Origin of the sequence: Lelliottia jeotgali, from assembly GCF_016771845.1 — a bacterium.
Classification (GTDB): domain Bacteria; phylum Pseudomonadota; class Gammaproteobacteria; order Enterobacterales; family Enterobacteriaceae; genus Enterobacter; species Enterobacter jeotgali.
In genome coordinates this window covers 1-56,633 of the sequence record NZ_JAENMQ010000006.1, presented here as the reverse complement: position 1 = coordinate 56,633, position 56,633 = coordinate 1, and the positions used below count along the sequence as shown (strand labels likewise).

Sequence of the window (56,633 nt, the reverse complement as noted above, 5' to 3'; positions counted from 1 at the left end):
AAACTGCGCTGGCGCATCGTGCCGGAGCGGAGATCAACCGCGGCGTGAAGGTGGATAGCAATCTGCAAACCACTCAGCCCGACGTTTACGCTCTCGGCGACTGTGCAGAAATCAACGGCCAGGTCCTGCCGTTCCTGCAACCGATTCAGATAAGCGCGATGTATCTGGCGAAAAATCTGTTAGGTGCAAGCGCACCGCTAAAACTGCCTGCGATGCTGGTGAAAGTCAAAACGCCAGAACTGCCGCTGCATCTCGCGGGAGAGACACAGCGACAGGATTTAAACTGGCAAATGATGATTGAACCACAGGGCATGGTTGCGAAAGGTGCCGACACTGACGGTCAACTTCGCGCTTTTGTGGTTAGCGAAGATCGGATGAAGGAGGCTTTCGCCCTGCTGAAGTCGCTGCCCGTTTAACCCTCAAACCTCTGCCACGCTGACTTAACCTTTGGATTTTATGATCCACAGCCCCGGTGTCCCGGGGCTTTTTTTTACGCATTCTGTGCACGAGATAAATACAAATAAGATAAATCACGACTGTCAGTCCCTTGTCTATTATTTATTTGAATATAAAGGACAAGGTGAATTAAATATTTACGCGCGCTATTTATTCACCCTGAACCATATATAATTTTTATTATTGATAAAGAGATTATCGGACGTAATTTAATTGTAACGCATAATAAAAAGCAATTTATGTTTAGATTATTTTTTTAAATACTGATTTGTGCCATCCGACACCGCCAGCGCGTCGTAACCGCGCCAGCGGTAGTTGAGCATTGAGACCAGCCAGCAGGCGATAAACAGGCCCACCACCACAAATCCGGCATCGCCGAGATTGTCATTAATGGCAGCCACTGCGTTCCATATCCCGCCGCGTAATTCAAACTTATCCATCACCAGGCCCATTGCTTCCAGCCCGCCAATAAATAATGCAACCACTACCGACGTACCGGTAATCGTCATGTTGTAATAAAGCTTGCGCTGTGGTTTATTAAATGCCCAGCCGTATGCGCCAATCATCAGTAAATTATCAAGCGTATCCACCAGCGCCATTCCGCTCGCAAACAGTGCCGGGAAGATCATAATCGCCCACACCGACATACCGTTTGATGCGCTGGCGGCAGAAATGCCCAGCACGCCAATTTCGGTGGCAGTATCAAACCCGAGGCCAAACAAAAATCCCACCAGATACATCTGCCAGCTTTTGCTGACCAGACGGAACGTCGCACCAAATAACCAGCTCATCACGCCGCCCTGCACGGCAGGTTCAGCGTTTATCGACTGACCTTTTTTCAAGGCCTGAAAACTGCGCCACACGCCGCTCAGGATAACCATATTGACCAGCGCCATCGCCAGTAAAAAGGTCGCGGAAACCGCCGTACCAATCAGACCACCGGTCTCGTGAAACCAGCCCATGTTCTTTTGAAATGCACTCGCGGTGGCAGCAATCGCCACCGAGGCCAGCACCACAATGGTTGAGTGGCCCAGCGAAAACCATGCGCCCACGCCGGATGGCCGTTTGCCCTGCTGCATCATTTTGCGCGTGACCGTATCAATCGCCGCAATATGATCCGCATCGACCGCGTGGCGCAGCCCGTAACACCACGCCAGCAGACTGGCCGCCATCAGCGTGGTACTGCCGCTAAAAGTGTGCCAGGCCCAAGCCCACGCCAGCACATTGGCCGCCAGCAGAATCATGAGTAAAGGTTCGTTACGCACCCATCGTTGCATATCAGTTCCTGTGTGCAGAATGTCGGGCCGCAGCGACCACTGCCTGCCCAAATGAGATTGCCCCATCGCCCGCAGGCAATTTTTCCGGGAAAAGGAGCGTAAAACCAGAAAGATAACGTTGCAGCCGCGATCTGAGCAGCCGGTTGTGCAACACGCCACCGCTCAAGCAGAGTGTCGAAATGCCTAAGCGCCGGGCGTGATACATCAGCAGATTAGCCAACCCTTTTGCCAGCGCGTCATGGAAAGCCCACGCGCGTTCGCCGGGCATCGCCTGCCAGTCGAGCCACTGACGCCAGAATGTGGACATATCGTCCACCGCCAGCGTGACCGGATGATTCACGCCAGCGCATGTCGCGGCGAGCGCCTCAAGCTGGCAGGCGGCTTCACCTTCGTAGCGTTGTCTGTCGGGCGCAATGCCGAGTGCACAGGCCACGGCGTCAAACAATCGCCCGCAGGAGGAAGCCTGCGGGGCGTTAATCCCTCGTTCCATTGCCGTCGCCAGCAGTCGCCAATTTTGCGCCTGCACGGCGCGCGTTTCCGGTCGGGACTGCCAGTCCGGAATAAACGCCAGAGACTGGGCGAGCAGATTACGCCACGGTTCGATAGCCGCCAGATCGCCGCCCGGCAGCACCACTGCGGGCAATCCGCCGAGGTGTTCGCACTCACGATAGTTCACCCGCAGACATTCACCGCCCCACAGCGCACCGTTTTCACCCATTCCGATTCCGTCGAGTGTGAGGGCAACCACATCACCGCCGTCCAGCGGCCAACCGTTTTCCGCCAGACATGCCGCGGCGTGAGCATGGTGATGGAGCACCGTTTCTTTCGGCAACGCCAGCGCATCGGCCCATTGAGCAGAACGGTAGCCCGGATGGGCATCACACACCACGCGTTCCGGTAGAAAATCATACATTTGCTGAATGACGGCCAGCGCCTCGCGCCACTGATGCTCGACCCCGTCGTCACTGAGATCGCCAAAATGCTGACTCAGCACCGCCTGCCCGCCGCGCACCAGGCAGAAGGTGTTTTTCATCTCCGCGCCGAGGCACAGCATCGGCGGAATATCATGAAATCCTTCAGGCAGTGGGATGGCGTCAGGGACAAAACCCCGCGCGCGGCGCAGCATCGCGCCGTGCGAGTCGATCACCGAATCATCCATACGCTGCAAAATATCGCGGTTGTGCAACAGAAATCCGTCGGCTATCTCGCGCAGCTCATCCAGCGCCTGTTCGTTGCTGATCACCGGCGGTTTACCGCTCAGATTTCCGGAGGTCATCACCAGCGGGCGAGCGCAGTCGTCCATCAGCAAATGTTGCAGCGGATTGGACGCCAGCATTACGCCGATGCAATCCAGGCCTGGCGCAATCCCATCGGGCAACGGGGGTAAATCGCTTTTCGCGGTGAGCACAATCGGCGCAGCGGAGGAAAGTAAGCGCTCCCGAACATCGACAGGCAAATCACCGGCGTGAGGCAGCATCACCGCCAGCGGTTTACCCGGACGATGTTTACGTTCACGCAGCCGCGCCACCGCTACATCATTACTGGCATCGCAGGCCAGATGAAAACCGCCGAGGCCTTTTATCGCCACAATCCCGCCGCTTTTCAGCATCGCAACCGCAGCCGTTAACGCTGAATCACGCGTTTGTAGATCGTCACCCGCACGCCATTCCAGCTGCGGCCCACAGTCAGGGCAAGCCACCGGCTGGGCGTGAAAACGGCGATCCGCCGGATTGCGGTATTCGCTCTCACACGGAGAGCAAAGCGGGAAGTTGGCCATCGCCGTAGCGGGCCGGTCGTAGGGCATCGCGCGAATGATGGTAAAACGCGGGCCGCAGTGGGTGCAGTTGATAAAAGGATAGCGATAGCGGCGCTCACGCGGATCGCGCATCTCCGCCAGACAGGCTTGACAGGTCGCGGCATCCGGCACGATTTGGGTCGCCATTGCACCGCCCGCGCTATGACGGATGGTGAAACTCGCAGGATTTTGCGGCCAGGCAAATGCCTGCATTTCTACGCTGTCGATACGCGCCAGCGGTGGGCAATTCAGCAACAGCTGTTGTTGAAATGCCGTCGCATCGCCCGCCAGACGCACCAGCACGCCTTCGCCGTCGTTACAGACATCACCGCGAAGACCCAGCTGATTCGCCAACTGCCAGACAAAGGGGCGGAAACCCACCCCCTGTACCTTGCCGCGCACCCGTAGCTGCACGCCGTTGCCAGTCATCGTGGCTTAAAACAGCATTGATGAAGAGGTGTCGAACGCCGCGCGACGGCGCTTCTCGGCGCTCATCTGTTCGAGTTTATTACGATCGATGCAGACCAGGGCGTGCGTCGGACAGGCTTCAATGCACGCCGGGCCGCTTTCACGGTGGTTGCACAGGTCGCATTTGTTAGCTTCCGCTTTGTCGGCCCGCACGCTGAGACCCGCGCCGCTATTGCGCACAACCGGGCGTACCACCACTTCCATCGCGCCATACGGACAGGCCACCACGCAGGTTTTGCAGCCGATACAGCGCTCCTGCATCACCTGCACAAAGCCATTTTCGCGATTGATCGCCCCGTTAGGACAGACGTTGGCGCAGGGTGCATCTTCGCACTGGCGGCAGATAGCTGCCGTTGAGATGTTCACGCCTTTGATAACGTGAATGCGCGGCAGGAAAGATTCGGGGGTCAGGGACGCACAATCCTGCTGCGCCTGATGAGACACAACGCAAGCCACTTCGCAGGTACGACAGCCAATACATTTACTGGCATCGGCCATAATAAAACGGTTCATCTGCTTCTCCAGCATTAAGTTATGCGGCGAAACATACATAAAACGTGCCACATTTTAATATACTGATTTAACTGAACTTAATCAGTGACCCCAGATGTCATCGTCACGAGTGACGATGACATCTGTCGACGTCAGACATGGGCTTTGGCGGCGACAGAATCGCGCAGGATAAGCTCGCCGGGGAAGGCCTGCTGGCTGGTAAATTCGCCGCCGTCGAGCATAAAAATCAGGCGGCTGATAGTCTCTTTGATCATCTCGGTGACCGGAATACGGACGCTGGAGAGCGACGGCACGGTATACGGCGCGATGGAAACATCATCAAAACCAATGACGGAGACCTCGCCCGGCGAGGCAATCCCGCTGTTATGTAGCTGCTTTAGCGCACCTATCGCCATATCGTCATTACTGGCGACAAGCGCGGTGAATGTCTCTTTGCGTGCAAGTAGCGTGGCCACCCCCGCCGCCCCGCTTTCCGGCGTCCATTTGCCCTCAACCAGCAGTTCATCACGCAGGGGAATACCGTGTTGGGCCAGGGCCTCACGGTAGCCAGAAAGACGTTCGATACCGGTGGGCGAATCCAGCGAGCCGGTGATAAAAGCGATATCGCGATGGCCCATCTCAATCAGCTGCGATACAGCGTCCTGACACGAGGCTTTATGATCGGACCACACACAATGGCTGCTGTTTTTGCGCAGACGACGGTTGAGCACCATGATCGGCTGCTCCTGCTTTTCGACGATCTCGTCCATCTCATCGACGCTTAAAAAGCGCGGATAGATGATGATCGCATCGCAGCGCATGTCGAGCAGATACTGAATCGCCTCGCGCTCTTCATCGGCGCTGTGTTTGCCATCCGCCAGAATCAGCTGGCGACCTTTTTCTTCCGTCATACGCGCGGCGTGAAACAGCAGCTCACTGAAATACACGCCGTGATAAAGGGTGTTAGTGACCACCAACCCCAGGGTTTGCGTGCGCTTTGCAGCCAGATTTCGCGCCAGCAAATTCGGGCGATAGCCGCTCTCTTCGATCGCCTTAAAAACGCGGTCTTTGGTTTCCTGGCCTACGTAACCATTGCCCGAAAGCACCCGAGAAACCGTCGCCTTCGACACCCCTGCCCGCTTCGCCACTTCCAGCATCGTGGTCATGTAATCATTCCGTCAAAAACTAATGCGCCGAAGTGTACTGCACCGCGCGAAAATTGTCGCAGCGCGTATCTCACGCTTTTGAATGCTCAAAGTGATCGTTATCACGAATGTAAAAAATGCACATACGACCATCTTGTTTCATACAAAGAAACTCATCATGATTTTGTGGAACCGGTTTCCTACACGTTCTCACCATTAAAACAGGATCAACTCCGATGGCCAAAAATTATGCCGCGCTGGCGAAAGACGTTGTCAGTGCGCTCGGCGGCAAAGACAACATCGTCGCCGTCACCCACTGTATGACGCGCCTGCGCTTTGTGTTGCAGGACGAAAGCGCCATCGACAGCGCCACCCTCAAAAGCATCAGCGGCGTGCTCGGCGTGGTGCGTAACGACAATCAGTGCCAGGTGATTATTGGCAACACCGTTTCTCAGGCGTACTGCGAAGTAGTGAATCTGCTGCCTGCCGGAATGCGTCCTGCCGAGCCGCAAGGCCCGCAAAAACTGACCCTGCGCCGGATCGGTGCCGGGGTTCTCGACGCGCTGATCGGCACTATGTCTCCGCTGATCCCGGCGATCATCGGTGGTTCGATGGTCAAGCTGCTGGCGATGATCTTAGAAATGACCGGCGTGCTGACCAAAGGCGCACCGACGCTCACTATTCTGACGGTGATCGGCGACGGCGCATTCTTCTTCCTGCCGCTGATGGTGGCAGCATCTGCTGCCGTAAAATTCAAAACCAACATGTCGCTAGCGATTGCCATCGCGGGCGTGCTGGTTCATCCAAGCTTTATCGAGCTGATGGCGAAAGCCGCCCAGGGCGAGCACGTCGAGTTCGCGTTTATCCCGGTAACCGCAGTGAAATACACCTACACGGTGATTCCGGCGCTGGTGATGACCTGGTGCCTGTCGTACATCGAGCGCTGGGTGGACAAAATCACCCCGGCGGTGACTAAAAACTTCCTCAAACCGATGCTGATTGTGCTGATTGCCGCCCCGCTGGCTATCCTGTTGATTGGTCCGATTGGGATCTGGATTGGCACCGCGATTTCCGCGCTGGTTTACACCGTGCATGATTATCTCGGCTGGCTGTCCGTCGCCATCATGGGCGCACTGTGGCCGCTGCTGGTGATGACCGGGATGCACCGCGTCTTTACGCCTACCATCATTCAGACCATCGCAGAAACCGGCAAAGAGGGAATGGTCATGCCGTCGGAAATCGGCGCCAACCTGTCGCTCGGCGGTTCTTCGCTGGCGGTGGCGTGGAAAACCAAAAACCCAGAGCTGCGTCAGACCGCACTTGCGGCGGCGGCATCCGCCATCATGGCGGGTATTTCTGAACCGGCGCTGTACGGCGTGGCGATTCGCCTGAAACGCCCGCTGATTGCGAGCCTGATAAGCGGCTTCATCTGCGGCGCTATCGCTGGAATGGCGGGGCTTGCCAGCCATTCGATGGCGGCACCGGGTCTGTTCACCAGCGTGCAGTTCTTCGATCCAGCCAACCCGATGACCATCGTTTGGGTATTTGGCGTGATGGCCCTGGCGGTGGTGCTCTCGTTTGTTCTGACGCTGATCCTTGGTTTTGAGGATATCCCGGTAGAAGACGAAGCCGAGAAAGCACGTGCCCTGCAGGCTGCACCTGTCCCGGCACAAGAAGCACGCGCATAAATGAATAACGAGGTAAAAATGTCTGTTTTTCCACAAGGATTTTTATGGGGCGGCGCACTGGCCGCCAACCAGAGTGAAGGCGCTTACCGTGAAGGCGGCAAAGGGCTGACCACCGTCGATATGATTCCCCACGGCGCGAACCGTATGGCGGTAAAGGTCGGCAAGGAAAAACGTTTTACGCTTCGCGACGACGAGTTTTACCCAAGCCACGAGGCGATTGATTTCTACCATCGCTACAAAGAAGACATCGCCCTGATGGCGGAGATGGGTTTTACGGTGTTTCGGACCTCGATTGCCTGGAGTCGTCTCTATCCGAACGGCGACGAGCCACTGCCAAATCAGGAAGGCATTGCCTTTTACCGCGCGGTGTTTGAAGAGTGTAAAAAGTACAACATCGAACCGCTGGTGACGCTGTGCCACTTTGATGTGCCGATGCATCTGGTGACGGAATACGGCTCCTGGCGCAACCGCAAAATGGTGGATTTCTTCGCCCGCTACGCGCGCACCTGCTTTGAAGAGTTCAACGGTCTGGTGAAATACTGGCTGACCTTCAACGAGATCAACATCATGCTGCACAGCCCGTTCTCGGGGGCGGGTCTGGTGTTTGAAGAAGGCGAGAACGAAGATCAGGTGAAATACCAGGCTGCGCACCACGAGCTGGTGGCGAGTGCACTGGCGACCAAAATCGCCCATGAGGTGAACCCGGAAAACCAGGTCGGCTGTATGCTGGCGGGCGGGAATTTCTACCCTTACTCCTGCAAGCCGGAAGACGTGTGGACGGCGCTGGAAAAAGACCGCGAGAACCTGTTCTTTATCGACGTGCAGGCGCGCGGGACTTATCCGGCCTATTCGGCGCGCGTGTTCCGTGAAAAAGGGGTAACGATTGTTAAAGACCCAGCCGACGACCAGATCCTCAAGCACACCGTCGATTTTGTCTCGTTTAGCTATTACGCATCACGCTGCGCCTCGGCGGAGATGAACGCCAATAACACCAGCGCGGCAAACATCGTCAAATCCCTGCGCAACCCGCACATCGAAGTGAGCGAATGGGGCTGGGGCATTGACCCGCTGGGCCTGCGCATCACCATGAACATGATGTACGACCGCTACCAGAAACCGCTGTTCCTGGTGGAAAACGGGTTAGGCGCGAAAGACGAGATCGACGCGAATGGTGAGATTAACGACGACTATCGCATTAGCTATCTGCGCGAACACATCCGCGCGATGGGCGATGCGATTGAAGACGGCGTGCCGCTGATGGGCTACACCACCTGGGGCTGTATCGATTTGGTGGCCGCATCCACCGGCGAGATGAGCAAGCGCTACGGGTTTGTGTACGTCGATCGCGACGATGCAGGCCACGGCACGCTGGACCGGAAACGCAAAAAATCGTTCTGGTGGTATAAGAAGGTGATTGCGAGTAACGGGGCGGATTTAGGGTAGCCGAACGTCCTCCGAACGGTCCCCTCTCCCTGTGGGAGAGGGTTAGGGTGAGGGGAACCCGCGTCACAGGACTGACAGGTATTGTGTGGTCTGGTGCCCTCACCCCGGCCCTCTCCCACAGGAAGAGGGAGATAACGGCCCAACCGGTAAGCGCAGCGCTACCGGGCAATGTCAGGCCGCAGCGCCGTTTCCCGCCGGGTGGCGGCTACGCCTTACCCGGCCTACAAAACCATAGGCCGGTGCAAGCCTTTGTAGGCCCGGTAAGGCGTAGCCGCCACCGGGCAACAACCGCTCAGAGCTGCGCAAATCCCCCATCCCCCACCCACTCTGCCAGCCGGGAATACACCACCTCAACGGCCGCTTTAATGGCTGGCGTCATCGGGTAATAAAACCCGACAATATCCGGCTGAATGCCCAAAAACAGCACCTCGCCCACGTCGTCTTTGATCTGATCGACCAGATAGTTAAGCGGCATATTATGGGTGGTCATCATGAACATCTCGGCGATATCGTCCGGGTCGATCAGGCGGATTTCACCGGGGTTAAGCCCCATATCCGTCGCATCGACAATCAGCAGACGGTCCGGGCGCAGCTCGCGCAGGGCGACCACGTCGTTTTCAGGGGCGCTACCGCCGTCGATCACCCGCCAGTTGCCCTGCGGATTCGCGAAGCACATCTCCGCCAGCAGCGGGCCTGCGCCGTCATCACCCATCATGCTATTGCCGACACACAGTAAAACGTCAGTCACGTAATCTCCTCACCATCAGGTAGATGGCGCTCTCCTGATGAATATCATGCAGCATGCTGAGCAGCGTTTTGCTCCACGCCTGCTGCGCGGGGGTTTGCACCGCCAGCGCCGCGTTAAAGGCGTTCGCCAGCATGGCGATATGGTTGCTGTCGATGACGATCTCGCCATACTTCGGCACGCCTTCCATTTTACGCCGCGCCGTACTGCCCGCCTCTAACGTGCCGATCCACGCCAGATAATCGTCCCACGGGCAGCTCAACGCCGCCTCTAAACAGTCGATTATCCCAAGATGGTGGCCAATCGCCAGGCTGTAATAAACCACCTGCTGGGCCGCATCCGGCGTCGCATCGTTCTCATCGATAAACTTACGGCTCAGCTGACTGAACACCACCTGTTCGCTCATCGGATACGCGCCTCGTCCACCACCTGATTCAGGTTCGCCACGATCTCGTTCAGACGCGGATCTTTTTCCGCCTCCAGCCAGCGCTCAACCTGATGATCACCCTGGCTCAGCAGACGCAGATAGTCATCGGCAATCTGACGGCCATAGCGATATCCGGCAAGACGACGCGCCGTCCGGTCAACCTTCACGCGCAATGGCTGAACCATGTCAGGGTGCAAAATCTGCGCGGGCTGGTTGTCGATTTCCCCCGGCTCGCGGGCGTGGATTTTCTGCTCCAGCAGCCCCAGCGCCATCGCAAAACCGTACAGCGTCGCGGCAGGCGTCGGCGGGCAGCCGGGGATATAGACATCCACCGGCACGATTTTGTCGGTCCCGCCCCAGACACAGTAGAGATCGTGGAAGATGCCGCCGCTGTTGCCGCACGCCCCGTAGGAGATGCAGATTTTTGGATCGGGCGCGGATTGCCAGGCGCGCAGCGCCGGGGATCGCATCGCGCGCGTCACTGCACCGGTGAACAGCAGAATGTCCGCATGACGCGGAGACGGCACCACTTTGATACCAAAACGTTCGGCGTCAAACAGCGGTGACAGAGTGGCGAAGATTTCAATCTCGCAGCCGTTGCAGCCCCCGCAGTCCACACGGTAGACGTAGGCGGAACGTTTGATTTTTTTCAGCAGGGACGCTTTCATGTTGGCGATGGATTCATCCACCGTCATCGGCACCGGAATGCCGTTATCGTCGCGCGGGCCGAGTAAATTATTCATCAGCTGGCTTCTCTCATGTGGCGGGTGATATCGATGCGGTCGGACGGCAGCAGGCACTTCTGGCGTTTGCATTCCGGGCAGGTTTCGAACCCTTCCCGGTGCTGTTCCGCACGCGCATCACCGTTGTGTTTCAGCAGCGCAATGGCGTAGTCGATCTCTTTTTGCACGGCGAACGGATGGTTGCAGACGCGGCAATGGCACAGGTCAAAGCGCGACTGTTGAAGGAAATCGGCTTTGTTCCACACCGCCAGCTCGTACTCCTGCGACAGTTTAATCGCCGCCGTCGGGCAGACCTCTTCGCAGCGGCCGCAAAAAATGCAGCGCCCGAGATTGAACTGCCAGGCCAATTCATTCGTCGCCAGATCCGTTTCCACCGTCAGGGCGTTCGACGGACAGGCGTTCACGCACGCCGCGCAGCCGATGCACTGCTGCGGATTGTGCTCCGGTTTGCCACGAAAGTTTTTATCGACCGGCATCGGCTCCAGCGGATAACTGCTGGTCACCGTGCCGGTTTTGATCACTTTTTTGATAAAGGTAAACATGACGAATCCTTATTTCAGCGGCGAGTTCTTGCGCTCGATGCTGTAGCGTTCAAGCTCTTTGTACGGCACTACCTGGCTTTTCTTCTTGCGCACATCCACCACCGTCATGCGGTCGGTACAGGAGTAGCAAGGATCGAGACTGCCGATGATCAGGGGTGCGTCAGACACCGTGTTGCCGCGCAGCATGTAGCGCAGGGTCGGCCAGTTGGCGTAGGTCGCCGCACGGCAGCGCCAGCGGTAGAGCTTCTGGTTGTCGCCGGTCATGCTCCAGTGGATATCATCCCCGCGCGGCGCTTCGGAGAACCCGAGCGCGAAGCGGTTCGGAATATAGGTAAAGCCTTCCACCGCCAGCGGACCGCCCGGCAGATTATCCAGACCAAAGTCGATCATATTCAGCGCGGTAAAGACTTCGTTGATGCGCACTTTCAGGCGGGAAATTACGTCACAGCCCTGCTCGATGTGGACCGTCATCGGCAGCAAACCGTAGCCAACGAACGGGTGATCGGCGCGGGTATCGCGGGCGTGACCGCTGGCGCGCACCATTGGGCCGACGTTGCTGAAGTCACGGGCAATCTGCGGATCGAGGCGACCCACACCGACAGTACGCTGCTCGATGTTAGGCGTGCTGAGCAGCATATCCACCAGATCCTGCACGTCGCGGCGCATCTGCTGCGCCAGCAGGCGGGTCTGGATCATGTCGTCTTTCAGCAGATCGCGGCGAATCCCGCCGATCAGGTTCAGACCGTAGGTTTTACGCGCCCCGGTGAGGATTTCAGCCATTTTCATCGAGGCTTCACGCACGCGGAAGAACTGCATAAACCCGGAGTCAAAGCCGACGAAGTGACAGGCCAGGCCGAGGTTCAGCAGGTGCGAGTGCAAGCGCTCCACTTCCAGCAGAATGGCGCGGATCATCTGCGCACGCTCTGGCACCACGATCCCCATCGCGTTTTCCACCGAGGTGGTGTAGGCGGTACTGTGGGCAAAGCCGCAGATCCCGCACACGCGATCGGAAAGGAACGTCACTTCGTTGTAACCCATGCGGGTTTCCGCCAGTTTTTCCATCCCGCGGTGGACATAGAACAGACGGTAATCGGCGTCGATAATGTTCTCGCCATCGACGAACAGGCGGAAGTGGCCCGGCTCATCAGAGGTGACGTGCAGCGGGCCAATCGGCACCACGTTGTTCTTTTTGCTGCCCAGTTCGTTGATGAACTCGTAGGTTTCGCTGTCGGTCGTCGGGGCAGGACGCTGACGATAATCCATGCTGTCTTTGCGCAGCGGGTAGAGTTCATCCGGCCAGTCGTCCGGCAATACCAGGCGACGTTCATCCGGCAGGCCGACGGCTACCAGACCGTACATATCACGCACTTCGCGCTCGCCCCAAACCGCCGCAGGCACGCGCGGCGTGACGGACGGGTACTCCGGTTTATTCGGATCGACTTCGACGCGCACGGTTATCCAGCATTTGACGCCCTGCTCCATCGACAGCACGTAATAGACCGCGTAGTTGCCGCACAGCTGGCGCTCATCGTTGCCGAACAGCACCGACAGCCAACCGCCCTGCTGGTAATAAAGAAACTCCACCACTTCCGGCAGATAGTTCACCTTGATGGTCAGGGTGATTTGATCTTTGGTCTGCCAGCTCTCTTCCAGCACCACGCCGGGAAACGCCTGATGCAGTGCGGCGAGATACTGTTGACCTACTTTTTCTTCAGACATACTAAGACTCTCTGTAATCACGCCACCAGCAAGGAGACGAAGGCTAAAAAGGCAAAGCCAAACCCGGCCCAGGTGATGCGCGAGGTGGCGTTAAAGCGCAGTCGCGCCATGCTGTTTTCAAACAGGGCGATAATCAGCACACCGGCCACCAGCTTGAGCGCGGCAATCACCACCGCCAGCAGTAAACCCGTCACCGAAAAGTGCGTCACCTGTCCCCACGGGAAGAAGACGCCGACAAACATTTGCAGTACCACCAGCTGTTTGAGGCTGATGCCCCACTTCAGCACCGCAAAACCATAGCCGCTGTACTCCGTGAGCGGGCCTTCCTGCAATTCCTGCTCCGCTTCCGCGAGGTCAAAAGGCAATTTGCCCATCTCGATAAAGGTGGCGAACGCGCAGGCACACAGGGCCAGAATCAGCGGCACGCTGCGGGCGACGGGCCAGTGATAGACGGTATCCGCAATAAAGCTGATGTGCGTTGAGCCCGCGACCTGCGCCGCGACCCACAGGCCCAGCAGCAGGATCGGCTCAACCAGCACGCCGAGCATCGCTTCGCGGCTGGCGCCGATACCGGTAAACGGACTGCCCGTATCCAGCCCTGCAATCGCGAAGAAAAAGCGTGCGATGGCGAAGAGATAGATCAGGGTGATCAGGTCACCGAGCACAGGCAGCGGCGACGCAACCGTCACCACCGGCAGTGCGGTGGCGATGGTCAACATCACGCCGACCATCACGAACGGCGTCAGGCGGAACACCCACCCGGACGCGTCAGGAGCGATGCTCTGACGGCCCATCAGTTTGAACAGATCGCGGTACTCCTGGAGTACGCCAGGGCCGCGACGGTTGTGCATTCGGGCGCGGGCCACGCGGGTGATGCCCGAAAGCAGTGGCGCAACGGCGAATAACACCAGCGCCTGAAGTAATGCCAGTAACAGACTCATGTCAGGCTCCTCGTGAAATCACAATCACCACCAGCACCGCCAGCTCGATCAGGGCGAGACGACGGAACAGCGTGGGCGCGACCGCGCTTTGCCAGCCGGGTATCAACTTCACCGGATTTAGCAGGTGGCGCAGCTTCAACACAGCGGCAAAGTTCTCTTTCACCGGCATCGCAAAACCGTGGGCGGTGATCACCATCGACTGTTCGTGCTCATACCCGCACGCCCATGCCTTCCCGCGTGAACGGGCGGGCAGACGGTCGCGTTTGAAGAACATCATCAGCACCAGCGGGAGAAGCGGCGCGGCGATCAGCAGCAGAGCAATCATCGGCTGAGAAACGGCGGTGTGCGCGGTGGTGAGCGGCAGTGGGACTGCACTTCCCAGCAGCGGCAGCAGCCACGGTGCAGCGACCCCGCCCGCAATACAGCACAGGGCCAGCAGAACGACGCTTGCAGTCATCAGAGCCGGTGCGCAGCGGGCGTTTTCTGCCTCCGGGGTACGCGGGGCGCCGAGGAAGGTGACACCGTAGACTTTCGCCATACACATCACCGCCAAAGCGCCGGTAATCGCCAGACCGACGGCCAGCATTGGCCCCAGCAGACGGGCGATAAAGACGTCGCTCTGACCGAGGGCAAAGAACGACTGATAGATCACCCACTCACCGGCAAAACCGTTGAGCGGTGGCAGCGCGGCCATCGCCATCAAACCGACCAGCATGGCGAGCGAAATCAGCGGCATTTTTTTGCCGATCCCGCCGAGCTTCTCGATATCGCGATGCCCGGTGCGGAACCAGACGCTGCCTGCGCCGAGGAACAGCGTGCTTTTAAACAGGCTGTGGTTGACGAGGTGATACAGCCCACCGATAAACCCGGCGGCAACGAGCGCCGGATGGTTCAGCGCCAGGCCAGTCAGCCCCGCGCCCAGACCAAGCAGGATGATGCCGATATTTTCCAGGGTGTGATACGCCAGCAGGCGCTGGATGTTGTGTTCCATGAGGGCGTACAGCCCGCCGACAAAGGCGGTGATCATCCCGGCGACGAGCAGCACTACGCCCCACCACAGCGGCGGCTGGCCGCCGATCAGCGAAAGGGTGAGGATGCCAAACAAACCGACTTTCATCACCACCGTCGAGAACAACGTCGCGGCAGGTGCAGAGGCATTCGCGTGCGCCTGCGGCACCCAGCCATGCAGCGGAATAATCCCCGCCAGCAGACCAAAACCAACCACGCCGAGCAGCCAGATATCCGCGCCAAATGGCATCAGTTGCGCACGGGCGCTCAGGAGATCCAGTTCCAGCGTGCCGTAGCGCTGCCACACCAGCCAGCAGGTCAGTGCCAGCAAGAGAGTGCCGAGGCGCCCAAGCGCAAACCACAGTTTGCCGGACTGGCTGCAGCCGGTCAGGAACACGCCGCACAGAGCCATGATTTCCGCCATCACCACCAGCGCGGCCAGGTTGCTGGCGACGACCGTACAGACGGCGGCGGCGAGCAGGAGATTGATCAGCAGACCGTTCGGTTTGGTCTGCGGATGGCGGTGCCAGTCGATATTAAACAGGCTGATAAACAGGCCGCACAGGCCAAAGGTGATGAGCCAGATAGCGTTCAGCGGCGTGAGCTGAACGGTGTGGCGAACCAGCGGCATAGCGCCTTCTGCATGGACACCCTGCGTCAGCACCATAAACCCGGTCAGCGCCGTTATCGCACTACCGACTGCCCCGCCGATTCCGGCGGTCCATCCGCTGAGGGGTTTGTTGAAAGAGAACACCAGCGACAGCACGGCGGCGGCCACAAACCAGGCCACGGCGCTGTTAATGAGAGTCACAGCGTTCATTTCGCCCCCTCGTTTTGCGCCTGAAACAGCGACAGATCGCCAAAATCGGTATTTATCGTCAGTTCGCGTTTGCGTTTACTGGTGCGCGCGATATCGCGGATATTGACCAGAATCAGCGCTTTGGTCGGGCAGGTGCGCACGCAGGCCGGGCCTTGTTCATCAAAGCTGCACAAATCGCATTTCACCGCCACGGCGCGCACACCCGGCACCCAGTCCAGCAGGCTGCTGACGCGGGCCGGAGCGGGAGGCGCAGGCGGGGCTTTTGGCGAATTGGCGTTGGCTGGAATATGCAGCGGGCGGCTGCCCGAAAATTCAATCGCGCCGAACGGGCAGGCGATGCCGCACAGCTTGCAGCTCACGCACAGGCTCTCGTTCAGCTGCACAGCGCCATCGACGCGGGTGATGGCATTCACAGGACAGACGCCCGCACAGGGGGCATCCTCACATTGATGGCAGAGCTGCGGGGCAGACTCTTTTTCATTACGCATAACGCGCAGGCGCGGCATGGACTGCAGCCCGTGCAGGCGGTGTGTTTCCGAACACGCCGCTTCACAGGTGTGGCAGCCAATACAGACCGTCGAGTCAGCAATTACAAAACGGTTCACCGGGTAGTCCTCAGGACAGTGTCATTTTTGACGACGACGTGCCATATCGACACATCTCGACACGCAAACATCAGGCGGTGTGCGGTTCGCGCACCAGCTCGTGCAAATTCACCGGCACGTTATTTTCCACCGCCGAATAGAGGCCGTCGTACACCGGTGCGATTTTTTCCAGATAGTGTTCAAGCACCTGGTGGCGATCGCGGGTACTGACGTGGCCGTCAACCATGCCGTCGATCATCAGCTGCGCCTGCGCAATACGCTGTCTGTCGCCGTCTTTGGTTTCGACGTGATATTCGATGACGTGGCTGTTGAAGTTGTCCGCCAGGGTGACGTAAATCGTGAAGTGACCAAACAGCACGAAGCACAAATCCTCTTGTGCCGCGCAGCTCATCGCATGATGCAGATGGGCTTTAGACAGGGTGATGCCCTGAACCAGTGAGTTGCAGTACAGATGCCACTGCTCCTGTAATTGTTGATGGCGTTGCGCGATGTAGTCCGCTTTTTCGCTAAGTTCCCAAATAGTCATCTCAGGTATCCGGTTAATGGAGATGACGGCTGTTAAGCAGATTTTGTGCCAGTTTTTATATTTTTGATTTACAAGGATTTTAAGTAATTAACGCTATCCCCGTCAGCATGTCGACGTGTCATTTCGTCAGCGCCGTCATCGACACTCCCTTTCCTAAATCAGGCTGGCATCGTTATTGCATTAACGGTGAAAATCACCGAGGAGGCGTCATGCACGAAATCACCCTCTGCCAGCGCGCGCTGGAACTTATCGAGCAGCAGGCAAAGCAACACCACGCAAAACGCGTTACCGGCGTATGGCTGAAAGTCGGGGCGTTTTCCTGCGTCGAACCCAGCGCCCTCACCTTTTGCTTTGAGCTGGTGTGCCGCGACACGCTGGCGGAAGGCTGCACTTTGCATCTCGAAGAGCAGCAGGCCGAATGCTGGTGCGAGACCTGCCAGCAGTACGTCACGCTGTTATCGTCAAAAGTGCGAAGCTGCCCGCAGTGTCAGAACACCGGCTTGCGCATCGTGGCCGACGACGGTTTGCAGATCCAGCGCCTCGAAATAGACCAGGAGTAAATCATGTGTAGTACCTGCGGTTGCGCCGAAGGCAACCTGTATATCGAAGGCGATGAGCATCGCCCCCACTCCGCGTTTCGCTCCGCGCCTTTCTCTCCCGCCCCGCGCAACGTAGCAGCGCTCACCGGCATCCGCTTTGCGCCAAAGCCATCAGACGAAGGCGACCTGCACTACGGCCACGGCGAAGCAGGCACCCATGCGCCGGGGATGAGCCAGCGCAAAATGCTGGAAGTCGAAATCAACGTGCTGGACAAAAACAACCAGCTCGCCGCACGCAACCGCGCACGTTTCGCCGCGCACGACCAGTTGGTACTTAATTTGGTGTCCAGCCCCGGCTCCGGCAAAACTACTCTGCTGACAGAAACCCTTAAACGCCTGAACCAGCGCGTCTCCTGCGCGGTTATAGAAGGCGATCAGCAGACCGTGAATGACGCCGCGCGCATTCGCGAAACCGGCACGCCGGCAATTCAGGTCAATACTGGCAAAGGCTGCCATCTGGATGCGCAGATGATTGCCGACGCCGCGCCGCGTCTGCCGTTGGCGGATAACGGCATTCTGTTTATCGAGAACGTCGGCAACCTGGTCTGCCCCGCCAGTTTTGATCTCGGTGAACGGCATAAAGTGGCGGTGCTCTCCGTCACTGAAGGTGAGGACAAACCGCTGAAATACCCGCATATGTTTGCCGCCGCCTCGCTGATGCTGCTCAACAAAATAGATCTGCTGCCGTACCTCGATTTCGACGTCGAAAAATGTTTGGCGTACGCCCGGGAAGTGAACCCGGAAATTGAAATCCTGATGGTGTCCGCCACTAAGGGTGACGGCATGGAAAGCTGGCTGAACTGGCTGGAGAACGAACGATGTGCATAGGCGTTCCAGGACAGATTCGCGCCATCGACGGTAATCAGGCCAAAGTGGAAGTGTGCGGCGTGCTGCGCGATGTCGATCTCACGCTGGTGGGCGTAGTGGATGAAAACGGCGCCTCGCGCCTCGGTCAGTGGGTGCTGGTCCACGTCGGTTTTGCCATGAGCGTGATTAACGAAGACGAGGCCCGCGACACGCTGGCGGCGCTGCAAAATATGTTTGAAGTCGAGCCGAACGTCGGCGCGCTGCTGTTTGGCGAGGAGCGATAACACATGCGCTACGTTGATGAATACCGCGCACCTGAACAGGTGATGCAGCTTATCGCGCACCTGAAAACGCGGGCTGCGCTACTGGAGTACACCGCCGCGCGTCCGCTGCGCATCATGGAAGTCTGCGGCGGCCACACTCATGCGATCTTTAAATTCGGCCTCGACCAGCTCCTGCCCGATAACATTGAATTTATTCACGGCCCTGGCTGTCCGGTGTGCGTCCTTCCAATGGGTCGCATCGACAGCTGCATTGAGATTGCCAGCCAGCCGGAGGTGATTTTTTGCACTTTTGGCGATGCGATGCGCGTGCCAGGCAAAAACGGTTCACTGATGCAGGCCCGCGCGCGCGGCGCGGATGTGCGTATCGTCTATTCGCCGATGGATGCCCTGAAGCTGGCGGCAGAGAATCCAGCGCGAAAAGTGGTGTTTTTCGGCCTTGGATTTGAAACCACCATGCCCGCAACGGCCATCACTTTGCGGCAGGCAAGAGAGCAGGGCCTGACAAACTTTTTCTTTTTCTGTCAGCATATTACGCTGATCCCTACCCTGCGCAGCCTGCTGGACGAACCGGACAACGGTATCGACGCGTTTCTGGCGCCAGGCCACGTCAGCATGGTGATTGGCACCGAGGCCTATGGCTTTATCGCCGTCGACTATCATCGCCCATTAGTGGTGGCTGGATTCGAACCTCTTGATCTACTGCAAGGCGTGAACATGCTGGTTGAGCAGAAAATAGCAGCCGTGAGTTCGGTAGAAAATCAGTATCGTCGCGTGGTCCCCGATGCGGGCAATCATCTGGCGCAACAGGCTATCGCCGAGGTATTTAGCGTCGAAGGTGACAGCGAATGGCGCGGGCTGGGTCTGATTGCGCAGTCAGGCGTCCATCTGACCGCTGCGTACCAGGCATTCGACGCCGAAGCGCATTTTCGACCTCAGCCGCAGCAGGTATGTGACGATCCTCGCGCCCGCTGTGGCGCGGTGTTAACCGGCAAATGCAAACCGCATCAATGTCCATTATTTGGCAACACCTGCAATCCGCAAACCGCGTTTGGCGCGCTAATGGTCTCTTCCGAAGGAGCCTGCGCCGCGTGGTATCAGTACCGCAATCAGGAGTGTGAAGCATGAAGACGGTGGAAATGGCCCACGGCAGCGGCGGCCTGGCGATGCAGCAGCTGATTGGTCAGCTGTTTATGTCCGCCTTCGACAACCCGTGGCTGGCGCAGCAGGAAGATCAGGCACGCATTGCGCTGTCATCGTTGACCTCCCAGGGCGATCGCCTGGCGTTTTCCACAGACAGCTACGTCATCGACCCGCTGTTTTTCCCCGGTGGCGATATCGGCAAGCTGGCGGTGTGCGGCACGGCGAATGATGTGGCGGTGAGCGGTGCAATCCCCCGCTATCTCTCGTGCGGTTTTATCCTCGAAGAGGGATTACCAATGGAGAACTTAACCGCCGTCGTCAACAGCATGGCGCAGACCGCACGGGAAGCAGGTATTGCCATCGTCACTGGCGACACCAAAGTGGTGCAGCGCGGTGCGGCGGACAAACTGTTTATCAATACTGCGGGCATGGGTGCCATTCCGGCGGACATCCACTGGGGCGCGCAGCAGCTCAATGTCGGCGATGTGTTGATTGTTAGCGGTACGCTGGGCTGCCACGGCGCGACAATTTTAAATCTACGCGAAGGGCTGGGGCTGGACGGTGAACTGCAGAGCGACTGCGCGGTGCTGACGCCGCTTATCCAGACCTTGCATGACTGCCCCGGCGTTAAAGCCCTGCGCGATGCTACGCGCGGCGGCGTGAATGCCGTCGCCCATGAGTTCGCCGCCGCCAGCGGGTGTGGCGTTGAACTGGTGGAAAGCCAGTTGCCCGTTAAACCGGCAGTGCGTGGTCTTTGCGAGCTGCTGGGCCTGGACCCACTCAACTTTGCCAACGAAGGCAAGCTGCTGATTGGCGTTGAACGCGCTTACGCTGAAGCGGTACTGGAAAAACTGCGCGCCCATCCGCTCGGGCAAAATGCCGCTATCATTGGTGAAGTGGTTGAGCGCAAAGGAGTGCGACTGTCCGGCCTGTACGGCATCAAACGCACGCTGGATTTACCGCATTCAGAACCGTTACCCCGAATTTGCTAGAACCGCGCGAAAAGCGGTCAGCACTGTTTCTCTTTTTTTGCCAGTCTCTTTGGAAGCGATATGTCGTATACACCGATGAGCGATCTTGGACAGCAAGGGCTGTTTGATATTACGCGCACACTTTTACAGCAGCCCGATTTGGGTTCACTGAGCGAGGCTCTGACGCGCCTGGTCAGGCAATCTGCGCTGGCAGACAGCGCCGCCATCGTGCTCTGGCACAGCGCCAGCCAACGCGCCAGCTACTTTGCGACGCGCGACAACGGCAAGCCCGTCGAATATGAAGATGAAACGGTGCTGGCACACGGCCCGGTGCGTCGTATTTTGTCGCGCCCGGACGCGCTGCACTGCAACTTCGAGGAGTTTCGCAAGATCTGGCCGCGTCTCGCCGACAGCCCGTTATATTCGCCCTTCGGCCATTACTCCATGCTCCCGCTGGCCGTCGATGGTCGTATCTTCGGCGGCTGCGAATTTATTCGTAATAACGATCAGCCGTGGAGCGAAGCGGAATACGAACGCCTGCACACTTTCACCCAGATTGTCAGCGTGGTGGCGGAACAGATCCACAGCCGCGTCAGCGATAACGTCGATTACGATCTCCTGAGCCGCGAGCGTGACAACTTCCGCATACTTGTCGCTATCACCAACGCGGTGCTCTCCCGCCTCGATATGGATGAGCTGGTGAGCGAGGTCGCGAAAGAGATCCACCACTACTTTAAAATCGACGCTATTAGCATTGTGTTGCGCGGCCATCGCAAGGGCAAACTGACCATTCACTCCACCCATTATCTGGACGAAACCAACCCGGCGCACGAGCAAAGCGAAGTCGACGAAGTGGGAACGCTGTCCGAGCGGGTGTTTAAAAACAAAGAGATGCTGCTGCTCAATCTCAACGAGCGTGACGAACTGGCACCGTACGAGCGGATGCTGTTTAACTCGTGGGGAAACCAAATTCAGACATTGTGCCTGCTGCCGCTGATGTCCGGAAACACCATGCTCGGCGTACTGAAACTGGCGCAGTGCGAAGAGCAGATCTTTACCACCACCAATTTAAAACTGCTGCGCCAGATTGCCGAGCGTATCGCTATCGCGCTCGATAATGCCCTTGCGTATCAGGAGATCCACCGCCTGAAAGAACGGCTTGTGGATGAGAACCTGGCGCTGACGGAACAGCTGAATAACGTCGACAGTGAATTTGGCGAGATTATTGGCCGCAGCGATGCCATGTATAGCGTGCTCAAACAGGTGGAAATGGTGGCGCAGAGCGACAGCACGGTGCTGATCCTTGGCGAAACCGGCACCGGCAAAGAGCTGATTGCCCGTGCAATCCACAATCTCAGCAATCGCAACAGCCGTCGGATGGTGAAAATGAACTGCGCGGCGATGCCTGCGGGGCTGCTCGAAAGCGACCTGTTTGGCCACGAGCGCGGTGCGTTTACCGGTGCCAGCACCCAGCGCATCGGTCGTTTTGAGCTGGCGGACAAAAGTTCGCTGTTCCTCGATGAAGTGGGCGATATGCCGCTGGAATTGCAGCCCAAATTGCTGCGCGTGTTACAGGAACAGGAGTTTGAACGCCTCGGCAGCAACAAGCTGATTCAAACCAATGTGCGCCTGATTGCTGCCACTAACCGCGACCTGAAAAAAATGGTCGCCGATCGTGAGTTCCGCAACGATCTTTACTATCGTCTGAACGTGTTCCCAATTTGTCTGCCTCCGCTACGCGAGCGCCCGGACGACATTCCGCTACTGGTGAAAGCGTTCACCGCCAAAATTGCCCGCCGGATGGGGCGCAATATTGACAGCATTCCGGCAGAAACCCTGCGCACGCTCTCGGCGATGGAATGGCCGGGCAACGTTCGCGAGCTGGAAAACGTCATTGAGCGGGCGGTGCTGCTGACGCGCGGCAGCGTGCTACAACTCTCGCTGCCCGAAGTGATGATTTCACAAGAGGCGATGCCGGTGGCGGAAATGGCACAGGACGGTGAAGACGAATATCAGCTGATCGTGCGTATTCTGAAAGAGACCAACGGTGTGGTCGCCGGGCCGAAAGGGGCTGCCCAGCGACTGGGGCTGAAACGGACAACGTTGCTTTCACGCATGAAACGGCTGGGTATTGAGAAAGATATGCTGGTGTGAATCACGCCCTCTCTCGCCTGAGAGGGTTTTCTTTAATATTCATGCTATAAACTCCCCTGTATGACCCACATTCATTCGTTTTCCAGGAGGTAACATGTCTGTTTCTGCACGCAACCAGCTCGCCGGTACTGTCAGCGCCACATCACACGGCGCGGTCAATGATGAAGTCGAATTAACTCTGACTGGCGGCGCAAAACTGGTGGCAATTGTCACCACCAGCAGCAAAGAAGCACTAGGACTGGTGCCGGGCAAAGAGGCTATCGCGCTGATCAAAGCCCCGTGGGTAACGCTGGCGACGGAAGACTGTGGCCTGAAGTTTTCGGCGCGTAACCAGTTTGCAGGCGCCATCAGCAAAGTGACGGAAGGCGCGGTTAACGCCACGGTTCTTGTAAAAACGGATGCAGGGTTTGAAATCGTTGCGGTGGTTACCAACGAGAGCCGCGAAGAGATGCAGCTTGCGGCAGGTAAACGTGTTATCGCTCTGGTGAAAGCGTCGGCGATCCTTATCGCGACGCGCGCATAACGGGCTGGTGCCGCGCGCTGCGTGGCACTATTTTTTCGGACGATATTTCTCAGGCAATTCCGGCACCGGACGGCGATCGTCAATCAGATGGCGAATCGTCAGGATCGGGTGACGCCATAGCATGCGCGGCCCAGCCCAACGCATAACTTGCTTCATCTCTTCGCGTTTTGCGGGCTGATAACAGTGCACCGGACACTGTTTGCAGGCGGGCTTTTCCTCACCAAACACGCACTTATCCAGCCGTTTGTCGGCGTAATCGTTCAACGCCTGATAATGCCCCGCAGCACGAGATGCCTGTGGGCATTGCCGCTCATACAGCGCAATCATTTTGCTGATGGTCTCTTTTTCGCGGGAGATGCGTTTTCCTGACATTTCACGTTACCGGTTAATAAAGGTGCATTTATAATACATTTTTATATCTCCTGTTTCAGCCCGTTTTCATCTTTTGCATTCCATTTTCTGAAGGCTGCTTCCAGTATTAAGACTGCCTCCTGTGCATTTTACTGGTATTTTATACAGGTAAATTTAATGCCAACCTGGCTGCTGTTATGGAGTTTTTATGTCTGACATTTTCATTACTCAACCGCTTCGCCATCTTAAAGTGGGCTACTTCAGAAAACGCCACGAAGATCGTAAAACTAAAATCCCCAGACGCTACAGCGTACATGCTGCCCTGAGCCTTAAAGGTGACTGGCTGGAGCAAGCTGGGTTTAAAACAAATTCACAGGTTCGGGTGCTCGTCGAACACGGGAAATTACTCATTGAGCTGATGGATGAAACTGTGGCGTAAACTCTCGACATTTTGCTGCGCCACGTCATTTTTTCATGCGACAATAGAGGGAATTAACGAGCTGAAGATCGCTCAAAACGCAACAATTTCAATGAAATGGATATCATAACTCCATGAGCACAATCGACAATTTAACCGCGCATACGCCGATGATGCAGCAGTACCTGAAGCTAAAAGCTCAGCATCCGGAAATCCTGCTGTTTTATCGTATGGGCGACTTTTACGAGCTTTTTTATGACGATGCGAAACGCGCGTCGCAGTTGCTCGACATCTCGCTGACCAAACGTGGTGCGTCTGCAGGTGAACCGATCCCAATGGCCGGCATTCCGCATCATGCGGTAGAAAACTATCTGGCGAAGCTGGTGAACCAGGGTGAATCCGTCGCCATTTGCGAACAGATTGGCGATCCGGCCACCTCAAAAGGGCCGGTCGAGCGCAAAGTCGTGCGTATCGTCACGCCGGGCACTATTAGTGATGAAGCGCTCTTACAGGAGCGTCAGGATAACCTGCTCGCCGCTATCTGGCAGGACAGCAAAGGCTTCGGCTATGCGACGCTGGATATCAGCTCAGGGCGTTTTCGCCTAAGCGAGCCCGCCGATCGTGAAACCATGGCGGCTGAGCTACAGCGCACCAATCCGGCGGAGCTGCTCTACGCCGAAGATTTCGCCGAAATGGCCCTGATTGAAGGCCGTCGCGGTCTGCGACGCCGACCTTTGTGGGAATTTGAAATTGATACCGCGCGCCAGCAGTTGAATCTACAGTTTGGTACCCGCGACCTGATTGGCTTTGGCGTAGAGAGCGCGCCTCGCGGCCTCTGTGCTGCGGGCTGTCTGTTACAGTATGTGAAAGACACGCAGCGCACGACCCTGCCGCATATTCGCTCCATCACGATGGAACGCCAGCAGGACAGCATCATTATGGATGCCGCTACGCGCCGTAACCTGGAGATCACCCAGAATCTGGCCGGTGGTGTAGAAAATACCCTCGCTGCGGTGCTCGACAGTACGGTGACGCCGATGGGCAGCCGCATGTTGAAGCGCTGGCTGCATATGCCGGTTCGCGATACGTCGGTGCTGGTCAGTCGTCAGCAGACTATCAGTGCTTTACAGGATCGCTTTACGGATCTTCAGCCGGTACTGCGCCAGGTGGGCGATCTGGAACGTATTCTGGCGCGCCTGGCACTGCGTACGGCGCGCCCGCGCGATCTGGCTCGCATGCGTCACGCCTTCCAGCAATTACCAGAACTGCGCGCACAGCTGGCAGAAGTCGACAGTGCGCCGGTGCAAAAACTGCGCGAAAGCATGGGTGAATTTACTGAGCTGCGCGAGCTGCTTGAGCGTGCGGTGGTCGACGCACCGCCGGTGCTGGTCCGCGATGGCGGTGTCATTGCCCCCGGCTATAACGAAGAGCTGGACGAATGGCGCGCCCTGGCGGACGGTGCAACGGATTATCTGGATAAACTGGAAATTCGCGAACGCGAGCGTCTGGGCCTTGATACCCTAAAAGTCGGCTACAACGCCATTCACGGCTATTACATCCAAATCAGCCGCGGTCAGAGCCATCATGCACCTATCCACTACGTGCGTCGCCAGACGCTGAAAAACGCCGAACGCTACATTATTCCTGAGCTGAAAGAGTATGAAGACAAAGTCCTCACCTCCAAAGGCAAAGCGCTGGCGCTGGAAAAACAGCTGTATGAAGAGCTGTTCGACACGCTCCTGCCGCACCTGGCCGATTTACAGCTGAGCGCCAGTGCCCTGGCTGAGCTGGACGTGCTGGTGAACCTGGCAGAACGCGCAGACACGCTGAACTACACTTGCCCGACATTCAGCGATAAGCCCGGTATTCGCATCAGCGAAGGGCGTCATCCCGTGGTGGAACAGGTGCTCAACGAGCCGTTTATTGCTAACCCGCTTAACCTGTCTTCCCAGCGTCGGATGCTGATCATTACCGGCCCGAATATGGGCGGTAAAAGTACCTACATGCGCCAGACTGCGTTGATCGCCCTGCTGGCTTATATCGGTAGCTACGTTCCGGCACAAAGCGTGGAGATCGGCCCAATCGATCGCATCTTCACTCGTGTTGGGGCGGCGGACGATCTGGCCAGCGGTCGCTCCACCTTCATGGTCGAGATGACCGAAACCGCCAACATTCTGCACAACGCCACGGAAAACAGCCTGGTGCTGATGGATGAGATTGGTCGCGGGACATCGACCTATGACGGTCTTTCCCTGGCCTGGGCCTGCGCTGAAAATCTGGCGAATAAGATCAAAGCGCTGACCCTGTTTGCAACGCACTATTTTGAACTCACGCAGTTGCCAGAGAAAATGGAAGGCGTTGCCAACGTTCATCTGGATGCGCTGGAGCACGGTGATACCATCGCCTTCATGCATACAGTGCAGGACGGCGCGGCCAGCAAAAGTTACGGCCTGGCCGTGGCAGCCCTGGCGGGGGTGCCGAAAGAGGTGATCAAACGCGCGCGTCAGAAACTGCGCGAGCTGGAAAGCCTGTCGCCAAATGCAGCGGCAACGCAGATTGATGGCTCGCAAATGTCGTTACTGGCCCAGGCAGAAGAGACCTCTCCAGCCGTTGAAGCGCTGGAGAACCTCGACCCTGATTCACTGACACCGCGCCAGGCTCTCGAGTGGATCTATCGCCTGAAGAATCTGGTGTAAGAGTATTAACCGGCTTTGGTGCGTAGATAGTCGATAAAGACGCGCACCTTAGCCGACACATGCTGTGCATCGGGATAAACCGCATAAATGCCCTGCGGCATAAATTGGTAGTCAGGGAGTATCTGCACCAGACGTCCGCTTTCCAGCTCTGCTTTTACCAGCCATTCAGGCAACAACGCGACTCCAGCACCCGCCAGCGCAAAGGCCATCAGTGCCTGAGCGCTGTCGGCAAAGAGACGCGCAGGATGCGTAATTTCCAGCGACGCCTTCTGCCCGCTAGCATCGGTCATCTGCCAGCGCAGCGGTGAAGGGAGACGCTCATGAATAATCCACTCGGCCTGAGATAGTGCATCCAGAGAAACAATGGGGTTTGCGGCAAGCCAATTGGGAGCGGCAACCGGTAAAATAGTAAAACGTGAAATCTGCGCGGCGTGATAGCGAGAATCTGCCAGCGTCCCCAGTCGAATAGCGACATCGAATCGCTCAGCAATCAAATCTGCATGATGAGAAGACGCAACGTGACGTATGCGTAAATCGGGATGAAGCCGGCTAAATTCCGCCAGCACCGGCACAATCACCAGTGCACCATATTCCGGCGTGGAAGTAATTCGCAGTTCGCCACTCAGTCCCACATGGCTGGCCCTGACCTCATCCTGCAAATTCTCCGCAGCGTTTAATAACTCGACGCCACGCTGGTAAAAGATGGTGCCCGCTTCCGTCAGCGTAATACGTCGCGTCGAGCGCAGGAGCAACGTCACGCCCAGCTCATTTTCCAGCTGCCGAATATTGAAACTCACTACGGCTTTTGTTTGCCCAAGCGCAGTCGCCGCTGCGGTAAAACTTCCGGTGTCCACCACGGCGACGAAAATCGTCATTCGCTGTAAATTGAGCATCGCTGCAACCATTACTGTCAAAATTATTTTGACAGTATATCGCCAGAGACGTCGTTTATCCCTCGCTTTCAGACAGATACATTACCGCTCCTTAACGGAGGGTAAAACATGGCTTATCGTAGTAAAGTCGCCATCGTATTTCTGCTGGGCTTTTTTCTCGATCTCATCAATATGTTCATCGCCAGCGTCGCGTTTCCGGCAATGTCGGCGGCATTGCATTCATCCGCCCCGGCGCTGGCATGGGTCTGCAATGGGTATATTGCGGGCATGACGTTGGTCATCCCTTTTAGTGCCCTCATCACCCGCCGTCTGGGTGCAAAGCGGGTTTTCATTCTTTCTTTGACGCTGTTTTGTCTCGCGGCCACTGCTGCCGGTATGTCTGACTCGCTGAGTCACCTGATTTTTTGGCGTGTTTTACAGGGTACAGGTGGCGGATTGCTCATCCCCATTGGACAGGCGCTGGCATGGCAACAGTTTAAGCCGCATGAACGGGCCGGTTTATCCACAGCGGTAATGCTGGTCGCACTTCTCGCCCCTGCATGCGCCCCGGCCCTGGGTGGAATTCTGATTCAGTTCTTTCACTGGCGATGGATCTTTTTCGCCCCGCTGCCGCTTGCCGTCGTCACGCTGCTATTGGCTTGCCTGTGGCTTAAAAACGAGACTGCTGCACCCGGCCCTGCAAGGTTGCTGCATCTCCCCCTGTTGTCCGACCCGCTGTTGCGTTTCTCAATGCTGGTCTATCTTTGCGTGCCAGGGATATTCATCGGCGTGAATGTTGTCGGCCTTTTTTACCTGCAAAGTGTGGCGCAAATGACCCCGGCAGCAACCGGAGCGCTGATGCTTCCCTGGTCTCTCGCGTCGTTTATCGCCATTTCAGCCACCGGGAAATATTTCAACCGCCTTGGCCCACGTCCGCTCATTATCACCGGCTGTCTGTTGCAGGCGGCGGGGATCGCGGGTTTGTCGACAGTTTCTGCCACTACGCCAGAATCGCTCATCATCGTCCTCTTCGTCCTGATGGGCGCAGGTGGCAGCCTGTGCAGCAGCACCGCTCAGAGTACCGCATTTCTCAATGTGGCCTATGAAGAGATGCCCGATGCCAGCGCCCTGTGGAACATTAACCGTCAGCTGAGTTTCTTTCTTGGTGCCACCCTGCTGGCGCTGATACTCAGTACGCTACAACACGTTTTTCCGCCTATTCAGACCTGGCATGGGGTCTTTATTTTGTCAGCCGGAATCACGCTTTTCCCCATCATCAGCGCGCTGCGCCTCAACAACCAACAGGTGCTTGCGCATCTTCATAAGGAAACATCATGAATTTATTCGAAAATGAAATCATTGAGGCCCACGTCGCCATTGAAAACTGGCTCGGTAAAGGCGAAGGCGACCCCGAAGCGTTGATGGCCCACTTCAGCAAAACATTTAGCATGGTGACATTAACCGGTGCTTGTCTGGATTATGCCGCCTTGAAAGGATTCTTTCTGGCTCAGCGCGGAGGCCGTCCAGGACTTTGCATTACCGTGGACTGCGTGGAAGTGCTGGAAACATGGCCAGACGGTGCAGCGTTACGGTATAGGGAGATTCAAAGCCAGCCTTCAGCCGCAACCACCGTGCGATGGTCTACGGTATTGCTGAGCAAACAAGGCGAAAGCGTGCTCTGGCGTCATCTTCACGAAACAGCCCAAGGATAGAAAAGAAAAAGGCCCGTCTCTCGACGGGCCTCTTTTAGATGAAAATGGCTTATTCGCGGAACAGCGCTTCGATATTCAGCCCTTGCCCCTGCAGGATTTCACGCAGGCGACGCAAACCTTCTACCTGAATCTGGCGAACACGTTCACGAGTCAGGCCAATTTCACGGCCCACATCTTCCAGTGTCGCAGCTTCATACCCCAGCAGACCGAAACGACGTGCCAGCACTTCACGCTGTTTGGCGTTCAGTTCGAACAGCCATTTGACGATGCTCTGTTTCATATCATCGTCTTGCGTGGTGTCTTCCGGACCGTTGTCTTTTTCATCGGCCAGGATGTCCAGCAGCGCTTTTTCGGAGTCGCCACCCAACGGGGTGTCGACGGAGGTAATGCGCTCATTGAGACGCAGCATACGGCTTACGTCATCAACCGGTTTGTCGAGTTGTTCGGCAATCTCTTCTGCACTAGGTTCGTGGTCCAGTTTATGGGACAACTCACGCGCAGTACGCAGATAAACGTTCAACTCTTTGACGATGTGAATCGGCAGGCGAATCGTACGGGTTTGGTTCATGATTGCCCGTTCGATGGTCTGACGAATCCACCAGGTCGCGTACGTCGAGAAACGGAACCCACGTTCTGGGTCAAACTTCTCAACGGCGCGGATCAGGCCCAGGTTGCCCTCTTCAATCAGATCCAGCAGTGCCAGACCACGATTGCTGTAACGACGAGCAATTTTCACCACCAGACGCAAGTTACTTTCAATCATGCGGCGGCGTGAGGCAACATCTCCACGCAGTGCGCGACGCGCGAAATACACTTCTTCTTCGGCCGTTAACAGTGGAGAATAACCAATCTCTCCAAGGTAAAGCTGAGTCGCGTCAAGCACACGCTGTGTGGCGCCCTGCGATAACAGCTCTTCTTCAGCTAAATCGTTATCACTGGGTTCCTCTTCAACTAAGGCTTTCTCATCGAAAGACTCAGCTCCGTTCTCATCAAATTCCGCATCTTCATTTAAATCATGAACTTTCAGCGTATTCTGACTCATAAGGTGGCTCCTACCCGTGATCCCTGAACGAGACACCCTGAAGCGGTATGCCTCGTCAAATTATCGCTGCGGTAAATATTGCAGCGGGTTTACGGATTTCCCCTTGTAACGAATTTCAAAATGCAAGCGTGTAGAACTGGTGCCGGTGCTACCCATGGTAGCGATTTTTTGCCCCGCCTTGATTTCTTGTTGCTCCCGGACCAGCATTGTATCGTTATGGGCGTAGGCACTCAGGTAATCATCGTTATGTTTGATGATAATAAGATTACCGTAACCGCGCAGAGCGTTACCGGCATACACAACGCGTCCATCTGCGGTCGCGATGATTGCCTGTCCCTTACTTCCTGCGATATCGATCCCTTTATTTCCCCCCTCGGAGGAAGAGAAGTTTTCGATAACTTTGCCATCAGCAGGCCAACGCCATGCAGAAATTGGCGCACTGGAACTCGAACTGCTGGCAGTCGGTACGGTAGAGCTAACCACAGGTGCCGTCACCGGTGCTGTGACGACAGTCGCAGACGGCTTATTATTCGGCAACATTTTGTTAGCACTCTGTTCACCTGAATCTTCAGAATACGTAATTGTTGGTTGTGAAGCAACCACTGCGCTTGTATTTTGCGCAGGTTTAACGCTGTTATTTTGTGCGGTGACATCCGCGGCTGAAACAGAGTTGCCTGGCGTCAGTGGCGTACCGGTCGCATTACCGACCTGGAGCGTCTGCCCTACTTCCAGACCATACGGGGCCTGTACGCTGTTTCGCTGGGCGAGGTCGCGGAAATCGTTCCCGGTGATCCACGCGATATAGAAAAGCGTGTCGCCGCGTTTCACAGTGTAGGTGCTGCCGCCGGTATAACTCCCTTTCGGAATGTTCCCATACTTGCGGTTATAGACTATGCGGCCATTTTCGGTCTGCACAGACTGTTGCACTGGCTGAATCTGAGTGGGCTGCGTGGTCGGCACTTGAACAGGCTGGATCTGTGGAGTTTGCTGCGTCGCCACATTGCCCATTTTAGGCGGAGGGGTGATTAGCATTCCACCGGAGGTACTTCCCGAATTGCCGTTCCCGCCAACAGAGCTCACAGGAGCAGGCGCGTTATTAGAACTTGTACAACCTGCCAGCCAAAGCGAAACCAATGACAATGCCGCAACACGGCTGATGGTGAATTTTGGGCTTCCCGCGCTCATTTATCCCCCAGGAATGTGTTAACTACCAGTGACTTAAAATTAACCGTGATGGCACGAACCTTTTGCGCCACACCATACGCCGAATATTTCCGAATAACCCTGGAAAATTCCGAGTATCAGGCAAGCTCTCCCTTGACCAGAGGCACAAAGCGTACGGCTTCTACGGTATCGATAATAAACTCGCCGCCCCGTCGACGAACGCGCTTAAGCAGCTGCTGTTCATCGCCCACCGGCAAAACGAGAATGCCGCCATCGTCCAGCTGCGTTAACAGCGCAGTCGGGATCTCAAGCGGTGCTGCCGTCACGATAATGGCATCAAACGGTGCGCGAGCCTGCCAGCCCTGCCAGCCATCACCGTGACGTGTAGAAACGTTGTGTAAATCAAGCTGCTTAAGGCGACGGCGGGCGTGCCACTGCAAACCTTTGATACGCTCGACCGAGCAGACGTGATGGACAAGATGCGCCAGAATCGCCGTCTGATACCCTGAACCGGTGCCAATCTCCAGCACGCGTGACTCCGGCGTCAGCTCAAGCAGTTCCGTCATCCGCGCCACCATGTACGGCTGCGAAATCGTCTGCCCCTGCCCTATTGGCAAGGCAACGTTTTCCCACGCTTTGTGCTCAAACGCCTCATCGACAAATTTCTCACGGGGTACCTGTGAGATAGCCTCAAGCACACGCTCGTCAGTGATGCCCTGAGTGCGCAATTGTTCCAGAAGAGCTTGTACACGTTTACTTACCATTGAGTGTTCACTCCGGCACGTTCAAGCCAGCCAGACACGACATCTTGCGCGTTATACGCTGTTAAATCTACGTGCAGCGGCGTGACGGAAACATAGCCTGCATCCACCGCTGCAAAATCCGTATCCGGCCCGGCATCGCACTGTTCGCCAGGCGGACCAATCCAGTAGAGCGTATTGCCGCGCGGGTCCTGCTGCGGGATCACTTTATCCGCCGGATGGCGGCTGCCGCAGCGCGTCACGCGAATGCCTTTGATCTCTTCAAGGGGCAGATCCGGCACGTTGATATTCAGAATGCGCCCTGTGCGCAGCGGCTCGCGGTTCAGCGCGCGCAGGATCGAACAGGTCACCGCAGCGGCGGTGTCATAATGCTTATGTCCATTAAGGGAAACCGCCAGCGCCGGGAACCCCAGATGGCGCCCTTCCATTGCTGCCGCGACCGTACCGGAGTAGATCACGTCATCGCCCAGATTTGGGCCTGCGTTGATACCAGAGACCACTACATCCGGGCGTGGGCGCATCAGCGCATTAACGCCCAGGAACACGCAGTCCGTCGGCGTTCCCATCTGCACCGCGATATCGCCATTTTCATACGTGAATGTACGCAGCGATGATTCGAGCGTTAAAGAGTTGGACGCGCCACTGCGGTTACGATCGGGAGCAACGACCTGCACCTCGGCAAATTCGCGAAGGTGTTTAGCCAGCGTCTGTATTCCAGGCGCATGGATCCCATCATCGTTACTCAGCAATATTCGCATAGTCACCCGACGTAGTAATAAGTTCCCTGACAACGCTGGTGGCAAAACTGCCTGCAGGCAGCCAGAAACGCAACTCGACGGTTACGTCATCCCACCAGTTCCAGCTCAACTGCTGCGGATAGAGGAGCATCGCACGGCGTGCCGCCTCAACTTTTTCCCGCACCAGCAATGATTGTAATTCTGTCTCTTCAGCGACTGCAGCCTGTTCAGCGGCCAGTGCTTCGCCCTGCGTTCCCCACTCTCCCGAGCCGGGCAGCGCGGCGGTAATCAGCAGCGATTTATTGTCGACGCGCGCCTGCAGATCGGTCATTTCTTCGTTTGTGGCGACAAACCAGCTGCCGCGTCCCGCTAATTGTAGCGCATCACCGACAACAACTTGATTCGCGTCTGGTTTTTTCAGTCGTTCGCTCACAATCTGATTAAACAACGCACTACGGGCTGCCGACAACCAAAAACTGCGTTTATTCCTGTCGCGCACCGGGGCATTGCTTTGCGCCCAACGCAACGCGCCGAGTAGGTTGCTGCCGCCCAGCCCGAAACGCTGGGAACCGAAATAGTTCGGCACGCCCTGCTCGCTGATGGCGGTCAGGCGTTTTTCCACGTCGTCACGATTTGTCACTTCACGCAGCACCAGCGTAAAGGCATTGCCCTGAAGCGCCCCGAGGCGCAGCTTGCGCTTATGACGGGCGTACTCAAGCACTTTACAGCCTTCGAGCTCAAATTTGCTTAAATCAGGCATTACATTGCCCGGCACGCGCGCGCACAGCCACTGCTCGGTAACAGCATGTTTATCTTTCTGCCCGGCAAAGCTCACTTCACGGGCGTGAATTTTGAGGAATTTTGCCAGCGCATCGGCGACGAAACGGGTATTGCAGCCGTTTTTCAGGATACGAACCAGAATGTGTTCGCCTTCGCCATCCGGCTGGAAACCGAGATCTTCCACCACCACGAAATCTTCCGGGTTGGCTTTTAGTTGGCCATTTCCCTGCGGTTTGCCGTGCAGATACGTCAGGTTATCAAAATCGATCATTTGCCCGCCTTCACCAGCAGCGCCACCGCCTCACAGGCGATGCCTTCGCCACGACCGACAAAACCAAGCTTTTCGGTCGTGGTCGCTTTGACGTTGACGTCATCCATATGGCAGCCGAGATCTTCGGCGATAAAAACGCGCATCTGCGGGATATGCGGCAGCATTTTCGGCGCCTGAGCAATGAGAGTCACATCAACGTTGCCCAGAGTGTAGCCCTTCGCCTGAATGCGGCGCCAGGCTTCACGCAGCAGCTCACGGCTGTCCGCACCTTTAAAGGCCGGATCGGTGTCCGGGAACAGTTTGCCGATATCGCCGAGTGCTGCCGCGCCGAGCAAGGCATCGGTTAAGGCATGCAGCGCGACATCGCCATCAGAATGCGCCAGCAAGCCCTGTTCAAAGGGAATGCGTACGCCGCCAATGATAATCGGGCCAACGCCGCCAAAGGCGTGTACGTCAAAACCGTGTCCAATTCGCATTATGCGTTCTCCTGAGGGGTAGTCCGGGTAAGATAAAATTCCGCGAGCTGTAAATCTTCTGGGCGCGTCACTTTTATATTATCAGCGCGCCCCTCAATAAGCTCAGGGTGGTAACCGCAATATTCCAGCGCCGACGCTTCATCGGTGATGGTTGCGCCTTCATTGAGCGCGCGGGTTAAGCAATCATTGAGCAGTTCGCGGGGGAAAAACTGAGGGGTCAGCGCGTGCCATAAATCGACGCGCTCAACGGTATGGGCAATATTCGTAAGTCCTGGCTCTGCGCGCTTCATGGTGTCGCGCACAGGGGCGGCCAGAATGCCGCCAACAGAACTGGTTTCGCTGAGCTGCAGCAAACGCGCCAGATCGTCCTGATGCAGGCACGGGCGTGCGGCGTCATGCACTAACACCCACTGCGCATCGCCTGCGGCGCGAAGGCCTGCCAGAACGGAATCGGCACGTTCGGCGCCGCCATCAACAACAGTAATTTGTGGATGATTTGCAAGTTGAAGCCTGGCAAAACGGGCATCGCCCGGACTGATAGCGATAACAACGCGCGTCACCCGTGGGTTCGCCAGCAGCGCCGCCACAGAGTGTTCAAGGATCGTTTTATCGCCAATAGAAAGGTACTGCTTAGGACACTCTGTTTGCATGCGCCGACCGAAACCTGCTGCCGGTACCACAGCGCATACCTTCGAAAAAGTCACTGCCATGTCGTAATCCTGGGCCTGATTATCGATTGTTTTGTGCTGAGCCCTGATTGCGTTTAGACGCATCCGGCACCAGACGATAAAAAGTCTCGCCCGGCTTCGTCATACTGAGTTCGTTACGTGCACGTTCCTCAATCGCCTCTTGTCCGCCATTGAGGTCGTCAATTTCGGCAAAAAGTTGATCGTTTCGCGCTTTAAGTTTTGCGTTTGTTGCCTGCTGTGCCGTGACGTCATCATTGACGCGGCTATAGTCGTGAAGACCATTCTTACCGAACCACAGCGAATACTGAAGCCAGACCAGCAAAGCCAGCAACAGCAGTGTTAATTTACCCATCCAGCCCCCTGAAAAACGGCATCATCATCCCATAACTTTCCGTTCGACTCTACTCTGGGGTTTTAATTATGTCTCAAGTTAGCCCATCAGCCATAAAAACAGCAGGCCGAAAATGATAACCACGGTCGCGATGGTAATGATAGTGCTATAGAAAAGCCGCCCGTTGAGCAGCGAGTGCAGCGCAATGCCAACCACCACGGCGACGGGCATCAGTGCAAGGAAGAAAGGCCAGGTGTAGAGGAAGAAAAACAGCGTATTGCGGCCATAGATCAGGAACGGGATGCCGAGCGCCAGCAACCACGAGACGAAGCCCACCACGGCCCCAGGAAGTGACCAGGTCGTCTCGTCATCAGTCGATACGGTTTCCGACCCGGTGATAATGTAATTCTCACTGTTACGCATAGCAGTTCCTGTGACCATGACACATCTTACGGGCAGCGAGCTATCCGTTCGATACCGTCTCAGGATCTGATAATATCGTCCCGTCTGAGCAGGTCTAATAATTGGCTTACTAAATTTGTTACCAATTGTTGACCTTCCAGGTGAATCTCTGGCGATTCAGGAGCTTCGTAAACAGAGTCAATGCCAGTGAAATTGCGCAGTTCGCCCGCACGCGCCTTTTTATACAGCCCTTTTGGATCGCGTGCTTCACACACCGCCAACGGCGTATCGACAAACACTTCGATAAACCGCGCATTCCCGACACGTTCGCGCACCATTTGCCGTTCGGCGCGATGCGGTGAAATAAACGCGGTTAACACCACTAAACCCGCATCGGCCATCAGGCTCGCCACTTCACCTACGCGGCGAATGTTCTCTTTGCGATCGTCGTCGCTAAAGCCCAAATCGCTGCACAGGCCGTGGCGCACGTTGTCGCCATCGAGCAAATAAGTGCTTACACCCTGTTGATGCAAGGCCTCTTCCAGCGCCCCGGCAACGGTGGATTTACCGGAGCCAGAAAGCCCGGTAAACCACAGCACAACCCCACGGTGTCCGTGAAGTTGCTCGCGCGCGCTGACCGTAACCGGATGAGGATGCCAGACGACGTTCTCATCATGGGCGGCCATTATTTGCCTCCCAGCAAATCGCGTGCGCCCCAGTGCGGGAAGTGTTTGCGCACCAGCGCGTTCAGTTCAAGCTCAAAGGCGCTGAATTCAGACGGTGCAGCGGTCGCCTGCTCGTGTGGCTCGCGCACCATACCCGCACCAACGGTGACGTTGGTCAGACGGTCGATGAAGATCAGCCCACCCGTTACCGGATTTTGCTGATATTTGTCGAGCACCAGCGGCTCATCAAAGGTGAGATCCACCAGCCCGATGCCGTTCAGCGGCAGTTCAGAGACCTGATGCTGGGCCAGATTGTTGATATCCACCTGATACTGAATGCCATCCACACGCGCCCGGGTTTTCTTGCCCGCGATTTTGATGTCGTAACTTTGTCCCGCCGTCAACGGCTGTTCCGCCATCCACACCACATCCAGCGACGCGCTTTGTACGGCTGGCACATTCTCTTGCGCATTAAGCAGTAAATCACCGCGACTGATGTCGATTTCATCTTTCAATACCAGCGTCACCGCTTCGCCTGCACCCGCTTGAGGCAAATCACCGTCGAAGGTCACTATACGGGCGATGGTCGATTCCACGCCGGATGGCAGCGCCTTCACGCGCTGGCCAACCGTTACCACGCCGGAGGCAATGGTCCCGGAGAAACCGCGGAAATCGAGGTTCGGGCGGTTAACATACTGCACCGGGAAACGCATCGGCTGGTTTTCCACGGGGCGCTGAATTTCAACGGTTTCCAGCACTTCAAGTAGCGTCGGGCCGCTGTACCACGGCATGTTTGCACTCTGAGAAGCGACGTTGTCGCCTTCCAGCGCGGAGAGCGGCACGAAGCGGATATCCAGATTGCCCGGCAGTTGATCGGCAAAAGTCAGATAGCTCTCGCGGATCTCGTTGAATTTCTCTTCGCTGAAGTTCACCAGATCCATTTTATTGACTGCCACCACCAGGTGTTTGATGCCCAGCAGCGTGGAAATAAAGCTGTGGCGACGAGTCTGATCCAGCACGCCTTTGCGCGCATCCATCAGCAAGATCGCCAGCTCGCAGGTCGACGCACCGGTCGCCATATTACGAGTGTACTGTTCATGCCCCGGCGTATCGGCAATGATGAATTTGCGCTTCTCGGTGGAGAAATAGCGATACGCCACGTCGATGGTAATGCCCTGCTCGCGCTCGGCCTGTAAGCCGTCCACCAGCAGCGCCAGATCGAGTTTCTCACCCTGGGTGCCGTGACGCTTGCTGTCGTTGTGCAAAGAGGAGAGCTGATCTTCGTAAATTTGGCGCGTGTCGTGCAGCAGGCGGCCAATCAGGGTGCTTTTCCCGTCATCAACGCTGCCGCAGGTCAGAAAGCGCAGCAGGCTTTTGTGCTGCTGGGCGTGCAGGTAAGCTTCCACGCCGCCTTCATCTGCAATTTGTTGTGCAATTGTGTTGTTCATGGCGGCTCCTTAGAAATAACCCTGACGTTTCTTCAGCTCCATTGAGCCTGCCTGGTCGCGGTCAATCATGCGCCCCTGCCGCTCACTGGTGGTGGAGACCAGCATCTCTTCGATGATCTCCGGCAGCGTCTGCGCGTTTGACTCGACGGCGCCGGTCAGCGGCCAGCAGCCTAACGTACGGAAGCGCACCATCTGTTTTTTGATAACCTCGCCCGGCTGCAAATCGATACGATCGTCGTCGATCATCATCAGCATACCGTCGCGCTCCAGCACCGGGCGCTCAGCCGCCAGATACAGCGGAACGATTTCGATATTTTCCAGATAGATGTACTGCCAGATATCCAGCTCGGTCCAGTTGGAGAGCGGGAAGACACGGATACTTTCGCCTTTGTTAATCTGGCCGTTGTAGTTGTGCCACAGCTCAGGGCGCTGGTTTTTCGGGTCCCAGCGGTGAAAGCGATCGCGGAAAGAGTAGATACGTTCTTTGGCGCGAGATTTTTCTTCGTCACGACGCGCGCCACCGAAGGCCGCATCAAAACCGTATTTGTTCAGCGCCTGCTTCAGCCCTTCGGTTTTCATGATGTCCGTGTGCTTGGCGCTGCCGTGGACGAACGGGTTGATGCCCATCGCCACGCCTTCCGGGTTTTTGTGCACCAGCAGTTCACAGCAGTAGGCTTTGGCCGTGCGGTCGCGAAACTCGTACATCTCACGAAATTTCCAGCCGGTGTCAACGTGCAGCAACGGAAACGGCAGGGTACCCGGATAAAACGCTTTACGCGCCAGATGCAGCATGACGCTGGAATCTTTCCCGATGGAATACATCATCACCGGGTTCGAAAATTCGGCAGCCACCTCGCGGATAATATGGATGCTTTCTGCTTCAAGTTGCCGCAGGTGGGTAAGTCGTTTTTGGTCCATAACCGTTCCTTAAGCCAGAAGAACCATCGCTCTCTGAGTTAGTTTTAAGCGTCTCTGATAGGGGGACTATAGGGGGCGGCTTAGAGTGAATGAAATTACGAATTGGAATGAGTAGTTACTCAATGGAATAACGCCTCAAGAAAGCTAATATCAAAAAGTGCTTAACGCGCGAAATATCGGGCATTTAAGAGCAAATGAAATTGTGTAAGCGCGGTCACAGTTTCATACTAGGCGCGTTAAAATTTTGTTCTATTTTTTAAGGACTCACTATGTTTTGCGCAATGCGCCACCGTATCGCTGCCCTGGCGTTCGGCGTTTGCTGTATCCTCCCGGCTCAGGCAACCTCTCACCCGTTGGGTGACATCGCATCAACTCAGGCGCGCCATATTGCCACACTGTTTCCAGGACGAATGACCGGTACGCCCGCAGAAATGCTCTCCGCCGATTATCTGCGCCAGCAGTTTGCGGATATGGGCTACCAGAGCGATATTCGTGCTTTTCACAGCCGCTACATTTATACCTCGCGCAATAAAAGTAAAAACTGGCACAACGTAACGGGCAGTACGGTTATTGCGGCGCACGAAGGTAAATCAGCACAGCAGATTATTATCATGGCGCATCTCGATACCTTCGCACCGATGAGCGATGCGGATACCGACAATAATCTTGGCGGTTTAACGCTTCAGGGTATTGATGACAATGCGGCAGGTCTCGGTGTGATGCTGGAACTGGCAGAGCGCATGAAGGATATCCCAACGAAATACGGTATTCGTTTTGTGGCCACCAGCGGCGAAGAAGAAGGCATGCTCGGCGCGGAAAATCTGCTTAATCGCATGAGCGCGGCGGAAAAGAAAAATACCCTGCTGGTGATTAACCTCGATAACCTGATCGTCGGCGATAAACTCTATTTCAACAGCGGCAAATCCACGCCTAACTCGGTGCGCAAACTGACGCGCGACCGTGCGCTGGCCATTGCACGCAGCCACGGTATTCTGGCGGCAATCAATCCAGGTCGTAATCCCGACTATCCGAAAGGCACCGGCTGCTGTAGCGATGGCGAAGTGTTTGATAAGGCGGGTATCCCGGTGCTGTTCGTTGAAGCCACGAACTGGAACTTAGGCGACAAAAACGGCTACCAGCAGCGTGCCAAATCGAAAGCCTTCCCGGATGGCACCAGCTGGCACGATGTCAGGCTGGATAACCAGCAGCATATCGATCTCGCGTTGCCGCAGCGTATTGAGCACCGCAGCCGTGACGTAGTGAAAGTGATGCTACCGCTGGTGAAGGAACTGGCGAAAGCGGAGAAAGCCTGAGATTGGGTGCATGAGGGTAAACCCTTACAGCGCAATACGCGGGGTCACCCCCGCGTTGTCGCTACTTCTTCGGTTCGCAAGCAAGAACAGCCTTGAACTCCATACCACGTTCTCTGATATTCAACTCACAGAGTGAGTCGCGAACCATTAACGTAAATCCTAATGCCGTAATACACAGCACGATGATTGCCACCAGGGCATATTTAGTCAGCATGTATTGCCTCCCTGCAAGGAAGAGGCTAACATCGAACTGTCTGGGTTCAACGTCGGCCTCGGGTTGATAGAAATATCTCCTGGGGCTTTCGTCTATCTGGAACCTTGAAAATGCTCAAAGCCAGTTAGCCTCAAGCACCCGTCGCCATATTACGTATCACGCCTTTTCTGCCCAAATTGTTGTGCCAGATGCAGAAGCCGCCTCGCAATAAAAATGCCCCCGCTCATAACAACCGGAGGCAGTAGACAGATCCCGCTAAACGATGAAGTCTATCCTTCGTGCAACCCACACTCGCGCTTAAGCCCAAAGAAACGCGTCTCTTCTTCCGCCATGCCCGGCTCCCATTTGCGGGTGGTATGGGTGTCCCCCACCGACAAATAGCCCTGATCCCACAGCGGATGGTATTTCAGCCCATGCTGTTGCAGATACTGATAAACCGTTCGGTTGTCCCAGTCGATAATCGGCAAGACTTTAAATACCCCGCGCTGGATACCTAATACCGGCAGACTGGCACGGCTGCCAGACTGTTCGCGCCTGAGGCCAGCAAACCAGGTTTTGGCGTTCAGCTCACTCAGCGCCCGGTTCATCGGTTCGACTTTGTTGATCTCATTGTATTTCTCAATACCCTCGACGCCCTGCTCCCACAGCTTGCCGTAGCGGGCTTCTTGCCACGCCGCGCTTTGCTCTGCGCGATAGACCTTGAGGTTCAGCTTGAGTTTGTCCGTCAGCTCATCGATGAACTGGTAGGTTTCCGGGAACAGGTAGCCGGTATCCGTGAGGATCACCGGAATGTCCGGGCGGACCTGATTCACCAGATGCAGGCTCACCGCCGCCTGAATGCCAAAGCTCGACGAGAGCACATAGTCGCCCGGCAGGTTTTCCAGCGCCCACGCGACGCGGCCCTGCGCATCGAGTTTCTCTAGCTGGGCGTTGGTTTCTGCCAGAGCGAGAATGCGTTCGACTTTAGGCAGATCGTTTAGGGCGTTTAGATCGAGTCTGGACATAAGTTCCTCGTTAGCCTGTTTTGCCGGGTGGCGGCTGCGCCTTACCCGGCCTACAAAATTTGCGGTACTTTGTAGGCCCGGTGAGCGTTAGCGCCACCGGGCGATAAGAACTACTCCCAGAAATCTCGCGCCGGGTCGAGTACCGGGCGGATGATGCCCGCGCGTACCGTAAAGTCGCCAAAGCCTTCACCCGCTTCACGTTCTTTCGCCCAGCGCCCGACCAGTTCGTCGAGGGAATCAAGAATTTCCGGCTCGGTAATGTTTTCACGGTACATGCGCGGAATGCGCGTCCCGCTGCGGTTTCCACCGAGATGGACGTTGTAGCGGCCCGGCGCTTTACCGACCAGCCCCAGCTCCGCCAGCAGCGCGCGGCCACAGCCGTTCGGGCAGCCGGTCACGCGCATCACGATGTGTTCGTCGCCAACTCCGTGTTTCTCCAGCACCGCTTCCACTTTATCGGTGAACGACGGCAGGAAACGCTCAGCCTCCGCCATCGCCAGCGGACAGGTCGGGAAGGAGACGCAAGCCATCGAGTTTTCGCGCTGCGGTTTGACCGCATCCATCAGCGTATGCTCACGCGCCAGCTTTTCGATCTTCGCTTTCTGGCTGTCCGGCACACCCGCAATAATCAGATTCTGGTTCGCCGTGATGCGGAACTCACCTTTATGAATCTTAGCAATTTCCAGCAGACCGGTTTTCAGCGGACGGCCTGGATAATCCAGAATACGACCGTTCTCGATAAACAGCGTCAGGTGCCATTTATTGTCGATCCCTTTCACCCAGCCGATGCGATCGCCGCGACCGGTGAATTCGTACGGGCGGATCGGCGCAAATTTAATACCTGCACGACGTTCCACTTCTTCTTTGAACGTCTCAACGCCGACGCGCTCAAGGGTATATTTGGTCTTCGCATTTTTACGATCGGTACGATTCCCCCAGTCGCGCTGCGTCGTCACTACCGCTTCGGCCACCGCCAGCGTGTGCTCCAGCGGGATGTAACCAAACTCGCTCGCGGTACGGGCGTAGGTTTTTTTGTTGCCGTGTTCAATCGACAGACCGCCGCCCACCAGCAGGTTAAAGCCTACCAGCTTGCCGTTCTCGGCAATCGCCACAAAGTTCATGTCGTTGGCATGGAGATCGATATCATTCTGCGGCGGGATCACCACCGTAGTTTTGAACTTACGCGGCAGATAGGTCTGACCGAGGATCGGCTCCTCGTCCGTGGTCGCAACCTTTTCCTGATCGAGCCAAATTTCTGCATAGGCGCGGGTGCGCGGCAGCAGATGTTCGGAAATCTTTTTCGCCCATTCGTAGGCTTCAGCGTGCAATTCAGACTCGAACGGGTTCGAGGTGCAGAGCACGTTACGGTTCATGTCATTGGCGGTCGCCAGCGCGTCCAGCCCGACGGAGTGCAGCATCTGGTGCACCGGCTTGACGTTCTTCTTCAGAATGCCGTGGAACTGGAAGGTCTGACGGTTGGTCAGACGAATGCTGCCGTAGATCGTATTGTCATGGGCAAACTTATCAATCGCCTGCCACTGTTTAGTGGTAATGACACCACCCGGCAGGCGGCAGCGCAAAAGCATCGCGTGACGCGGCTCGAGCTTTTGCTCAGCGCGTTCGGCGCGAATATCGCGATCGTCCTGTTGGTACATGCCGTGGAAGCGGATCAGCAGGAAGTTATCGCCTTTGAAGCCGCCGGTCAGACCATCATTTAAATCTTCGGCAATGGTGCCGCGCAGGTAGTTGCTCTCTACCTTCATGCGCTCGGCGTCCGTCAGTTTACCTTCGACCACCAGTGGGCCAGGGTGTTTTTCGCTCATTAGTAGACATCTCGCTGATAACGGCGCTCTACGCGCAGCTCACTTAAAAATTCGTCCGCCGTTTCGGCATCCATACCGCCGAATTCGGCAATCACGTCCAGCAAAGCCTGTTCGACGTCTTTCGCCATGCGATTGGCGTCGCCACAGACATAAAGGTGGGCACCGTTATTGATCCACGCCCACAGCTCTGCGCCCTGTTCGCGCAGTTTGTCTTGTACATATATTTTTTGTTTCTGGTCGCGAGACCAGGCCAGATCGATGCGGTTCAGCACGCCCTCTTTGACGTAACGTTGCCACTCCACCTGATAAAGGAAATCTTCCGTAAAGTGCGGATTGCCGAAGAACAGCCAGTTTTTGCCCGGCGCTTCATCCGCCGCGCGCTGCTGCAGGAAGGCGCGGAATGGCGCGATACCGGTACCAGGGCCAATCATAATCACCGGCGTTTCAGGATTAGCAGGCAGGCGGAAGTTGTCGTTGTGCTCAATAAACACCCGCACTTCGCCCTCTTCTTCGACGCGATCTGCGAGGAAGCTCGATGCTCCACCGGCGCGCGCGCGGCCTTCGATATCAAAGCGTACCGCGCCGACGGTGATATGCACTTCGCTCTCGACTTCCGCCTGCGATGAGGCGATGGAGTAGAGACGCGGCGTCAGCGGACGCAGCAGGCCGATAAGTGCTTCGGCATCCAATTGAGCCGGCGCAAAACGCACCATGTCCACAATCGGCGTGGTCGCGGCGTAATGCTGGAGTTTAGCTTTGTCGCCCACCAGCGGCAGCAGGGATTCGCTGCGGGTCAGAGTGGCGTAATTCTCAACGATGTTCGCCGTGTTGACCGTCAGCTCGAAGTGCCACTGCAGCGCCTCGGAAAGCGGCAACGATTTGCCGTCAACGGTGACGGTTTCAGTGCCTTTCAGCCACAGCAGCTCCACCAGTTCTTTCACCAGCTGCGGGTCGTTCTGATACCAGACGCCGAGCGCATCGCCGGGCTGATAGCGTAAACCGGAATCACCGAGATCGATTTCGATGTGGCGAACGTCTTTTTCCGAATCGCGGCCAGTGATTTTCTGGTTCACCGACAGGCTCGCCGTCAGCGGCTGTTCTTTCGTATACGGGCTGGTCAGCACTTCATTGACCACGCCCGAGGCAGTCACCGCGGCCTGCGCGGTGGACTCTGTCGGGACGCGGGCTTTCAGCACCTCAACAATGCGCGCGCGCCATTCAGCGGCGGCTGGCTGATATTCCACGTCCGCATCGACCCTGTCTAGCAGGCGCTCGGCGCCAAGCTCCGCCAGCTTGCTGTCGAAGTCTTTGCCGGACTGGCAGAAGAATTCATAGGACGTATCCCCGAGGCCAAAGACCGCAAACGCGGTGCCATCGAGTTTTGGCGCTTTTTTCGAGAACAGGAATTTATGCAGCGCGACCGCTTCTTCCGCCGGTTCGCCCTCGCCCTGCGTGGAAGCAATCACAATAACCAGTTTTTCTGACGCGATTTGTTTGAATTTATAATCCCCGGCGTTGACCAGGTTCACGTTCAGTTTGGCGGCCAGCAGGTCGTCGCGCAGTGCTTCTGCCACGCGGCGGGCGTTACCCGTTTGCGACGCAGAGATCAGCGTAATCGCCGGGATTTCCACCGCGGCAGGTGCGGTCGTCGCCACAGCCCCAGGCTGTTGATTGAGCATTCCCCAGAAATAGCCGGAGACCCAGGCGAGCTGAGTGGGTGAAAAATCAGTGGTGGCCGCCTGGAGGCGCGCCAGTTGCTCCGGGTTCAGGGGAAGCAAATTCGAAGGTGGGGCCTGTGTTGTCATGCGTTGTTATGTTCCAGTAGCAAAGCGGAATTTATGCAAAAAGACCAAACTAGAGATAAGGTTAACGGCGGGGATAATAACAATTAAAGAAGGGATGGAAATAATAAATAACCAAAAGAACTAACCGGTTTTAGTCATGGTTCTTAACATTAAAACCGATAAAGCAACCTACTGAATTAAAACACATTAACCCATATTTTTTGTGGCGAATCATCACTGCGCTGGCAAGGGCCGTTTTAGTTAATGCTAAAAAAGGGTCTTTCCGGTACTATTCGGCGGTTTTTTCCGCATTCGCATTACTGAGAGTTAATGATGTCCACCACCCTGTTTAAAGATTTTATGTTCGAAGCTGCCCACCACCTGCCGCATGTCCCGGAAGGCCATAAATGCGGTCGTCTGCACGGTCACTCCTTTATGGTGCGTCTTGAAATTACCGGTGAAGTCGATCCGCACACGGGCTGGATTATGGACTTCTCCGAGCTGAAAGCCGCTTTCAAGCCGACCTATAACAGGCTTGATCACTACTATCTGAATGATATTCCAGGTCTTGAAAACCCAACCAGCGAAGTGCTGGCAAAATGGATTTGGGATCAAATGAAGCCGCTGGTTCCGCTGCTGAGCGCAGTGACCATCAAAGAAACCTGCACGGCAGGCTGCGTTTATCGCGGCGAGTGATGTTTGCCTTTGAGGCAGCGGTCAAACTCCCTTTAATTTCGCTATGTTAGGGTTGTGCGTTCTCAGGAAAAGGAGCGCAAGGTGGCGGACGATTTTGACCTTATTATTATTGGTGCAGGGATAGCAGGTTCGACCTGCGCTCTGCTCAGTGCCCGCGCCGGATTGTCCGTTCTGCTCATCGAGCGCGGCGAACAGCCCGGCAGCAAAAATCTCTCTGGCGGCAGGCTTTACGGCTACGCTCTCGCCGATATTCTTCCCGACTTTCACACCCGCGCGCCCCTTGAGCGTCGCATTACCCGCGAACATTTCTCCCTGTTAACCGCTGACGGTGCGACAAGCCTGTGTGCGCAAAACCCGGCGAGCCCATCGTGGAGCGTATTGCGTGCGCGTTTCGATCCCTGGCTGGCCGCGCAGGCGGAAGCGGCGGGCGCTCAATTGCTGTGTGGCGTTACTGTCGATGCGTTGCACCGCGAACAGGGGCGCATCACCGGGGTGATGTGCGAGGGGGAATTACTGAGAGCCCGCGTCGTGGTGCTGGCGGAAGGGGCAAACACCCTGCTCGCCGAGCAGCAGAATCTGGTTTCTCGCCCGTCGATGGAGCAGATGGCGCTGGGCATCAAAGAGACGCTCGCCCTTGACCCCTCGCGCATTCAGGAACGTTTCCATCTCGAAGAGAACGAAGGCGCGGCCTGGCTGTTCAGCGGGCAAATCTGCGGCACCAAACCCGCCGGGGCGTTTCTGTATACCAATCAGCAGTCGTTGTCGCTGGGGATTGTCGCGCCGCTGGCGTCCCTGCGAAACGGACCGGGTTCCGCCTCCTCCCTGCTGGCAAAACTGAAACACCACCCGACGCTACGCCCGTTGATTCGAGATACCGAAACGCTGGAATATGCCGCCCATCTGGTGCCGGAAGGCGGTCTTAATTCGGTGCCCTTGCAGCGCGCCGGTGAGGGCTGGCTGCTGATCGGTGATGCGCTGCGCACCTGCATCAATACCGGCGTGACGGTCCGGGGCATGGACACCGCGATGCTTAGCGCCCAGGCCGCCGCGCAGGCGCTTATTACCTATTTCCGCCAGCCGAAAAAACCACTGCAAACGCTGTTTGACCGCGAACTGGAACGCAGCATCCTTTGGCAGCAACTTCAACGCTATCACCATGTGCCCGCGCTGCTCCAGCGTGAGAGTTTTTATCATCAGTGGCCAGAGTTCAGCCGCGCCATAATGCGCGATTTAACGCGGGTGGACGCCACGACCAACCTGCCGCTGTGGCGCATCCTGTTAAGTCATACGCGCCGCTTCGGCTTTGCGCGGATGGGCGCTGATATTCTGAGGAGTCTGCGATGTCTGTAAACGAAAGCCTGGCCCGCAATTGCTACCATCCCACCGCGAAAGCACATATTCACCTGCACGACTCACTCGGCGAAGAACAGATTTCACTGCTGATAAAAATTTGTCCTGCCGGATTGTTTACGCAAGACGTCGCTGGCAAGGTAAATGTGCATTTTCAGGGTTGTCTGGAGTGCGGTTGTTGTCGTCTGGTGGCGGGCCCCGACACGCTCGCCGACTGGCATTATCCCCCTTCTGGCGCCGGGCTGACCCTGCGTTTTGGTTAATTTACCTAAGGATCTTTCGTGCCATTAATTCACCTGCTGAGACAAAATCCGGTTATCGCGGCGGTCAAAGACAACGCCAGCCTGCAGCTCGCTATCGACTCCGACTGTCAGTTTATATCGGTGCTTTACGGCAATATCTGCACCATCACCGGGATCGTGCAAAAGATTAAACAGGCCGGGAAGATGGCCTTTATTCATGTCGATTTACTGGAAGGGGCGTCGAATAAAGAAATCGTGATTCAGTTTCTTAAGCTGGTCACTCAGGCCGATGGGATCATCAGTACCAAGCCAAATATGCTGAAAGCCGCTCGCGCCGAGGGTTTTTTCTGCATTCACCGCCTGTTTATTGTCGATTCGATTTCGTTTCATAACATTGATAAACAGGTGGCGCAGTCCAACGCCGACTGCATCGAAATTCTGCCCGGCTGTATGCCGAAAGTGCTGAACTGGGTGACGGAGAAAGTGCGCCAGCCGCTGATTGCGGGCGGCCTGGTGTGCGATGAAGAGGACGCCCGTAATGCGATCGCCGCTGGCGTGCTGGCGCTGTCCACCACCAATACCGATGTCTGGAAGCTGGCGAAAGATCTGAACTAAACCCGGCACTCCAGCAGCGCCTGAAGTACCTCCTGCGCATCGCCCACAACGCCCACATCCGCTGCGGCAAATATTGCCGCTGCCGGATCGCAATTAATCGCAACGATAAACTGACTTTGCGCCACGCCAGCCATGAATGCCGATGCGCCCGATGCCCCGGCAATCAGGCATACCTCAGGCGCAATATTTTGCCCGGAGATCCCCAGCATTCGCTGTTCGTCACAACCTCCGGCCATCACTCTTTGGCGGGTAAATCCCGATTCAGCATGGAATGCAGAGGCTATTTGGGCAAACGCCGGGCTTGTTGCCCCCTGCCCCGTCGCCAGAACAATTCTGGCAGATTGCAATGGATGCGCCGATTTGCTGAGGATCTCAGGCTCCGGTAAACCACCTGATATTACGGCGGGCACTATCGCAGTGACGGGAATATCCGCCGGGAAAACGGCATTCAAACGTGGAAGATTCGCTGCCAGCGACAGGCAAATCGGGCGACGATCAGGCCGCAGCGTGGCGGTGAGCGCATTGCCATACACGGCTTTGGTGGCGGTGTGCGTCTCGTTGTCCCAGGCCTGAACCTGACAAATGGCGCTGCCCCCCAGCCGCCACGCCAGCCGGGTAGCCAGTTCGTCGCCTGCCGTAGAGGGCGGAAAGAGCATCATGTCCGGCGAATCGGTGATAAAAGCCGATTCCAGCGAGGGCAGTAGAGACTCTGCCCTTTCCTCTTTTGCACGCCAGCAACGCTGCGGGTAAAGCCCATGCGCGGCGAGAAAATCCGCCATCGGGCCTTCGTCTTCGGGTTTAAGTATCACTATCGCGATGTTCATGGCTGCATCCTTTGCGCCAGGTAGTCATTCCAGAGACGCTGCGCCGCCTGTTTTGCAGGCTCGTTGATGATAATGCCGCTGCGACGAGCGATGTGGCGCTCCAGTCTAAGGCAAGAAATGGATGAAACCGCTGCGTCGCATTGCCGCTGTTCAATATCTGCTTTCGCCGCCGCCAGCCGCGCACGCATGCCAGGCACCCGCAGCGCCATCTGCCCGCGATTACTTACCCGCAACACCGCGGGCCTATCGATATGCCAAAGGCTGCGCTGGTGCTGATCTTCACACTCCACCGTAAAGCCATCGCCGTCCACGCGCAGTCCACGCACCGATGACAAACACGGCCAGCCGAGCATTTCCGCCAGCAGCCACGCCGTTTGCCCGTTCTGTCCTTCGCTGCTTTGACTGCCGAGCAGTACCAGCTGCGCAGTGTTTTCCCTCGCCTGTGTCGCCAGCTGTTCAGCCACAAACGTAGACGAGAAACGCAGATCGTCCGGACTTAAGAGCAGCGTCTGGCGGGAAAATCCCAACGCCGCCAGATTGCGTAAGCCAGGCAGCGCACGCTCATCGCCTATTGTGACTGCACTCAATTCCAGAGCGGGATTCGTTTCACGTGCGAGCAGCATTAGCTCCGCTGCACCCTGCTCGTCATTGCCCATGACCGCGCGCATCAACGTGCGACCCGGGCCAGTTCCGCTGCGGGCTGATGCCTGCCAGTCGGTCTCCGACAGCATCGACAGATCCGGTTCAGCTTTAAACGCCAACAGAATGTTCATTGATTTTTCCCGGCGGCTTTGGCGGAAGATCGGCCGCCTCCACCAGCGATAGATTTTTCGTTTCCGGTGCCCACAGCAGCGACACCAACAGCCCCACCAGCAGGACCACCACCAACATCAGCAGCGTGTGACGCATTCCCCAGGAGAGCAGCGCCATCGGCAACAGCCCAGTGGCAATTGCCGCCCCCAGACGGCTCATGGCAGTGGCAAAACCCACGCCCAGCGAGCGGATATCGGTCGGGAAACTTTCGGCGGGCAAAATCCCCACCAGATTGCTCGCCGCCGAAATCGCCGTGCTAAACAGCACGAACAACAGCAAAATCTGGGTGCTATTGCTGGCAGGCGTGAAGGCCAGCGCCGTCAGCGTCAGCGCCAACAGCAGAAAACTGCCAATCAAAAACTGGCGTCGGGAAAGCATCCAGGTGAGTACCAGCCCGAGCAGTGCGCCGACAATCAGCAGGCCGTTGAGGATCAGGCTCGCTGTGAGCGCATCTTCCAGGCCGATTGTCCCGGCGATGGTTGGCAGCCAGGTATAAATAACGAACCACGGCACCACCAGGCAGATAAAAAACAGGCTGTTAAACGCGGTTCTCCGCCAGTAGCGGGCGGAGAACAGGGTGCTGATATGACGAGTCGTGACCCCGGCGATTTCGTCGCCCGGCAAAACATTCGCGCCCAGGAAACGCCGCACTACCGCGTGCGCTTCGCCGATCCGCCCCTGGCGCATCAGCCAGCGGGGAGATTCCGGCGTCCCCATCCGTAGCAGCGTGATCGCCAGCGCCGGTACGGCAGTGGACGCCAGCAGCCAGCGCCAGGCTTCGGGCTCGCTGTTGATCCACAAATGCCCCGCCACGCTCGCCAGCACGTAGCCGATGGTCCAGACCACGCTGAACGCGCCCAGCAGCATGCCGCGATAGCGTTTCGGAGAAAATTCCGCCAGCAGCGTGTGGCCCACGGAGTAGTCCCCGCCGAGGCCAAAGCCAATCAGCACGCGCAGAAAAATCAGCTGCTCCGGCGAGGTGACAAAGAACTGGAGAAAAGAGGCCAGCGTGATCAGCAAAAAGCTGAAGGTAAAAATACGCTGGCGTCCTGTGTGATCGGAGATCCAGCCCAGAATCAGGCTACCAAGAAACAGGCCAAACAGTGCCGAGCCGCCGATCAAGCCTTCCTGCATGGCGGTGAGATTCATCTGCGACTGGAGCGGAATAATGGCGTAGCCAATGACGCCGAGCACATAACCGTCGGTCAGGTGCGCACCAAAGGTGAGTCCGGCAATACGCCAGTGAAAGCGGGTTAGCGGCAGATCGTCCATTCGTACGGGTGACGCGCTCATGGCTCCCCCTTGAGGAAAAAGGACGGCTTCCCCGAAGAGAAGCCGCAGCAAGTTCTACTTTTCAATCGGATAGATCGTACCCGTGTTCATGATGCCGTTCGGATCAAACTGTTTTTTCAGCCCTTCGAGCAACGCCCATGCGCTGCCGTGTTCGGCTTTCGCCCAGTGAACGCGGTGCTTACCAATACCGTGGTGATGCACCATCGAACCGCCGAGAGCGATCGTCTCTTCGCAGATGATTTTGTTCAGCGGATTATGGTATTTATCAATTTCGTCTTCCGGTTTGCAGTCCACCACGTTGTAGTCGTAGACGAAGTACATGTTGGTGCCGTTGATGTAGCTGTGGGATGAGTGGCCGCCGAGCATGGTGATGTCATCGACGTGCGGAAATTCAGTACGGATGCGATGAATGACGCGCTCGTAAATCTGGTTGATGCTGCTCCAGTCGCCGGATACTTCAGTGGTGAAGCCCATATTGCCAGTTTTGAGGATCTGCACGCGTTCTGCGGCCACTTTTTCCGGGCCCCAGTTGAGGTTGTTGAACCAGTTTTCGATAAGCTTGCTGTCCACGCGGGTGCATTGCGGGTAGCGCGCCACGATCTCGGCGATGCCTTCACCGGTGGCGCGCGCCATGCGCGGATTGCCTTCGGCCATAAAGATCATCACGCATTTGCCTTCGGCAAAATGGGTGAAGTGCTGTGTGCCGTCTTCGGCGTCGTACAGACGCGCAATCGACGGACGATAGCCTTCGACCATCACTTCGCGCAGGATCTCAAAGCCGGTTTTCATCTCGTCGAGGATGTAGCCGTAGTAGAGATTGTTTTCCGGGGTGAATTTGAAGATTTTCACTGTGACTTCAGTGATGTAGCACAGCGCCCCTTCGTTACCGATGATGATATGGCGAATATCCGGGCCAGCAGCACGGCGCGGCACGTTCTTGATGCGCGTAATGGTGCCGTTCGGCAGCACCGCCTCCAGCCCGACGACCATATCTTCAATCGCGCCGTACAGGGTAGAAAACTGGCCGATACTGCGAGTCGCCACCAGACCGCCCATCTGCGCCAGCGGTTTAGACTGCGGCGAGTGGCCCGTGGTGTAGCCTTTGGCGCGCAAGGCGTTTTCCAGCACTTCCAGCGGCACGCCACACTGGGCCGTCGCCTGCATGTTTTCGATATCAATATCGATGATTTTGTTCATCCCGGAGCCGTCGAGCACCAGAGAATTTTTCACCACCGTTTCCAGTCCGCCTTCCGTCGCGGAAGCCCCGGTGCGCGGAACGCCGTTAATTTTGTACTGATTCATAAACGCCAGCACATCAGAAACCTGCTGGGTGGAGCCGAGTTTAACCACCGCCGCAGGCAGTGGCAGGGTGAACACGCCGTGGATATCGGCAAATTTTCGAAAGCGGTCGACGCTGTTTTTCTTCAGTACGTTTTCATCGGTCACCACGCGCTCGGGGCCAACAATTTCTTTTACCTGTTCAACAATTGCTTCGCGGGATAAAGACATAATAATTCCTTTCTGATTTAACGGTAATAAACAGAAACCACCGAATTAAGCGGAAAATGATTAACGGACTAAATAGCCGCCATCGACAACTAATAAATGACCATTCACATAATCAGACGCCCGACTGGAGAGATAAACCATCGCCCCCATTAAATCTTGAGTATCACCCCAACGATTCGCCGGAATATGATCCAGTACGCGCTGATTGGTTTCTGGATTACTGCGGGTGGCGGTGGTAATTTCCGTGGCGTAATATCCTGGCGCAATCCCGTTTACCTGAATGTTATATTGACCCAATTCATCACAATAGGCTTTGGTGAAACCAGCCAGCGCATGTTTTGTCGCCGAATAGGCAGGTGACCACTGACCACCTAAATAAGAGAACAGCGAACAGATATTAATGATTTTACCGCTCTGCTGTGGAATCATAATTTTGGCCGCTTCATGACTTAATTCAAAAGCTGCCGTCAGGTTGACGCTTATCATTGGGTCCCAGTCGGCGCGGCCAAAATCCAGCACTTTATTCAGCTTACAGATCCCGGCATTGTTAACCAGAATATCGACAGTGCCGAAACGTTCGCAGCAGGCGGCAATAATTTGACGCGGGGCGCCTTCAGCTGTGATGTCCACCTGCATAAAGTCGACTTCCACGCCCTGCTGTTCAATCAGCTCACGCGTTTCGCCGTTGTCTTTGATGAAACTTGGGATAAACAGGTTGGCTCCGGCTTTCGCCAGCGCCATAGCGAACGCCTGGCCCAGGCCGCTGTTGCCGCCGGTTACGATCGCGGTTTTCCCTTTGAGAGAGAAGAAATCCATAGAAAATGCATTAAGCGACTCGATAGACATAATGTGGCTCCACAATCCTTTAGGCAAAAAAAAAGAAAGGCAACTTCCCCCGGTAAGAGGGAAGTCACCTTTCTCATATTCTCTGGTAACTGGGATAATTTGTAGCATAGCGTCCCACACGCGAATGTGATGAAAATCACAGAGATGGATTTCGCTCAAATGAAATAACAAATGGTCAGAAGCGTGATTATTCTCACACTCAAACATAAACGCTCATGATATTTGTAATGGCAATTACTCGAGACCATGAGAAAAGTAATCTGCTCCTCAAAGGGCGGTTTACTTTTCTCTTTTTTTTGTCTTTTTTTAGCCTGATAACATCTACCCTTAACACGAGAGATCGCTATGCAACATTCACCCTGGCGTCGCTGGATAACCCTCGCCATTATTAGTTTTAGCGGTGGCGTGAGCTTTGATTTGGCCTATTTGCGCTATATCTATCAAATCCCAATGGCAAAATTTATGGGATTTAGCAATACCGAAATAGGGTTAATCATGAGTACTTTCGGAATAACCGCAATTATTCTTTATGCGCCAAGCGGGGTTATTGCCGATAAGTTTTCCCATCGCAAAATGATTACTTCAGCGATGATTATTACCGGATTGCTGGGCTTTATTATGGCCACTTACCCACCGCTGTGGGTGATGCTGCTGATTCAGGTGGCCTTTGCCGTCACCACCATTCTGATGCTGTGGTCTGTGTCGATCAAAGCGGCATCAATGCTCGGTGACAGCAGCGAACAAGGCAAGATCATGGGCTGGATGGAAGGGTTGCGCGGCGTGGGCGTGATGTCGCTGGCGGTGTTTACTATGTGGGCGTTTTCACGATTTGAACCCGATGACGCCAACAGTCTGAAAACGGTGATCCTGATCTACAGCGTGGTGTACATTCTTCTCGGGATCTTGTGCTGGTTCTTCGTCACCGACGGAACCCGTCAGAACGGTCCCGGAGTTACCGCCGATAAGAAAGCCTTCCAGCTCAGCGACATTCTTGCCGTACTGCGGATCAGCACCACCTGGTATTGCAGCCTGATTATTTTTGGCGTGTATACGATTTACGCCATCCTCAGCTATTCCACCAACTATCTGACCGAAATGTACGGCATGACGCTGGTTGCCGCGAGCTATATGGGGATCGTCATCAACAAAATCTTCCGCGCGTTCTGCGGCCCACTGGGCGGAATTATCACCACCTATAGCCGGGTGAAATCCCCCACGCGCGTGATTCAGATCCTCTCTGTTGTTAGCGCGTTGACGCTACTGGCGCTACTCGCCACCAACAATCATCCGCAGTCCGTCGCGGTGGGCATCGGCCTTATCTTACTGCTGGCCTTTACCTGTTATGCCTCGCGCGGGCTGTATTTCGCCTGCCCAGGCGAAGCCAGAACGCCAACGTTCATCATGGGGACTACCGTTGGGATCTGCTCGGTGGTCGGCTTTCTGCCGGACGTCTTTGTTTACCCTATCGTCGGCCACTGGCAGGACACGCTGCCTGCCGCTGAGGCCTATCGCAATATGTGGATGATGGGCCTGGGCGCGGTGTGCATGGTTATCCTATTTACTTTCCTGCTGTTTCGAAAAATCAAAGGAGAAGAGCAATGTCAAAGCATTACATCATTGGAATAGATGGCGGGAGTCAGAGCACCAAAGTGGTGATGTACGATCTGAAAGGGAACGTGGTGTGTGAAGGCAAAGGCCTGCTACAGCCGATGCATACGCCCGATGCCGATACGGTTGAGCATCCTGACGACGATCTCTGGACTTCACTGTGCGCGGCCGGGAAAGACTTGATGCGCAAGTTTGGCGGCAAACCAGAGGAGATTGTCGGCATTGGGCTTGGTTCGATCCGCTGCTGCCGCGCCCTGCTCAAATCCGACGGCACGCCCGCTGCGCCGCTGATCAGCTGGCAGGATGCACGCGTGACGCGCCCTTATGAACATACTCAGTCAGATGTGGCATACGTGACATCATTTTCCGGCTATCTGTCACATCGCCTGACGGGTGAACGTAAAGACAACATCGCCAACTACTTTGGTCAGTGGCCAGTCGATTATAAAACCTGGAGCTGGAGCGATGACGCAGCGGTATTTAAGAAATTCAATATCCCGCGCGAAATGCTGTTTGACGTGCAGATGCCGGGCACGATCTTAGGCCATATCACCCCAGAAGCCGCGAAAGCGACCGGATTCCCGAAAGGTCTGCCGGTGGTATGCAGCACCAGCGATAAAGCGGTCGAAGCGCTTGGCGCGGGGCTGCTAGACGACGAAACCGCCGTGATTTCGTTAGGGACCTACATCGCACTGATGATGAATGGCAAAGCGCTGCCAAAAGATCCGCAGGCCTACTGGCCGATTATGTCGTCGATTCCAGAAACCCTGTTGTACGAGGGCTACGGCATTCGCAAAGGGATGTGGACCGTGAGCTGGTTGCGCGACATGCTCGGTGAATCGCTGATTCAGGACGCCAAAAAACAGGGCGTTTCCCCGGAAGATTACCTCAACCAAAAAGCCAGCCACGTGCCGCCGGGCTGCGATGGCCTGATGACCGTGCTGGACTGGCTGACCAACCCGTGGGAACCGTACAAACGTGGGATCATGATTGGCTTTAACGCCACGATGGATTACGCATGGATTTATCGTTCGATTCTGGAAAGCATCGCCCTGACGCTGAAAAACAACTACGACAACATGTGCACTGAAAGACAGCATTTTGCCAAGCGGGTGATCATTACCGGCGGCGGCTCAAACAGCGATCTGTTTATGCAGATTTTCGCGGACGTGTTTAACCTGCCGACGCAGCGCAATGCGATCAACGGCTGCGCCAGCCTCGGTGCGGCGATCAATACAGCTGTGGGCCTCGGGCTTTATTCGTCTTATCAGCAGGCGGTGGATAACATGGTGCGGGTGAAGGATGTGTTTACGCCGGTTGCGGCCCACGCGGTGCGCTATGAGGCGATGAATAAAGGGATCTTCAGGGAGCTCACTCAGCATACCGACCCGATTCTGAAAAAATCGTACGCGGTTTTCCATGGGGATTTAAGCGAGGTGGAGGCGATTCAGAGCTGGTCGAACGCGTAGATTTTTTTGCCGGGTGGGTGCGGTCTGATGCCCTCACCCCTGCCCTCTCCCACTGTACGGTCCGGGGACATGGTAGACAGGTGTTCGGGGACATGGTGAACACTATTTAACATCCTTTACCCATGGTGATCGACTTTTTCTTCAGGTCGATCACCCCCACTTTCGTGCTGTACCACCAC

General features: G+C 56.3%; 56 protein-coding genes and 1 pseudogene (1 of these 57 running past the window's edge). 21 read left to right on the top strand and 36 right to left on the bottom strand.

Annotated elements, in window-relative coordinates; translation table 11 throughout:
- Window positions 1-416, top strand: partial view of an NADH:flavorubredoxin reductase NorW gene (norW, locus tag JBO43_RS13205; RefSeq protein ID WP_202674490.1) — the 3' end only. Its footprint begins 718 nt before the window's first position; the window shows 416 of its 1,134 coding nt (coding positions 719-1,134); the start codon falls outside the window, past its left edge; its stop codon occupies window positions 414-416.
- Between the two features lie 288 nt (window positions 417-704).
- Here the strand turns inward: norW and JBO43_RS13200 are convergent, their stop codons facing one another.
- From JBO43_RS13200 to JBO43_RS13185, 4 genes are all read right to left on the bottom strand, one after another.
- Window positions 705-1,733 (bottom strand): HoxN/HupN/NixA family nickel/cobalt transporter, encoded by a 1,029-nt coding sequence (locus tag JBO43_RS13200; RefSeq protein ID WP_095283057.1) that lies wholly within the window; start codon window positions 1,731-1,733, stop codon window positions 705-707.
- A 1-nt stretch (window position 1,734) separates the two neighbouring features.
- Window positions 1,735-3,957 carry a carbamoyltransferase HypF gene (gene hypF, locus JBO43_RS13195; protein ID WP_202674489.1) on the bottom strand — a complete coding sequence of 741 codons (2,223 nt, stop codon included), beginning with the start codon at window positions 3,955-3,957 and terminating at the stop codon, window positions 1,735-1,737.
- A gap of 6 nt (window positions 3,958-3,963) precedes the next feature.
- On the bottom strand, window positions 3,964-4,509 hold the full coding sequence (hydN, locus tag JBO43_RS13190; protein ID WP_095284358.1) for an electron transport protein HydN: 546 nt from the start codon (window positions 4,507-4,509) through the stop codon (window positions 3,964-3,966).
- Window positions 4,510-4,640: 131 nt separating this feature from the next.
- Window positions 4,641-5,654 (bottom strand): LacI family DNA-binding transcriptional regulator, encoded by a 1,014-nt coding sequence (locus JBO43_RS13185; protein WP_095283061.1) that lies wholly within the window; start codon window positions 5,652-5,654, stop codon window positions 4,641-4,643.
- A 215-nt stretch (window positions 5,655-5,869) separates the two neighbouring features.
- Between JBO43_RS13185 and ascF the strand changes: the two genes are divergently transcribed.
- Together ascF and JBO43_RS13175 are read left to right on the top strand one after the other, a co-directional pair.
- Window positions 5,870-7,321 carry a PTS cellobiose/arbutin/salicin transporter subunit IIBC gene (gene ascF, locus JBO43_RS13180; protein ID WP_202674488.1) on the top strand — a complete coding sequence of 484 codons (1,452 nt, stop codon included), beginning with the start codon at window positions 5,870-5,872 and terminating at the stop codon, window positions 7,319-7,321.
- 18 nt (window positions 7,322-7,339) lie between these two features.
- Window positions 7,340-8,764: a 6-phospho-beta-glucosidase gene (locus tag JBO43_RS13175; RefSeq protein ID WP_202674487.1), complete on the top strand. Its 1,425-nt coding sequence runs from the start codon at window positions 7,340-7,342 to the stop codon at window positions 8,762-8,764.
- Between the two features lie 292 nt (window positions 8,765-9,056).
- Here the strand turns inward: JBO43_RS13175 and hycI are convergent, their stop codons facing one another.
- The 9 genes from hycI to hycA all read right to left on the bottom strand — a co-directional run bounded on the left by hycI (window position 9,057) and on the right by hycA (window position 16,840).
- The gene (gene hycI / locus JBO43_RS13170) at window positions 9,057-9,512 is read right to left on the bottom strand and encodes a hydrogenase maturation peptidase HycI (RefSeq protein WP_095283065.1); all 456 of its coding nucleotides are present in this window, start codon (window positions 9,510-9,512) and stop codon (window positions 9,057-9,059) included.
- Window positions 9,505-9,915 carry a formate hydrogenlyase maturation HycH family protein gene (locus tag JBO43_RS13165; protein WP_202674486.1) on the bottom strand — a complete coding sequence of 137 codons (411 nt, stop codon included), beginning with the start codon at window positions 9,913-9,915 and terminating at the stop codon, window positions 9,505-9,507. Before JBO43_RS13165 ends, hycI begins: the two co-directional genes overlap by 8 nt.
- Window positions 9,912-10,679 carry an NADH-quinone oxidoreductase subunit B family protein gene (locus JBO43_RS13160; RefSeq protein WP_103946547.1) on the bottom strand — a complete coding sequence of 256 codons (768 nt, stop codon included), beginning with the start codon at window positions 10,677-10,679 and terminating at the stop codon, window positions 9,912-9,914. The genes JBO43_RS13165 and JBO43_RS13160 overlap by 4 nt, the downstream gene beginning before the upstream one ends.
- Window positions 10,679-11,221: a formate hydrogenlyase complex iron-sulfur subunit gene (locus JBO43_RS13155; protein ID WP_095283071.1), complete on the bottom strand. Its 543-nt coding sequence runs from the start codon at window positions 11,219-11,221 to the stop codon at window positions 10,679-10,681. Before JBO43_RS13155 ends, JBO43_RS13160 begins: the two co-directional genes overlap by 1 nt.
- Before the next feature lie 9 nt (window positions 11,222-11,230).
- On the bottom strand, window positions 11,231-12,940 hold the full coding sequence (locus tag JBO43_RS13150; protein ID WP_202674485.1) for a hydrogenase large subunit: 1,710 nt from the start codon (window positions 12,938-12,940) through the stop codon (window positions 11,231-11,233).
- A 17-nt stretch (window positions 12,941-12,957) separates the two neighbouring features.
- On the bottom strand, window positions 12,958-13,881 hold the full coding sequence (locus JBO43_RS13145) for a respiratory chain complex I subunit 1 family protein (protein ID WP_095283075.1): 924 nt from the start codon (window positions 13,879-13,881) through the stop codon (window positions 12,958-12,960).
- 1 nt (window position 13,882) lies between these two features.
- Window positions 13,883-15,709 (bottom strand): formate hydrogenlyase subunit 3, encoded by a 1,827-nt coding sequence (hycC, locus tag JBO43_RS13140; RefSeq protein ID WP_202674484.1) that lies wholly within the window; start codon window positions 15,707-15,709, stop codon window positions 13,883-13,885.
- Complete coding sequence (locus JBO43_RS13135) at window positions 15,706-16,314, bottom strand: 4Fe-4S dicluster domain-containing protein (protein ID WP_095283079.1); 609 nt, start codon at window positions 16,312-16,314, stop codon at window positions 15,706-15,708. Before JBO43_RS13135 ends, hycC begins: the two co-directional genes overlap by 4 nt.
- Window positions 16,315-16,384: 70 nt before the next feature.
- Window positions 16,385-16,840 carry a formate hydrogenlyase regulator HycA gene (gene hycA / locus JBO43_RS13130; protein ID WP_095283081.1) on the bottom strand — a complete coding sequence of 152 codons (456 nt, stop codon included), beginning with the start codon at window positions 16,838-16,840 and terminating at the stop codon, window positions 16,385-16,387.
- Window positions 16,841-17,049: 209 nt separating this feature from the next.
- Here hycA and hypA point away from each other — a divergent pair, with 209 nt between their 5' ends.
- The 7 genes from hypA to JBO43_RS13095 all read left to right on the top strand — a co-directional run bounded on the left by hypA (window position 17,050) and on the right by JBO43_RS13095 (window position 23,318).
- Entirely contained in the window at window positions 17,050-17,400 is a 351-nt protein-coding gene (hypA, locus tag JBO43_RS13125; protein WP_095283083.1) for a hydrogenase maturation nickel metallochaperone HypA, read from the top strand.
- Between the two features lie 3 nt (window positions 17,401-17,403).
- A complete protein-coding gene (gene hypB, locus JBO43_RS13120; protein ID WP_095283084.1) occupies window positions 17,404-18,267 on the top strand; it encodes a hydrogenase nickel incorporation protein HypB in 864 nt (287 codons plus the stop codon).
- Complete coding sequence (locus JBO43_RS13115) at window positions 18,258-18,530, top strand: HypC/HybG/HupF family hydrogenase formation chaperone (protein ID WP_202674483.1); 273 nt, start codon at window positions 18,258-18,260, stop codon at window positions 18,528-18,530. Before hypB ends, JBO43_RS13115 begins: the two co-directional genes overlap by 10 nt.
- 3 nt (window positions 18,531-18,533) lie before the next feature.
- Window positions 18,534-19,655 (top strand): hydrogenase formation protein HypD, encoded by a 1,122-nt coding sequence (gene hypD, locus JBO43_RS13110; protein ID WP_202674482.1) that lies wholly within the window; start codon window positions 18,534-18,536, stop codon window positions 19,653-19,655.
- A complete protein-coding gene (gene hypE / locus JBO43_RS13105) occupies window positions 19,652-20,662 on the top strand; it encodes a hydrogenase expression/formation protein HypE (protein ID WP_202674481.1) in 1,011 nt (336 codons plus the stop codon). Before hypD ends, hypE begins: the two co-directional genes overlap by 4 nt.
- Before the next feature lie 60 nt (window positions 20,663-20,722).
- Complete coding sequence (gene flhA, locus JBO43_RS13100) at window positions 20,723-22,795, top strand: formate hydrogenlyase transcriptional activator FlhA (protein ID WP_202674480.1); 2,073 nt, start codon at window positions 20,723-20,725, stop codon at window positions 22,793-22,795.
- 94 nt (window positions 22,796-22,889) lie between these two features.
- Window positions 22,890-23,318: a TOBE domain-containing protein gene (locus JBO43_RS13095; protein ID WP_202674479.1), complete on the top strand. Its 429-nt coding sequence runs from the start codon at window positions 22,890-22,892 to the stop codon at window positions 23,316-23,318.
- A 27-nt stretch (window positions 23,319-23,345) separates the two neighbouring features.
- Here JBO43_RS13095 and JBO43_RS13090 read toward each other — a convergent pair whose 3' ends face one another.
- Window positions 23,346-23,690 carry a nitrous oxide-stimulated promoter family protein gene (locus tag JBO43_RS13090; protein WP_095283093.1) on the bottom strand — a complete coding sequence of 115 codons (345 nt, stop codon included), beginning with the start codon at window positions 23,688-23,690 and terminating at the stop codon, window positions 23,346-23,348.
- 187 nt (window positions 23,691-23,877) lie between these two features.
- Between JBO43_RS13090 and JBO43_RS13085 the strand changes: the two genes are divergently transcribed.
- Window positions 23,878-24,108, top strand: coding sequence for a SymE family type I addiction module toxin (locus tag JBO43_RS13085; protein ID WP_103946557.1), 231 nt, complete (start codon window positions 23,878-23,880; stop codon window positions 24,106-24,108).
- A gap of 113 nt (window positions 24,109-24,221) precedes the next feature.
- On the top strand, window positions 24,222-26,783 hold the full coding sequence (mutS, locus tag JBO43_RS13080; RefSeq protein ID WP_202674478.1) for a DNA mismatch repair protein MutS: 2,562 nt from the start codon (window positions 24,222-24,224) through the stop codon (window positions 26,781-26,783).
- 5 nt (window positions 26,784-26,788) lie between these two features.
- Here the strand turns inward: mutS and JBO43_RS13075 are convergent, their stop codons facing one another.
- Window positions 26,789-27,676 (bottom strand): LysR family transcriptional regulator, encoded by an 888-nt coding sequence (locus JBO43_RS13075; protein WP_103949278.1) that lies wholly within the window; start codon window positions 27,674-27,676, stop codon window positions 26,789-26,791.
- A 108-nt stretch (window positions 27,677-27,784) separates the two neighbouring features.
- Here JBO43_RS13075 and JBO43_RS13070 point away from each other — a divergent pair, with 108 nt between their 5' ends.
- Both JBO43_RS13070 and JBO43_RS13065 read left to right on the top strand, forming a co-directional pair.
- Window positions 27,785-28,993, top strand: coding sequence for an MFS transporter (locus JBO43_RS13070; RefSeq protein WP_202674477.1), 1,209 nt, complete (start codon window positions 27,785-27,787; stop codon window positions 28,991-28,993).
- Complete coding sequence (locus JBO43_RS13065) at window positions 28,990-29,367, top strand: DUF4440 domain-containing protein (RefSeq protein WP_202674476.1); 378 nt, start codon at window positions 28,990-28,992, stop codon at window positions 29,365-29,367. Before JBO43_RS13070 ends, JBO43_RS13065 begins: the two co-directional genes overlap by 4 nt.
- A 49-nt stretch (window positions 29,368-29,416) precedes the next feature.
- On the opposite strand, the gene rpoS is transcribed toward JBO43_RS13065, so the two are convergent.
- The 12 genes from rpoS to cysD form a co-directional block, all read right to left on the bottom strand.
- On the bottom strand, window positions 29,417-30,409 hold the full coding sequence (gene rpoS, locus JBO43_RS13060; RefSeq protein WP_095283101.1) for an RNA polymerase sigma factor RpoS: 993 nt from the start codon (window positions 30,407-30,409) through the stop codon (window positions 29,417-29,419).
- A gap of 60 nt (window positions 30,410-30,469) precedes the next feature.
- Entirely contained in the window at window positions 30,470-31,594 is a 1,125-nt protein-coding gene (gene nlpD, locus JBO43_RS13055) for a murein hydrolase activator NlpD (protein WP_103946561.1), read from the bottom strand.
- Between the two features lie 116 nt (window positions 31,595-31,710).
- Window positions 31,711-32,337, bottom strand: coding sequence for a protein-L-isoaspartate(D-aspartate) O-methyltransferase (locus tag JBO43_RS13050; RefSeq protein WP_095283105.1), 627 nt, complete (start codon window positions 32,335-32,337; stop codon window positions 31,711-31,713).
- A complete protein-coding gene (gene surE, locus JBO43_RS13045; RefSeq protein WP_095283107.1) occupies window positions 32,331-33,092 on the bottom strand; it encodes a 5'/3'-nucleotidase SurE in 762 nt (253 codons plus the stop codon). The genes JBO43_RS13050 and surE overlap by 7 nt, the downstream gene beginning before the upstream one ends.
- Window positions 33,073-34,122 (bottom strand): tRNA pseudouridine(13) synthase TruD, encoded by a 1,050-nt coding sequence (gene truD / locus JBO43_RS13040; RefSeq protein ID WP_095283109.1) that lies wholly within the window; start codon window positions 34,120-34,122, stop codon window positions 33,073-33,075. Before truD ends, surE begins: the two co-directional genes overlap by 20 nt.
- Entirely contained in the window at window positions 34,119-34,598 is a 480-nt protein-coding gene (ispF, locus tag JBO43_RS13035) for a 2-C-methyl-D-erythritol 2,4-cyclodiphosphate synthase (protein WP_202674475.1), read from the bottom strand. Before ispF ends, truD begins: the two co-directional genes overlap by 4 nt.
- The gene (gene ispD, locus JBO43_RS13030; RefSeq protein WP_095283112.1) at window positions 34,598-35,308 is read right to left on the bottom strand and encodes a 2-C-methyl-D-erythritol 4-phosphate cytidylyltransferase; all 711 of its coding nucleotides are present in this window, start codon (window positions 35,306-35,308) and stop codon (window positions 34,598-34,600) included. The genes ispF and ispD overlap by 1 nt, the downstream gene beginning before the upstream one ends.
- Before the next feature lie 19 nt (window positions 35,309-35,327).
- Window positions 35,328-35,639 (bottom strand): cell division protein FtsB, encoded by a 312-nt coding sequence (gene ftsB / locus JBO43_RS13025; RefSeq protein ID WP_095283114.1) that lies wholly within the window; start codon window positions 35,637-35,639, stop codon window positions 35,328-35,330.
- 78 nt (window positions 35,640-35,717) lie between these two features.
- A complete protein-coding gene (locus tag JBO43_RS13020; protein WP_095283116.1) occupies window positions 35,718-36,041 on the bottom strand; it encodes a DUF3561 family protein in 324 nt (107 codons plus the stop codon).
- Between the two features lie 59 nt (window positions 36,042-36,100).
- Entirely contained in the window at window positions 36,101-36,706 is a 606-nt protein-coding gene (cysC, locus tag JBO43_RS13015; protein ID WP_095283118.1) for an adenylyl-sulfate kinase, read from the bottom strand.
- A complete protein-coding gene (gene cysN, locus JBO43_RS13010; RefSeq protein WP_103949248.1) occupies window positions 36,706-38,133 on the bottom strand; it encodes a sulfate adenylyltransferase subunit CysN in 1,428 nt (475 codons plus the stop codon). Before cysN ends, cysC begins: the two co-directional genes overlap by 1 nt.
- Before the next feature lie 9 nt (window positions 38,134-38,142).
- Entirely contained in the window at window positions 38,143-39,051 is a 909-nt protein-coding gene (gene cysD, locus JBO43_RS13005; RefSeq protein ID WP_202674474.1) for a sulfate adenylyltransferase subunit CysD, read from the bottom strand.
- A gap of 269 nt (window positions 39,052-39,320) precedes the next feature.
- On the opposite strand from cysD, the gene JBO43_RS13000 reads away from it, so the two are divergent.
- Complete coding sequence (locus JBO43_RS13000; protein ID WP_202674473.1) at window positions 39,321-40,364, top strand: aminopeptidase; 1,044 nt, start codon at window positions 39,321-39,323, stop codon at window positions 40,362-40,364.
- Between the two features lie 61 nt (window positions 40,365-40,425).
- Here JBO43_RS13000 and JBO43_RS12995 read toward each other — a convergent pair whose 3' ends face one another.
- From JBO43_RS12995 to cysJ, 4 genes are all read right to left on the bottom strand, one after another.
- The gene (locus JBO43_RS12995; RefSeq protein ID WP_095283125.1) at window positions 40,426-40,578 is read right to left on the bottom strand and encodes a Hok/Gef family protein; all 153 of its coding nucleotides are present in this window, start codon (window positions 40,576-40,578) and stop codon (window positions 40,426-40,428) included.
- Between the two features lie 269 nt (window positions 40,579-40,847).
- Entirely contained in the window at window positions 40,848-41,582 is a 735-nt protein-coding gene (cysH, locus tag JBO43_RS12990; RefSeq protein ID WP_103946562.1) for a phosphoadenosine phosphosulfate reductase, read from the bottom strand.
- Window positions 41,583-41,692: 110 nt separating this feature from the next.
- The gene (cysI, locus tag JBO43_RS12985; protein WP_095283129.1) at window positions 41,693-43,405 is read right to left on the bottom strand and encodes an assimilatory sulfite reductase (NADPH) hemoprotein subunit; all 1,713 of its coding nucleotides are present in this window, start codon (window positions 43,403-43,405) and stop codon (window positions 41,693-41,695) included.
- Window positions 43,405-45,210 carry an NADPH-dependent assimilatory sulfite reductase flavoprotein subunit gene (gene cysJ, locus JBO43_RS12980; RefSeq protein ID WP_103949246.1) on the bottom strand — a complete coding sequence of 602 codons (1,806 nt, stop codon included), beginning with the start codon at window positions 45,208-45,210 and terminating at the stop codon, window positions 43,405-43,407. Before cysJ ends, cysI begins: the two co-directional genes overlap by 1 nt.
- Window positions 45,211-45,519: 309 nt before the next feature.
- On the opposite strand from cysJ, the gene queD reads away from it, so the two are divergent.
- From queD to JBO43_RS12960, 4 genes are all read left to right on the top strand, one after another.
- Entirely contained in the window at window positions 45,520-45,885 is a 366-nt protein-coding gene (gene queD, locus JBO43_RS12975; RefSeq protein ID WP_095283133.1) for a 6-carboxytetrahydropterin synthase QueD, read from the top strand.
- Window positions 45,886-45,966: 81 nt separating this feature from the next.
- Window positions 45,967-47,235, top strand: coding sequence for an FAD-dependent oxidoreductase (locus JBO43_RS12970; protein WP_202674472.1), 1,269 nt, complete (start codon window positions 45,967-45,969; stop codon window positions 47,233-47,235).
- Window positions 47,226-47,498 carry a ferredoxin family protein gene (locus tag JBO43_RS12965; RefSeq protein ID WP_202674471.1) on the top strand — a complete coding sequence of 91 codons (273 nt, stop codon included), beginning with the start codon at window positions 47,226-47,228 and terminating at the stop codon, window positions 47,496-47,498. The genes JBO43_RS12970 and JBO43_RS12965 overlap by 10 nt, the downstream gene beginning before the upstream one ends.
- Window positions 47,499-47,516: 18 nt before the next feature.
- Window positions 47,517-48,092 carry a glycerol-3-phosphate responsive antiterminator gene (locus JBO43_RS12960; RefSeq protein ID WP_095283136.1) on the top strand — a complete coding sequence of 192 codons (576 nt, stop codon included), beginning with the start codon at window positions 47,517-47,519 and terminating at the stop codon, window positions 48,090-48,092.
- Here JBO43_RS12960 and JBO43_RS12955 read toward each other — a convergent pair.
- The 5 genes and pseudogenes from JBO43_RS12955 to JBO43_RS12935 all read right to left on the bottom strand — a co-directional run bounded on the left by JBO43_RS12955 (window position 48,089) and on the right by JBO43_RS12935 (window position 53,377).
- Window positions 48,089-48,916: an FAD-binding protein gene (locus JBO43_RS12955; protein ID WP_202674470.1), complete on the bottom strand. Its 828-nt coding sequence runs from the start codon at window positions 48,914-48,916 to the stop codon at window positions 48,089-48,091. The genes JBO43_RS12960 and JBO43_RS12955 overlap by 4 nt on opposite strands.
- Entirely contained in the window at window positions 48,913-49,689 is a 777-nt protein-coding gene (locus JBO43_RS12950; RefSeq protein WP_202674469.1) for an adenine nucleotide alpha hydrolase family protein, read from the bottom strand. Before JBO43_RS12950 ends, JBO43_RS12955 begins: the two co-directional genes overlap by 4 nt.
- Window positions 49,667-51,087: pseudogene (locus JBO43_RS12945) on the bottom strand (MFS transporter). The gene JBO43_RS12950 and the pseudogene JBO43_RS12945 overlap by 23 nt, the downstream one beginning before the upstream one ends.
- The gene (locus tag JBO43_RS12940) at window positions 51,077-52,531 is read right to left on the bottom strand and encodes an FAD-binding oxidoreductase (RefSeq protein WP_202674467.1); all 1,455 of its coding nucleotides are present in this window, start codon (window positions 52,529-52,531) and stop codon (window positions 51,077-51,079) included. The pseudogene JBO43_RS12945 and the gene JBO43_RS12940 overlap by 11 nt, the downstream one beginning before the upstream one ends.
- A gap of 60 nt (window positions 52,532-52,591) precedes the next feature.
- The gene (locus JBO43_RS12935; protein WP_095283144.1) at window positions 52,592-53,377 is read right to left on the bottom strand and encodes an SDR family oxidoreductase; all 786 of its coding nucleotides are present in this window, start codon (window positions 53,375-53,377) and stop codon (window positions 52,592-52,594) included.
- A 345-nt stretch (window positions 53,378-53,722) separates the two neighbouring features.
- On the opposite strand from JBO43_RS12935, the gene JBO43_RS12930 reads away from it, so the two are divergent.
- Together JBO43_RS12930 and JBO43_RS12925 are read left to right on the top strand one after the other, a co-directional pair.
- The gene (locus tag JBO43_RS12930; RefSeq protein WP_202674466.1) at window positions 53,723-55,003 is read left to right on the top strand and encodes an MFS transporter; all 1,281 of its coding nucleotides are present in this window, start codon (window positions 53,723-53,725) and stop codon (window positions 55,001-55,003) included.
- Entirely contained in the window at window positions 54,976-56,454 is a 1,479-nt protein-coding gene (locus JBO43_RS12925; RefSeq protein ID WP_202674465.1) for an FGGY-family carbohydrate kinase, read from the top strand. The genes JBO43_RS12930 and JBO43_RS12925 overlap by 28 nt, the downstream gene beginning before the upstream one ends.
- The last annotated feature ends 179 nt before the right edge of the window (window positions 56,455-56,633 follow it).

Bases quoted from the DNA above. Each gene is read 5' to 3' on its own strand.
- JBO43_RS13200 (WP_095283057.1), bottom strand. From the start codon at position 1,733: ATGCAACGATGGGTGCGTAACGAACCTTTACTCATGATTCTGCTGGCG.
- hypF (WP_202674489.1), bottom strand. From the start codon at position 3,957: ATGACTGGCAACGGCGTGCAGCTACGGGTGCGCGGCAAGGTACAGGGG.
- hydN (WP_095284358.1), bottom strand. From the start codon at position 4,509: ATGAACCGTTTTATTATGGCCGATGCCAGTAAATGTATTGGCTGTCGT.
- JBO43_RS13185 (WP_095283061.1), bottom strand. From the start codon at position 5,654: ATGACCACGATGCTGGAAGTGGCGAAGCGGGCAGGGGTGTCGAAGGCG.
- ascF (WP_202674488.1), top strand. From the start codon at position 5,870: ATGGCCAAAAATTATGCCGCGCTGGCGAAAGACGTTGTCAGTGCGCTC.
- JBO43_RS13175 (WP_202674487.1), top strand. From the start codon at position 7,340: ATGTCTGTTTTTCCACAAGGATTTTTATGGGGCGGCGCACTGGCCGCC.
- JBO43_RS13165 (WP_202674486.1), bottom strand. From the start codon at position 9,915: ATGAGCGAACAGGTGGTGTTCAGTCAGCTGAGCCGTAAGTTTATCGAT.
- JBO43_RS13160 (WP_103946547.1), bottom strand. From the start codon at position 10,679: ATGAATAATTTACTCGGCCCGCGCGACGATAACGGCATTCCGGTGCCG.
- JBO43_RS13155 (WP_095283071.1), bottom strand. From the start codon at position 11,221: ATGTTTACCTTTATCAAAAAAGTGATCAAAACCGGCACGGTGACCAGC.
- JBO43_RS13150 (WP_202674485.1), bottom strand. From the start codon at position 12,940: ATGTCTGAAGAAAAAGTAGGTCAACAGTATCTCGCCGCACTGCATCAG.
- JBO43_RS13145 (WP_095283075.1), bottom strand. From the start codon at position 13,881: ATGAGTCTGTTACTGGCATTACTTCAGGCGCTGGTGTTATTCGCCGTT.
- hycC (WP_202674484.1), bottom strand. From the start codon at position 15,709: ATGAACGCTGTGACTCTCATTAACAGCGCCGTGGCCTGGTTTGTGGCC.
- hycA (WP_095283081.1), bottom strand. From the start codon at position 16,840: ATGACTATTTGGGAACTTAGCGAAAAAGCGGACTACATCGCGCAACGC.
- hypA (WP_095283083.1), top strand. From the start codon at position 17,050: ATGCACGAAATCACCCTCTGCCAGCGCGCGCTGGAACTTATCGAGCAG.
- hypB (WP_095283084.1), top strand. From the start codon at position 17,404: ATGTGTAGTACCTGCGGTTGCGCCGAAGGCAACCTGTATATCGAAGGC.
- JBO43_RS13115 (WP_202674483.1), top strand. From the start codon at position 18,258: ATGTGCATAGGCGTTCCAGGACAGATTCGCGCCATCGACGGTAATCAG.
- hypD (WP_202674482.1), top strand. From the start codon at position 18,534: ATGCGCTACGTTGATGAATACCGCGCACCTGAACAGGTGATGCAGCTT.
- hypE (WP_202674481.1), top strand. From the start codon at position 19,652: ATGAAGACGGTGGAAATGGCCCACGGCAGCGGCGGCCTGGCGATGCAG.
- flhA (WP_202674480.1), top strand. From the start codon at position 20,723: ATGTCGTATACACCGATGAGCGATCTTGGACAGCAAGGGCTGTTTGAT.
- JBO43_RS13095 (WP_202674479.1), top strand. From the start codon at position 22,890: ATGTCTGTTTCTGCACGCAACCAGCTCGCCGGTACTGTCAGCGCCACA.
- JBO43_RS13090 (WP_095283093.1), bottom strand. From the start codon at position 23,690: ATGTCAGGAAAACGCATCTCCCGCGAAAAAGAGACCATCAGCAAAATG.
- JBO43_RS13085 (WP_103946557.1), top strand. From the start codon at position 23,878: ATGTCTGACATTTTCATTACTCAACCGCTTCGCCATCTTAAAGTGGGC.
- mutS (WP_202674478.1), top strand. From the start codon at position 24,222: ATGAGCACAATCGACAATTTAACCGCGCATACGCCGATGATGCAGCAG.
- JBO43_RS13075 (WP_103949278.1), bottom strand. From the start codon at position 27,676: ATGCTCAATTTACAGCGAATGACGATTTTCGTCGCCGTGGTGGACACC.
- JBO43_RS13070 (WP_202674477.1), top strand. From the start codon at position 27,785: ATGGCTTATCGTAGTAAAGTCGCCATCGTATTTCTGCTGGGCTTTTTT.
- JBO43_RS13065 (WP_202674476.1), top strand. From the start codon at position 28,990: ATGAATTTATTCGAAAATGAAATCATTGAGGCCCACGTCGCCATTGAA.
- rpoS (WP_095283101.1), bottom strand. From the start codon at position 30,409: ATGAGTCAGAATACGCTGAAAGTTCATGATTTAAATGAAGATGCGGAA.
- nlpD (WP_103946561.1), bottom strand. From the start codon at position 31,594: ATGAGCGCGGGAAGCCCAAAATTCACCATCAGCCGTGTTGCGGCATTG.
- JBO43_RS13050 (WP_095283105.1), bottom strand. From the start codon at position 32,337: ATGGTAAGTAAACGTGTACAAGCTCTTCTGGAACAATTGCGCACTCAG.
- surE (WP_095283107.1), bottom strand. From the start codon at position 33,092: ATGCGAATATTGCTGAGTAACGATGATGGGATCCATGCGCCTGGAATA.
- truD (WP_095283109.1), bottom strand. From the start codon at position 34,122: ATGATCGATTTTGATAACCTGACGTATCTGCACGGCAAACCGCAGGGA.
- ispF (WP_202674475.1), bottom strand. From the start codon at position 34,598: ATGCGAATTGGACACGGTTTTGACGTACACGCCTTTGGCGGCGTTGGC.
- ispD (WP_095283112.1), bottom strand. From the start codon at position 35,308: ATGGCAGTGACTTTTTCGAAGGTATGCGCTGTGGTACCGGCAGCAGGT.
- ftsB (WP_095283114.1), bottom strand. From the start codon at position 35,639: ATGGGTAAATTAACACTGCTGTTGCTGGCTTTGCTGGTCTGGCTTCAG.
- JBO43_RS13020 (WP_095283116.1), bottom strand. From the start codon at position 36,041: ATGCGTAACAGTGAGAATTACATTATCACCGGGTCGGAAACCGTATCG.
- cysC (WP_095283118.1), bottom strand. From the start codon at position 36,706: ATGGCCGCCCATGATGAGAACGTCGTCTGGCATCCTCATCCGGTTACG.
- cysN (WP_103949248.1), bottom strand. From the start codon at position 38,133: ATGAACAACACAATTGCACAACAAATTGCAGATGAAGGCGGCGTGGAA.
- cysD (WP_202674474.1), bottom strand. From the start codon at position 39,051: ATGGACCAAAAACGACTTACCCACCTGCGGCAACTTGAAGCAGAAAGC.
- JBO43_RS13000 (WP_202674473.1), top strand. From the start codon at position 39,321: ATGTTTTGCGCAATGCGCCACCGTATCGCTGCCCTGGCGTTCGGCGTT.
- JBO43_RS12995 (WP_095283125.1), bottom strand. From the start codon at position 40,578: ATGCTGACTAAATATGCCCTGGTGGCAATCATCGTGCTGTGTATTACG.
- cysH (WP_103946562.1), bottom strand. From the start codon at position 41,582: ATGTCCAGACTCGATCTAAACGCCCTAAACGATCTGCCTAAAGTCGAA.
- cysI (WP_095283129.1), bottom strand. From the start codon at position 43,405: ATGAGCGAAAAACACCCTGGCCCACTGGTGGTCGAAGGTAAACTGACG.
- cysJ (WP_103949246.1), bottom strand. From the start codon at position 45,210: ATGACAACACAGGCCCCACCTTCGAATTTGCTTCCCCTGAACCCGGAG.
- queD (WP_095283133.1), top strand. From the start codon at position 45,520: ATGATGTCCACCACCCTGTTTAAAGATTTTATGTTCGAAGCTGCCCAC.
- JBO43_RS12965 (WP_202674471.1), top strand. From the start codon at position 47,226: ATGTCTGTAAACGAAAGCCTGGCCCGCAATTGCTACCATCCCACCGCG.
- JBO43_RS12955 (WP_202674470.1), bottom strand. From the start codon at position 48,916: ATGAACATCGCGATAGTGATACTTAAACCCGAAGACGAAGGCCCGATG.
- JBO43_RS12950 (WP_202674469.1), bottom strand. From the start codon at position 49,689: ATGAACATTCTGTTGGCGTTTAAAGCTGAACCGGATCTGTCGATGCTG.
- JBO43_RS12940 (WP_202674467.1), bottom strand. From the start codon at position 52,531: ATGTCTTTATCCCGCGAAGCAATTGTTGAACAGGTAAAAGAAATTGTT.
- JBO43_RS12935 (WP_095283144.1), bottom strand. From the start codon at position 53,377: ATGTCTATCGAGTCGCTTAATGCATTTTCTATGGATTTCTTCTCTCTC.
- JBO43_RS12930 (WP_202674466.1), top strand. From the start codon at position 53,723: ATGCAACATTCACCCTGGCGTCGCTGGATAACCCTCGCCATTATTAGT.
- JBO43_RS12925 (WP_202674465.1), top strand. From the start codon at position 54,976: ATGTCAAAGCATTACATCATTGGAATAGATGGCGGGAGTCAGAGCACC.